The sequence below is a fragment of the Blastochloris viridis genome (assembly GCF_001402875.1).
Lineage (GTDB): Bacteria > Pseudomonadota > Alphaproteobacteria > Rhizobiales > Xanthobacteraceae > Blastochloris > Blastochloris viridis.
This window is the reverse complement of record NZ_CP012946.1, coordinates 279841-330000: the sequence shown is the minus strand read 5'-3', so window position 1 is coordinate 330000 and position 50160 is coordinate 279841. Positions and strand designations below refer to the sequence as shown.

Annotated in this window: 44 protein-coding genes and 1 tRNA gene (1 of these 45 only partly in view); 23 read left to right on the top strand and 22 right to left on the bottom strand. The window is 67.5% G+C overall.

The annotated features are described in order from the left end of the window. On the top strand, positions 1-878 hold the end of the coding sequence (locus BVIR_RS01520) for a M23 family metallopeptidase (protein WP_236823657.1). It extends 1039 nt beyond the left edge of the window; 878 of the gene's 1917 nt are visible here — the last part of the coding sequence; its start codon lies off the left edge, out of view; its stop codon occupies positions 876-878. A gap of 152 nt (positions 879-1030) precedes the next feature. Continuing rightward, entirely contained in the window at positions 1031-1528 is a 498-nt protein-coding gene (locus BVIR_RS17340; RefSeq protein ID WP_055036136.1) for a hypothetical protein, read from the top strand. A gap of 182 nt (positions 1529-1710) precedes the next feature. Here BVIR_RS17340 and clpB read toward each other — a convergent pair whose 3' ends face one another. Further along, complete coding sequence (gene clpB, locus BVIR_RS01510; protein ID WP_055036135.1) at positions 1711-4299, bottom strand: ATP-dependent chaperone ClpB; 2589 nt, start codon at positions 4297-4299, stop codon at positions 1711-1713. Between the two features lie 205 nt (positions 4300-4504). On the opposite strand from clpB, the gene BVIR_RS01505 reads away from it, so the two are divergent. Continuing rightward, a complete protein-coding gene (locus BVIR_RS01505) occupies positions 4505-5311 on the top strand; it encodes an MOSC domain-containing protein (RefSeq protein ID WP_055036134.1) in 807 nt (268 codons plus the stop codon). 151 nt (positions 5312-5462) lie between these two features. On the opposite strand, the gene BVIR_RS01500 is transcribed toward BVIR_RS01505, so the two are convergent. From BVIR_RS01500 to ptsP, 4 genes are all read right to left on the bottom strand, one after another. Continuing rightward, on the bottom strand, positions 5463-6248 hold the full coding sequence (locus BVIR_RS01500; protein ID WP_082416545.1) for a DUF4167 domain-containing protein: 786 nt from the start codon (positions 6246-6248) through the stop codon (positions 5463-5465). Between the two features lie 558 nt (positions 6249-6806). Next, entirely contained in the window at positions 6807-7712 is a 906-nt protein-coding gene (gene prmC, locus BVIR_RS01495) for a peptide chain release factor N(5)-glutamine methyltransferase (protein ID WP_236823656.1), read from the bottom strand. After that, positions 7709-8785 carry a peptide chain release factor 1 gene (gene prfA, locus BVIR_RS01490; protein ID WP_055036133.1) on the bottom strand — a complete coding sequence of 359 codons (1077 nt, stop codon included), beginning with the start codon at positions 8783-8785 and terminating at the stop codon, positions 7709-7711. The genes prmC and prfA overlap by 4 nt, the downstream gene beginning before the upstream one ends. Positions 8786-8963: 178 nt before the next feature. Further along, positions 8964-11231 carry a phosphoenolpyruvate--protein phosphotransferase gene (gene ptsP, locus BVIR_RS01485; RefSeq protein ID WP_055036132.1) on the bottom strand — a complete coding sequence of 756 codons (2268 nt, stop codon included), beginning with the start codon at positions 11229-11231 and terminating at the stop codon, positions 8964-8966. Positions 11232-11556: 325 nt separating this feature from the next. On the opposite strand from ptsP, the gene BVIR_RS01480 reads away from it, so the two are divergent. Then, positions 11557-12891 (top strand): IS1182 family transposase, encoded by a 1335-nt coding sequence (locus BVIR_RS01480; protein ID WP_055036131.1) that lies wholly within the window; start codon positions 11557-11559, stop codon positions 12889-12891. Between the two features lie 52 nt (positions 12892-12943). Here the strand turns inward: BVIR_RS01480 and BVIR_RS01475 are convergent, their stop codons facing one another. Both BVIR_RS01475 and BVIR_RS01470 read right to left on the bottom strand, forming a co-directional pair. Beyond that, positions 12944-14197: an aspartate kinase gene (locus BVIR_RS01475; RefSeq protein WP_055036130.1), complete on the bottom strand. Its 1254-nt coding sequence runs from the start codon at positions 14195-14197 to the stop codon at positions 12944-12946. A 211-nt stretch (positions 14198-14408) separates the two neighbouring features. Further along, on the bottom strand, positions 14409-14957 hold the full coding sequence (locus BVIR_RS01470; RefSeq protein ID WP_055036129.1) for a hypothetical protein: 549 nt from the start codon (positions 14955-14957) through the stop codon (positions 14409-14411). A gap of 381 nt (positions 14958-15338) precedes the next feature. Between BVIR_RS01470 and ubiG the strand changes: the two genes are divergently transcribed. Next, a complete protein-coding gene (gene ubiG, locus BVIR_RS01465) occupies positions 15339-16106 on the top strand; it encodes a bifunctional 2-polyprenyl-6-hydroxyphenol methylase/3-demethylubiquinol 3-O-methyltransferase UbiG (protein WP_055036128.1) in 768 nt (255 codons plus the stop codon). Positions 16107-16161: 55 nt separating this feature from the next. Here ubiG and BVIR_RS01460 read toward each other — a convergent pair whose 3' ends face one another. The 4 genes from BVIR_RS01460 to BVIR_RS01445 form a co-directional block, all read right to left on the bottom strand. After that, positions 16162-16611: a DUF1178 family protein gene (locus tag BVIR_RS01460; RefSeq protein ID WP_055036127.1), complete on the bottom strand. Its 450-nt coding sequence runs from the start codon at positions 16609-16611 to the stop codon at positions 16162-16164. Further along, positions 16608-17495, bottom strand: a complete 888-nt coding sequence (locus tag BVIR_RS01455; protein WP_055036126.1) for a carbon-nitrogen hydrolase family protein — start codon at positions 17493-17495, stop codon at positions 16608-16610. Before BVIR_RS01455 ends, BVIR_RS01460 begins: the two co-directional genes overlap by 4 nt. Before the next feature lie 245 nt (positions 17496-17740). Next, entirely contained in the window at positions 17741-17998 is a 258-nt protein-coding gene (gene grxC, locus BVIR_RS01450; protein ID WP_055036125.1) for a glutaredoxin 3, read from the bottom strand. 271 nt (positions 17999-18269) lie between these two features. Next, on the bottom strand, positions 18270-19061 hold the full coding sequence (locus BVIR_RS01445) for a ComF family protein (RefSeq protein ID WP_145911907.1): 792 nt from the start codon (positions 19059-19061) through the stop codon (positions 18270-18272). A gap of 102 nt (positions 19062-19163) precedes the next feature. Between BVIR_RS01445 and BVIR_RS01440 the strand changes: the two genes are divergently transcribed. After that, positions 19164-20033, top strand: a complete 870-nt coding sequence (locus BVIR_RS01440; protein ID WP_055036124.1) for a methyltransferase domain-containing protein — start codon at positions 19164-19166, stop codon at positions 20031-20033. Between the two features lie 47 nt (positions 20034-20080). On the opposite strand, the gene BVIR_RS01435 is transcribed toward BVIR_RS01440, so the two are convergent. The 5 genes from BVIR_RS01435 to BVIR_RS01415 all read right to left on the bottom strand — a co-directional run bounded on the left by BVIR_RS01435 (position 20081) and on the right by BVIR_RS01415 (position 24062). Further along, positions 20081-20524 (bottom strand): GNAT family N-acetyltransferase, encoded by a 444-nt coding sequence (locus BVIR_RS01435; protein ID WP_055036123.1) that lies wholly within the window; start codon positions 20522-20524, stop codon positions 20081-20083. Positions 20525-20611: 87 nt separating this feature from the next. Continuing rightward, positions 20612-20800: a Flp family type IVb pilin gene (locus BVIR_RS01430; protein WP_145911908.1), complete on the bottom strand. Its 189-nt coding sequence runs from the start codon at positions 20798-20800 to the stop codon at positions 20612-20614. 125 nt (positions 20801-20925) lie between these two features. Then, on the bottom strand, positions 20926-21342 hold the full coding sequence (gene mutT / locus BVIR_RS01425) for an 8-oxo-dGTP diphosphatase MutT (RefSeq protein ID WP_055038597.1): 417 nt from the start codon (positions 21340-21342) through the stop codon (positions 20926-20928). Positions 21343-21520: 178 nt separating this feature from the next. Next, positions 21521-22762 carry a bifunctional glutamate N-acetyltransferase/amino-acid acetyltransferase ArgJ gene (gene argJ, locus BVIR_RS01420; protein WP_055036121.1) on the bottom strand — a complete coding sequence of 414 codons (1242 nt, stop codon included), beginning with the start codon at positions 22760-22762 and terminating at the stop codon, positions 21521-21523. Positions 22763-23174: 412 nt separating this feature from the next. Further along, positions 23175-24062 (bottom strand): peptidylprolyl isomerase, encoded by an 888-nt coding sequence (locus tag BVIR_RS01415; RefSeq protein ID WP_055036120.1) that lies wholly within the window; start codon positions 24060-24062, stop codon positions 23175-23177. 284 nt (positions 24063-24346) lie between these two features. Between BVIR_RS01415 and secA the strand changes: the two genes are divergently transcribed. Both secA and BVIR_RS01405 read left to right on the top strand, forming a co-directional pair. After that, positions 24347-27166, top strand: coding sequence for a preprotein translocase subunit SecA (gene secA, locus BVIR_RS01410; protein WP_055036119.1), 2820 nt, complete (start codon positions 24347-24349; stop codon positions 27164-27166). A 453-nt stretch (positions 27167-27619) separates the two neighbouring features. Continuing rightward, positions 27620-28555: an IS110 family RNA-guided transposase gene (locus tag BVIR_RS01405; protein WP_055036118.1), complete on the top strand. Its 936-nt coding sequence runs from the start codon at positions 27620-27622 to the stop codon at positions 28553-28555. Between the two features lie 517 nt (positions 28556-29072). Here the strand turns inward: BVIR_RS01405 and BVIR_RS01400 are convergent. The 4 genes from BVIR_RS01400 to BVIR_RS01385 all read right to left on the bottom strand — a co-directional run bounded on the left by BVIR_RS01400 (position 29073) and on the right by BVIR_RS01385 (position 33093). Further along, the gene (locus BVIR_RS01400) at positions 29073-30599 is read right to left on the bottom strand and encodes a L,D-transpeptidase family protein (protein ID WP_236823653.1); all 1527 of its coding nucleotides are present in this window, start codon (positions 30597-30599) and stop codon (positions 29073-29075) included. A gap of 284 nt (positions 30600-30883) precedes the next feature. Beyond that, positions 30884-31837 (bottom strand): acetyl-CoA carboxylase carboxyltransferase subunit alpha, encoded by a 954-nt coding sequence (locus tag BVIR_RS01395; RefSeq protein WP_145911909.1) that lies wholly within the window; start codon positions 31835-31837, stop codon positions 30884-30886. 138 nt (positions 31838-31975) lie between these two features. Continuing rightward, the gene (locus tag BVIR_RS01390; RefSeq protein WP_082417282.1) at positions 31976-32923 is read right to left on the bottom strand and encodes a tyrosine recombinase; all 948 of its coding nucleotides are present in this window, start codon (positions 32921-32923) and stop codon (positions 31976-31978) included. Between the two features lie 20 nt (positions 32924-32943). Then, complete coding sequence (locus BVIR_RS01385) at positions 32944-33093, bottom strand: hypothetical protein (RefSeq protein WP_055036116.1); 150 nt, start codon at positions 33091-33093, stop codon at positions 32944-32946. A 147-nt stretch (positions 33094-33240) separates the two neighbouring features. Here BVIR_RS01385 and BVIR_RS01380 point away from each other — a divergent pair, with 147 nt between their 5' ends. The 4 genes from BVIR_RS01380 (at position 33241) to BVIR_RS01365 (ending at position 36950) form a co-directional block, all read left to right on the top strand. Next, complete coding sequence (locus BVIR_RS01380) at positions 33241-33855, top strand: shikimate kinase (RefSeq protein WP_055036115.1); 615 nt, start codon at positions 33241-33243, stop codon at positions 33853-33855. A 14-nt stretch (positions 33856-33869) separates the two neighbouring features. Next, positions 33870-34988, top strand: a complete 1119-nt coding sequence (gene aroB / locus BVIR_RS01375) for a 3-dehydroquinate synthase (RefSeq protein WP_236823651.1) — start codon at positions 33870-33872, stop codon at positions 34986-34988. After that, positions 34985-36280, top strand: coding sequence for an HlyC/CorC family transporter (locus BVIR_RS01370; protein WP_055036114.1), 1296 nt, complete (start codon positions 34985-34987; stop codon positions 36278-36280). The genes aroB and BVIR_RS01370 overlap by 4 nt, the downstream gene beginning before the upstream one ends. A gap of 88 nt (positions 36281-36368) precedes the next feature. Further along, the gene (locus BVIR_RS01365; RefSeq protein ID WP_055036113.1) at positions 36369-36950 is read left to right on the top strand and encodes a YqaA family protein; all 582 of its coding nucleotides are present in this window, start codon (positions 36369-36371) and stop codon (positions 36948-36950) included. A gap of 106 nt (positions 36951-37056) precedes the next feature. Here BVIR_RS01365 and BVIR_RS01360 read toward each other — a convergent pair whose 3' ends face one another. Then, positions 37057-38154: a tetratricopeptide repeat-containing glycosyltransferase family 2 protein gene (locus tag BVIR_RS01360; RefSeq protein WP_055036112.1), complete on the bottom strand. Its 1098-nt coding sequence runs from the start codon at positions 38152-38154 to the stop codon at positions 37057-37059. A 633-nt stretch (positions 38155-38787) separates the two neighbouring features. Here BVIR_RS01360 and BVIR_RS01355 point away from each other — a divergent pair. The 11 genes from BVIR_RS01355 to BVIR_RS01305 all read left to right on the top strand — a co-directional run bounded on the left by BVIR_RS01355 (position 38788) and on the right by BVIR_RS01305 (position 50016). Beyond that, entirely contained in the window at positions 38788-39471 is a 684-nt protein-coding gene (locus BVIR_RS01355; RefSeq protein ID WP_055036111.1) for an RNA polymerase sigma factor, read from the top strand. Between the two features lie 136 nt (positions 39472-39607). After that, positions 39608-40423, top strand: a complete 816-nt coding sequence (locus tag BVIR_RS01350) for a flagellin (RefSeq protein ID WP_055036110.1) — start codon at positions 39608-39610, stop codon at positions 40421-40423. Between the two features lie 326 nt (positions 40424-40749). Then, a complete protein-coding gene (gene fliD, locus BVIR_RS01345; RefSeq protein WP_197604385.1) occupies positions 40750-42414 on the top strand; it encodes a flagellar filament capping protein FliD in 1665 nt (554 codons plus the stop codon). Further along, positions 42395-42847, top strand: coding sequence for a flagellar export chaperone FliS (locus tag BVIR_RS01340; RefSeq protein WP_082416544.1), 453 nt, complete (start codon positions 42395-42397; stop codon positions 42845-42847). The genes fliD and BVIR_RS01340 overlap by 20 nt, the downstream gene beginning before the upstream one ends. 320 nt (positions 42848-43167) lie before the next feature. Then, positions 43168-44118 (top strand): flagellar hook assembly protein FlgD, encoded by a 951-nt coding sequence (locus tag BVIR_RS01335; RefSeq protein ID WP_335338137.1) that lies wholly within the window; start codon positions 43168-43170, stop codon positions 44116-44118. A 10-nt stretch (positions 44119-44128) separates the two neighbouring features. After that, positions 44129-45334 carry a flagellar hook protein FlgE gene (gene flgE / locus BVIR_RS01330; protein ID WP_055036108.1) on the top strand — a complete coding sequence of 402 codons (1206 nt, stop codon included), beginning with the start codon at positions 44129-44131 and terminating at the stop codon, positions 45332-45334. A 4-nt stretch (positions 45335-45338) separates the two neighbouring features. After that, complete coding sequence (locus BVIR_RS01325; protein WP_055036107.1) at positions 45339-45626, top strand: hypothetical protein; 288 nt, start codon at positions 45339-45341, stop codon at positions 45624-45626. Between the two features lie 49 nt (positions 45627-45675). Further along, entirely contained in the window at positions 45676-46116 is a 441-nt protein-coding gene (locus BVIR_RS01320) for a flagellar protein FlgN (RefSeq protein WP_055036106.1), read from the top strand. A gap of 23 nt (positions 46117-46139) precedes the next feature. Beyond that, a complete protein-coding gene (flgK, locus tag BVIR_RS01315; RefSeq protein WP_055036105.1) occupies positions 46140-47885 on the top strand; it encodes a flagellar hook-associated protein FlgK in 1746 nt (581 codons plus the stop codon). A gap of 13 nt (positions 47886-47898) precedes the next feature. Next, complete coding sequence (locus tag BVIR_RS01310; protein WP_055036104.1) at positions 47899-48813, top strand: flagellin; 915 nt, start codon at positions 47899-47901, stop codon at positions 48811-48813. A gap of 138 nt (positions 48814-48951) precedes the next feature. Beyond that, positions 48952-50016, top strand: a complete 1065-nt coding sequence (locus tag BVIR_RS01305) for a hypothetical protein (RefSeq protein ID WP_145911910.1) — start codon at positions 48952-48954, stop codon at positions 50014-50016. 6 nt (positions 50017-50022) lie between these two features. Here BVIR_RS01305 and BVIR_RS01300 read toward each other — a convergent pair. Then, positions 50023-50107 (bottom strand) — tRNA-Leu (locus BVIR_RS01300). Between the last annotated feature and the right edge of the window lie 53 nt (positions 50108-50160).

Here is a 50160-nt window from a genome sequence, read left to right as displayed (position 1 = left end):
AGAGCCGGCGTTTGGGGGCCAGGGCGGCCGCGCGCGACGACGATGACGATGACGACGACGATCGTGGCGTGCCGCTCTACCAGTCGATCTACGAGACCGCCTTGCGCAACAAGGTGCCGAAGCCGGTGATCGAGGACCTGATCCGGATTTACGCCTACGACGTCGATTTCCAGAAACGGGTTCGCGCCGGCGACGCGTTCGACGTGCTCTACGCCGAGGATGCCGCAACGGAAGGCCGCAGCGAGGTGCTGTTTGCCTCGCTCACCGTGGCCGGCGAGACGCGGCGCTACTATCGCTTTCTCACCGCCGACGACCAGGTGGTCGACTATTATGACGAGGGTGCCAAGAGCGCGAAGAAGTTCCTGATGCGCAAGCCGATGGAAGGCGGCATTTTGCGATCGGGCTTCGGGCCGCGCCGCCACCCCATCCTCGGCTACACCAAGATGCACACCGGCGTCGATTGGGCGGCGCCGCACGGCACGCCGATCTACGCCTCCGGCAACGGCGTGGTCGAGAAGGCCGGATGGGAGTCCGGCTACGGCAAGTACGTGCGGCTGCGGCACAATAACGGCTATGAGAGCGCCTACGGTCACATGTCGGGCTTTGCCCGCGGCATGACCGAAGGAGCGCGGGTGCGCCAGGGCCAATTGATCGGCTTCGTCGGCTCGACCGGCCTGTCGACCGGGCCGCACCTGCACTACGAGGTCATCGTCAACAACCGCACCGTCGACCCGCTGCGCGTCAGGCTGCCCCGCGGCCGCTCGCTGGAGGGCAAATTCCTCGCCGAGTTCGAGCGCGAGCGCGAGCGGATCAACCAGATGCTCAACATGGTGGGCAACCCCGCCCGCGTCGCCGAGACCCCGGGCCGGCGCAGTTGACCGCCCAGACTGCCTTTCGCCCTGACATTGCCGAATAATTCGGCGCCGCAGTCATGGCGAAGTTCACAAATCCTGCTTAGCATGCGCGCGGGTCGTCGCCCTTAGCCCGACCGAAACGAGACACCCGCGGCGGCCACGACGAGGATTCCGCAATGAAGAGATGGCTTTCCGTCCTGCCGATTTTGGTCGCCGCCGGCGGCCCGGCCTACGCCGACATTCAGATTCAAGACGCACGCATCGCCGCCGGCGACGTCGTGATCCAGGGGCGCACGTCGGCCCCCAAACAGGCCGTCGTGGCTGACGACAACGACAGCACCGCCGTCACCAGCGGGGCCGACCGCAAGTTCACGTTGAAGCTGAATTACTTTCCCACCAACTGCACCGTCACGCTGAAGGCCGGCGACGACACCCGCACCGTGGTGGTGTCGATGTGCGGCACCCGCGGCCCGGCCGGCGCTGCCGGCGAGGCTGGACCGGCGGGGCCGGCCGGCCCCGAGGGTCCGGCTGGCCCGCGCGGCGAGAAGGGCGATGCCGGTCCGGCCGGTGCGCCCGGCCCGGCCGGTGCTGCCGGTCCCGCCGGTCCGCGCGGCGAGAAGGGTGACAAGGGCGATAAGGGCGATCGCGGCCCGGCCGCCGGCACCAAGCAGTGACCTGACCGCGCCACGGGCGGCCTTGCCACGGGCGGCCTTGGGCCGGCCCGCCGGCGAAGGCCTCCGGTCATTGTAGCCTCGCCGTCTCGTCGATACGGATACCCGAACGACAAGGCCCGCCCCCACCGTGGGAGCGGGCCTTTCCTTCGGGGCCGGGCCGATCGATCAAGCCGGCGGCATCATCATCCGGCAGCGCGGCGCGTGGCGAAGGTGAGCCCGCCCTCGCCGACCGCCACCTCAACCCGGTCGCCGTCCTGGACCGTTCCGGCCAAGATCAGCTCGGCCAGCGGATCCTGCACGTATTTCTGGATCATCCGCTTCAGCGGCCGGGCGCCATAGGCCGGGTCCCAGCCCTTTTCGGCGAGCCAGGTCCGCGCGCCCTCGCCCAGCTCCAGCACGATCTTGCGCTCGTCGAGCAGCGTCTGCAGCCGGGCCATCTGGATGTCGACGATGCTCGCCATCTGCTCGCGCTTGAGCCGATGGAACAAGATCACCTCGTCGACCCGGTTGAGGAACTCCGGCCGGAAGTTGGCGCGCACCACCGCCATCACCTGCTCGCGCACGACGTCGACATCCTCGTTGTCGGCGAGCGAGACGAGATACTCGGCGCCGAGATTCGAGGTCATCACGATCAAGGTGTTGCGGAAGTCGACGGTGCGGCCCTGGCCGTCGGTCAGGCGGCCGTCGTCGAGCACCTGCAACAGCACATTGAACACGTCCGGGTGCGCCTTCTCGATCTCGTCGAACAGGATCACCTGATAGGGCCGCCGGCGCACCGCTTCGGTCAGCGCGCCGCCCTCCTCATAGCCGACATAGCCGGGCGGAGCGCCTATCAGGCGGGAGACGGCGTGCTTCTCCATGTATTCCGACATGTCGATGCGCTGCAGCGCGCTCTCGTCGTCGAACAGGAACGCCGCTAAGGCCTTGGTCAGCTCGGTCTTGCCGACGCCGGTGGGGCCGAGGAACATGAACGAGCCGATCGGCCGGTTGGGATCCTGCAGGCCGGCGCGGGCGCGGCGGATCGCGGTCGACACCGCCTTCACCGCCTCCTCCTGGCCGACCACGCGCTGGCCGATCACGCTCTCCATGCGCAGCAGCTTGTCCTTCTCGCCCTCCAGCATCCGGTCGACCGGCACGCCGGTCCAGCGCGACACCACCTGCGCCACGTGATTCGCAGTCACCGCCTCCTCGACCATGGCCTCGCCGCCGCCCTGTTCGGCGGTCTTCAGCCGCCGCTCCAGGTCGGGGATCACGCCATAGGCCAGCTCGCCGGCGCGCTGGAACTCGCCCTTGCGCTGGGCATTGGCGAACTCGTTGCGGGCGTGGTCGAGCTGCTCTTTCAACTTCTGCGCCGAGGCCAGCTTGTCCTTGTCGGCGCGCCAGCGGGCGGTGAGGTCGGCCGACTGCTGCTCGGCCTCGGCCAGTTCGCGCCGCAGCCGCGTCAGCCGGTCCTTGGAGGCGGCGTCGGTCTCCTTGGTCAGCGCCTGCTCTTCGATCTTGAGCTGAATGACGCGGCGGTCGATCTCGTCCAGCGCCTCGGGCTTGGAATCGACCTGCATGCGCAGTCGCGAGGCGGCCTCGTCGACCAGGTCGATCGCCTTGTCGGGCAGGAAGCGGTCGGCGATGTAGCGGTTCGACAGCGTCGCCGCGGCGACGATGGCGCCATCGGTGATTCGCACCCCGTGGTGCAGCTCGTACTTCTCCTTGAGGCCGCGCAGGATCGACACGGTGTCCTCGACCGTCGGCTCCGACACGAACACCGGCTGGAACCGCCGTGCCAGCGCGGCGTCCTTTTCGACGTGCTTTCGGAACTCATCGAGCGTGGTGGCGCCGATGCAGTGCAATTCGCCGCGCGCCAGCGCCGGTTTCAGCAGGTTGGAGGCATCCATCGCGCCGTCGGCCTTGCCGGCGCCGACCAAGGTGTGCATCTCGTCGATGAACAGGATGATGCCGCCTTCGGCCGCGGTCACCTCGTTCAGCACCGCCTTCAGGCGCTCCTCGAACTCGCCGCGATATTTGGCGCCGGCGATCAGCGCGCCCATGTCGAGGGCGAGCACGCGCTTGTCCTTCAGGCTCTCGGGCACATCGCCATTGACGATGCGGAGCGCCAGGCCCTCGACGATCGCGGTCTTGCCGACGCCGGGCTCGCCGATCAGCACCGGATTGTTCTTGGTGCGGCGCGACAGCACCTGGATGGCTCGACGGATCTCCTCGTCGCGACCGATCACCGGATCGAGCTTGCCGTCGCGGGCCGCCTGGGTGAGGTCGCGGGCGTATTTCTTCAGCGCGTCATAGGCGTTCTCGGCCGAGGCCGAATCGGCGGTACGGCCCTTGCGCAGCGCGTTGATCGCGGTGTTCAGCCCCTGCGGCGTGACGCCGCTGTGCTTGAGGATTTTGCCGGCGTCGGTGTCCTTGTCGAGGGCGAGCGCGAGCAGCAGCCGCTCGACCGTGACGAAGCTGTCGCCGGCCTTCTCCGCAATCTTCTCGGCCTCGCCGAACAGCCGCGCCGTGCCCGGCGCAAGGTAAAGCTGGCCGGCCCCGGCGCCCTCCACCTTCGGCAGCTTGGCGAGCGCGGCATCCGTCGCCAACAGCGCCGCCTTGGCGTCGCCGCCGGCCGCACCGATCAGCCCGGCCGCCAACCCTTCCGGATCGTCGAGCAGGACCTTGAGAATGTGCTCCGGCGTGAACTGCTGGTGCCCTTCGCGAACCGCCAGCGACTGGGCGGATTGGATGAAGCCCCGTGCCCGTTCGGTATATTTCTCGATATTCATCGCCGTATCTCCCTCGCCTGCTTCCCAGTCGCCCCGAAGGCTCGACGCCAGCCGCTGCGTTCATCGTGCCAGGGCCCGAAGCGCCCTGCTTGCCGGATATGGGCGTTGCCAATCCGCGGCAAAAGGGGGATGCAGCATATCGAACGCCGAACCTGCGATGGCGGGCCGAGGGCGGCACCCACGGCCCGCAGCCAAGGAGACGACGATGGTTCCGACCTGCCGCGTCGCCGCGATGTACCGCTATCCGGTGAAGGGGCTGTCGCCCCAGGCGACCCGCCACGCCGACCTTGCCTCCGGCGGTTTCTTTCCGGGCGACCGGCTCTACGCGGTCGAGAACGGATCGTCCGGCTTCGACGAGGCCGCGCCGGCTCACCTGCCCAAGGCGCAGTTCCTGTCGCTGATGCAGTGCCCGGCGCTGGCGCTGATCGCCAGCCGCTACAACGAGCCCGACCGCACCTTGACCCTGCGCCGCAACGGCGAGGCGGTGCACGGCGACCTCGCCACCCCGGCGGGGCGCGAACTGATTGCGGATTTTCTCGCCAGGCATCTGCCGGCGGGCGACCTGCGCGGCCCGCTGCGGCTGCTGGCGGCGCCCGATGGCTTCCGCTTCACCGACTCGCGGCGCGGCTTCGTCTCGGTCGTCAACCTCGCCTCCGTTGCCGCGCTGGAGGACTGGGTCAGCGGCCCGGTCGACCCGCTCCGGCTCCGCGCCAACCTCTATGTCGAGGGCTGGCCGGCGTTCGCCGAACTCGACCTGGTCGGGCGAACGCTGGCGTTCGCCTCCGGAGCGCGGCTGAAGGTGATCAAGCGCATCCAACGCTGCACCGGGGCCGACGTCGACCCCCGCACCGGCCGCCGCGACCTCCACATTCCCCGCACGCTGATGGTGCAGCTCGATCACGCCGACTGCGGCATCTATTGCGAGGTGCTGACCTCCGGCCGCATCGACGAGGGCGAGCGTTTCATGGTCGAGCCGGCGGAGAGCCCCGACCCGGCCGCCGAGCCGCGCTGAGGCTCGGGCTCGCTCCTCCCGCGCGGCAAACGGACCACCCCGCGATAGGCCGTAACGAAAAAGCCCCGGTCCGCAGGCGCGAACCGAGGCTATTTCTATTTCGTGTCGTCGGATTGCCGGCCGATCAAGCCGTGACGGGCCGAACGGCTCGTCAGGTCGAGGACGGCTCGCCCGCCGGGGCAGGCGCCGGATCGGCACCACCCTCGCCACCCTCGCCGCCCGGCTGCTCGCCGCGCGGGAAACGATGGCGGCGGCGGCGGCGGAAGGTGCGCGCCTCGCGCTCGGCATCGCTGCCGGCGGCGGCCGGCACCACCGGCTGTGCGCCGGTGATGAAGGCCGGCAGCCCGCCATAGGCCGGCGCCTCGTCGCTCGCCTCGCTGCCAATGGTCGGCTGGGGCTGGTCGGCAAAGCGCGGCTGATCGACGAACCGCGGCTGCTCCGGATAGCGCGGCTGGTCGGAGTAGCGCGGCTGATCGCGCAGCGCCGGCTGATCGCGCGGCGACGGCGGCTCGCGCGGCGGCTGCGGCTGGCTGGCGCTACGCTCCTGCTCGTGCAGGCGGGCGAGACCGGGATGGGTGAGCCCCGGCATCATCAGCGGCTCGTCGTCGTCGTCGTTGTCCTCGCGCGATTCGTCGGCGCGGTTGAAGCCCTGGGCCGGCTGGAACTGGGCCTGCGCGGCAGAGATGGTGCGGAAATAGTGCTCGGCGTGCTGAAGGTAATTTTCGGCAGCGACATGGTCGCCCGAGGTCAACGAATCGCGAGCCAGTTGAACGTATTTCTCGGCGATGTGGGCGGCGGTGCCGCGGATCTTCACGTCCGGTCCGTTTGACTCGAAGACCCGAGTCAGCGGGTTCTGGCCACGCCGACCGCTGTTACTGCTGTTGTTGTTATTGTTATTGTTGCGGCCGCGCATGCGCTTCTGCTGTCCATTTCTCATCGATTCTAACTCGTTTCGCCTCGGACGCGCGTGGCGCGCTTGTGGTCCGGCCGTTCCCGTGGCCAGACGGTTAGGAGCTGCGGCCATCGCAACAGACATCATCGCCGCGCGTTCGCAGCGGCGATCGTCAGTGCAAATGTCGTCGAACCGAAGCCCCTGTTCACGGATGCTGCCGCGAAGACCGTGTCTTCTGATCGCGGTACATCGATTTTCGCTACCGTTTGCTCGAGCCAGCGGTGCTATCATCCAGGGAGATCGCTTGGCTCGGTGAGCAAGAACCGCGATGGACCCTTCGTCCACCAGCCCGACCGGGCACCACCGTTCCGGGTCGCCTGCCTGCGCCCGTCTTACGGGTCGATTCCGCGTCGAACCCTAGTCGGTTTTGCCGCTCGATCCAAGAGCTTTTGCATTCCGCGACGTCGGGCCGGCTCCTGTAACGCCGCCACGACGCTCGGCCGCGCCACGCCGGCGCGAACCGAGAAACCCGACCGGAGCATACGAAACCCGGCCGGTCGGGCCACAGCCATGTCGTCCGCCCGCCGAAAAATCTCTGTTCGATCAACGGCTGTTCGGCGAGTTTGTTTCCAACATCGCGCCGAGATCGGCCTGGAGCGTTGCGACCAGCGCCCGCGGGTGGCCGGCCAAGTCCGCCGCCACCTCCCGCACCACCAACCCGGCGGCCACCGCCAGATTCGCCACGGCCGCGGCCTGGCCGATGCCAAGTTCCAACACCGCGAGGCCGCCGGGCGTCAGCAGCCGCGGCAAATCGGCCAGGATCGCCCGATAGGCGGCGAGCCCGTCCGCGCCGCCATCGAGCGCCGCTGCCGGGTCGAACACCCGCACCTCCGGATCGAGCCCGGCAATGTCGGCGGTGGCGATGTAAGGCGGGTTCGACACCACCACGTCGAAGCGGCCGCCGAGCGCCGTGCCCCAGTCGCACGCCACCACCGCCGCCCGCGCGGTGAAGCCATGGCGGGCCAGATTGGTCCGGGCGGTCGACAGCGCAAGGCGGCTGCGGTCGGTGGCCACGCCGCTGGCCCGCGGATATTCGGCCAGCAGCGCCGCCAGCAGCGCGCCCGAGCCGGTGCCGAGATCGATGATTCGGAGCGGCGCCGTCCGCTCGGGCCGGGCCCGCAGCACCGCCTCGACCAGCGTCTCGGTATCGGGCCGCGGCACCAGCGTCTCGGCCGACAGCTCGAACTCGAGGCCCCAGAACTCGCGCGTGCCCTTCAGCCGCGCCATCGGCTCGCGCCTCAGGCGGCGCGCCAGCAGGGCGGCGAGCGCGTCGGCCGCCTCGGTGCCGAGCGGGCGGTCGGCGGCGAGGATCAGCCCGCTCGCATCGCACTTCAGCGCCCAGGCCAGCAGGTGGCGGGCGTCGGCATCGGCCTCCGCGATGCCGGCGGCGTGCAGGGCCTGCCGCACCAGCCGGCGGGCGGTGCCGACCGACGTGTCCGGGGCGATCACGCCGGATCGTCCGCGGCCAGCAGCACCGCCTGGTGCTCGGCGACCAGGGCGTCGATCAGCTCGCTCAAGGCATCGCCGGCCAGTACCTGCGGCAGCTTGTAAAGGGTCAGGCTGATGCGGTGGTCGGTGACGCGACCTTGGGGAAAGTTGTAGGTGCGGATGCGCTCGGAGCGGTCGCCCGAGCCGACCTGCAGCCGGCGGTCGGCGGCGCGGGCGCTGGCGCGGGCCTGCTCCTCCTGGTCGTAGATCTTGGCGCGCAGATGCGCCATCGCCTTGGCCTTGTTGCGGTGCTGGGAGCGCTCCTCCTGCACCAGCACGACGATGCCGGTCGGTAGATGGGTGACGCGCACCGCGCTCTCGGTCTTGTTGACGTGCTGGCCGCCGGCGCCGCCGGAGCGCATGGTATCGATGCGCAGATCCTTGTCGTCGATGGCGACGTCGACCTCCTCGATCTCCGGCAGCACCGCCACCGTCGCCGCCGAGGTGTGGATGCGGCCGGAGGTCTCGGTCGCCGGCACGCGCTGGACGCGGTGGGTGCCCGATTCGAACTTGAGCTTGGCAAAGGCGCCCTCGCCTTTGATCTCGGCGACGATTTCCTTGAAGCCGCCGGCGGTGCCCTCGCTGACCGACACCACCTCGACGATCCAGCCCTGCAAGCCGGCGTAGCGCTGGTACATCCGGAACAGATCGCCCGCGAACAGCGCCGCCTCGTCGCCCCCGGTGCCGGCCCGGACTTCCAGGATGACGCTGCGGTCGTCCATGGCGTCCTTGGGCAGCAGCGCGAGGCGGACCTCGTGCTCCAGCCTGGCGAGACGGTCCTGCAACCCGGCGCGCTCGCTGCGTGCCATCGCCGCCATCTCGGCGTCGAGCGCCGGCTCAGCCAGCAGCCCGTCGAGGTCGGCGAGTTCCCGCACGGCGTCGCGATAGAGCTTGACGCGTTCGACGACGCGGTCGAGCTCCTTGAATTCGCGCGACAATCTGGCGAGCGCCTCGGCCCCGGGCGCTGCCGCCAGCTCGGCCTCCACCGCGGCGTGGCGGGCGAGAAGCGCATCGAGGCGCGCCGCAGGCAGCATGTGTAACCCTTTGAAAAACAGAAGAAACGCGAAAATCGGGGTCGCGTCGAAGGCCGCCGCTGCCGTCCGGGCGGCTTGCTAGAGCATCCGACCTGACTGCATCAGGTCGGATGCTCTAGGTCTTTGTGATCTCGCATTTTCTTTCGCACAACCGGATCCCACTTGTGCGGAAAATGCTCTAGACCGACAGCGACTCGGCCGCGGCGAACGCCAGCAGGCGCTGGCGCAACTGCATATCGCCGCCGCTGTTCTCAAGCCAGGGCAGGATGTGGCCGGCGGCGCGCCCTGCGTCGAGCTGGCGCAGGATGGCCTTGACCGGGCCGACCGCGGTGACCGACACCGACAGCGAGCGGAAGCCGAGCGCGATCAGCGCCACCGCGCCCAGCGGCTGCGACGCCAGCTCGCCGCACAGCGTCACCGTCTTGCCGTGTGCCTTGCCGGCGTCGACGATGCGCTTCAGCGCGCGAAGCACCGGCACGCTGAGCGGGTCGAAGCGGTCCGACACCCGGGTGTTGCCGCGGTCGACCGCGTACAGGAACTGGATCAGGTCGTTGGTGCCGACAGAGACGAAGTCGGTGTGTTCCAGAAGCTCGTCGAGCTCGAACAGAAGCGACGGAACCTCGACCATGACGCCGACCTGGAGCTGGTCGGGCAGCAGGTAGCCATGGCGGCGCAGGTGGGTCAGCTCGCGCTCGACGATGGAACGGGCGCGCACGAACTCGGCGACGTCCGCCACCATCGGGAACATCAGGCGGAGATCGCGCCCGGCCGCCGCCTTCAGCATGGCGCGGACCTGGCTGCGCAGCAGCCCCGGCCGGTCGAGCCCGAGGCGGATGGCGCGCCAGCCCAGCGCCGGGTTCTCCTCATCGAACGAGCGCATATAGGGCAGCACCTTGTCGCCGCCGATGTCGAGGGTGCGGAAGGTGACCGGGCGGTCGCCGGCGGCGTCGAGCACCGCGCGGTAGAGCTTCTCCTGCTCGCCGGCGCGCGGGAACGAGGCCGCCACCATGAACTGCAGCTCGGTGCGGAACAGGCCGATGCCGGCAGCGCCGGTCTCGGCGATGTGCGGCAGGTCGACCAGGAGGCCGGCATTGATGTTGAGCGCGACGTGCTCGCCGTCGCGGGTGATGCACGGCTTGTCGCGCAGCGCGGCGAACTGCTTTTGCTTGCGCGCCCTGAGCCGGGCCTTCTCGGCATAGGCGGCCTGTACGTCGGCCTGCGGCCGGACATGGACCTCGCCGGAGGCGCCGTCGACGATGATGGCGTCGCCGGGATCGACCAGGCCGGCGGCGTTGGGAATCTGGCCGACCGTCGGCACCCCGATCGCCCGCGCCACGATGGCGATGTGGCTCATCGGCCCGCCCTCTTCGAGCAGGAGGCCGCGAACCCGCGAGCGGTCGTAGTCGAGCAGCGCCGCCGGGCTCATGTTGCGGGCGACGATGACGGCGTCCTTGGGCAGCCCCTCGGGCTTGGGGGCGTGGGTGCGGCCCATCAGCTGCCGCATCAGGCGATGGGCAAGGTCGTCGAGGTCGTGCAGCCGCTCGCGCAGAAACGGGTCGCTCTGGCGCATCATGCGGGCGCGGGTATCGGACTGCACGCGCTCGACCGCGGCCTCGGCGGTGAGGCCGGTCAGCACCGCTTCGCGCAGCCGATGCAGCCAGCCGCGGTCGTGGGCGAACATGCGGTAGGTTTCGAGCACGTCGCGGTGCTCGCCGACCGAGCCGATATCGCCGCCGTCCAGCATCGAATCGATCGAGGCCCGCAGCGCGTCGACCGCGTCGTCGAGCCGCGCCACCTCCCGCACGATGTCCTCGGCGATGAAATTGGTCACCACCACCCGCGGCTCGTGCAGCACGACGTGGCCAAGCCCGATGCCGTCGCACAACCCGAGGCCGGAGAGGTGCAGCGACCGCCGTGCCGCCGGCTCGGCGCCCGGACGGGCCAGCGCCGACAATTCGCCCGAGGCGATCATCTCCGCCAGCACCATCGCGGTGGTCTGCAGAGCCTCGATTTCCTCTTCGGAATAGGTGCGGTGGGCCCGGTTCTGTACCACCAGCACGCCGAGGGTATTGCCGGCGCGCAGAACCGGCACACCGAGGAAGGAATGGTAGACCTCTTCCCCGGTCTCCGGCTTGAACGCGAAGGCGGGGTGGGCCTGGGCGTTGGACAGGCTGAGGGGCTTGGCGTCCTGGGCGACGAGGCCGACCAGGCCCTCGCCAGCGCGCATCACGGTCTGGTGGACGGCAGAGCGGTTCAGGCCCTCGGTGGCGTAAAGCTCGAGCGTGCCGTCGACGCGCAACACGTAGACGGAGCACACCTCCGCCACCATGTTGGCGGCGATCAGCACCACGATCTTGTCGAGGCGGTCCTGCGCGCTGACCGGCTCCGCCATCACCTCGCGGAGGCGCCGAAGCAGCACGCGCGGACCTCCGAGCGAGCCGCGCATCTTTCTCTCGCGATTGCCCGGCCATAGGCGGGGTCGAGATAGTGTCGGGGCGGATGAAGCATCCGGCGGCACCGTCGTCAACCGCGGCGCTCACCGGGGAGCCATCCGGGACGGCGGACGCAGTTAAGTTACGTTACGGCAGAGCAGCGGCCACTCCCGGCACCCGCCCCGGCGGACGCCGGCACGACCATTCAACAAACTATTGATATTGCGCACAAAACGTCAGCGCCCGGCGGCACCGGACGCCAGATGTCAGGTGTTCGGGCCTAGGAGCCTGTCCGAGAAGTCATGGCTTTTCGGCGACGGATCTGATTCAATCGCCTGCATGAGCAGGCATTTTCGGCCGTGGAAGATCGACCAGACGCAGCTTTTCCCGCCGGCGATCACGGACTATGTGCCGAAAGATCACCTCTCGCAGTTCGTGATCGCCTTGGTGCGCGATGGCCTTGATCTGGATGAGATCTTTGCCAGCTACAAAGGCGAGCTGGGTCAGCCGCCGTACGACCCTCGGATGATGGTCGCTCTGCTGCTCCACGCCTACTGCACCGGACTGTACTCGTCACGGCGAATTGCCAAAGCCTGCACCGAGCGGGTCGACTTCATGATGATCGTCGCGCACGATGCGCCCGATTTCCGCACCATCGCCGACTTCCGCAAACGCCATCTGGCGGCGCTCGCCAACCTGTTTGTCCAGGTGCTGAAGCTGGCCGAGGCGGCTGGGCTGGTGAAGCTCGGGCACGTCGCGCTCGACGGCACCAAGATCAAGGCCAACGCCTCCAAGCACAAGGCGATGAGCTACGGGCGCATGCAGGAGCGTGAGGCGGAGTTGCAGGCGGAGGTCGACCGCTGGCTGACGAGCGCGGAGGCCGCCGACGCGCAGGACGACGCGCAGCACGGCACGAGACGCCGCGGCGAGGAGATGCCCGACTGGGTGGCCGACAAGACCAAGCGCCTGGCCAAGATCCGGGAAGCCAAGGCCGCGCTCGAGCAGGAAGCCGCCGCGGCTGCGGCCGCCAAAGCCGAAGCCGAACGCCAAGCGGAGGAGGCGCGCCGCGCCGAGGGACGCAAGCGGCCGGGGCCGCCTCTGAAACCCCGCTCGGACGCGCCGGCCCCCAAGACGCAGCGCAACTTCACCGATCCCGACAGCCAGGTGCTGCTGACCAAGGACGGCTACGTCCAGGGCTACAATGCTCAGGCGGCGGTCGACGGCGCGGCGCAGATCATCGTGGCCCACGGGCTGACCAAGAGCATGAGCGACTGCCCGCAGTTGGTGCCGCTGGTCGAGGGCATCGAGGCTCATCTCGGCCGCAGGCCGAAGGAGGTCTCGGCGGACGCGGGCTACTGCAGTGAGGCAAACCTCGCCGCGCTCGCCGCCCGCGACATTCGTGCCTATGTCGCCATCGGTCGGGCCAAGCGGCCGGCCGAGGCTTCGCGGAAGCTGGGCGGGCCGCTCACCCAGCGCATGCGCCTGACGCTGAAGCGGGCCGGCCACCGCAGCCGATATCGCCTGCGCAAGCAGATCGTCGAGCCGGTGTTCGGCCAGATCAAGCAGGCGCGCGGGTTCCGACAGTTCCTGCTGCGCGGTCTGGCAGCGGTTCAGGCGGAATGGGCGTTGATCTGCCTCGCCCACAACATCACCAAGCTCGCGAGAGCCGGGTGAGCGAGACACGCCACGCTCGGACACCGTGCCAACGGATTATCTGGACAGGCTCCTAGTGCGCCAAGCCGTAGGCGTCGTGCAGCGCCCGCACCGCCTCATCGACCCGGCCGGCGTCGATCAGCACCGAGATCTTGATCTCCGAGGTGGTGATCGCCCGGATGTTGATGCCGTGCTCGGCCAGCGAGCGGAAGCATTGCGCCGCAACCCCGGCGTGGCTGCGCATGCCGATGCCGATCACCGACACCTTGGCAACATCGATCTCGCCCTCGACGCGGGCATAGCCGATCTTCTCCTTGACCTTGGCCAGGACGTCGATGGCGCGCTCGTAATCGGCCGACGGCACGGTGAAGGTGATGTCGGTATGGCGGCCGTCCTCGGAGATGTTCTGGACGATCATGTCGACATTGATGCTGGCATCCGTCAGCGGCCCGAACACCGAGGCGGCGACGCCCGGCTTGTCGGCGACGCGGCGGATGGTGATCTGGGTCTCGTCGCGGGAGAAGGCGATGCCGGTGACGGTCTGCTGCTCCACGATCTCGTCCTCGTCGCAAATAAGGGTGCCAGGCGGGTTGCCGTTGGCGTCGGTCTGGGGGGCGTCGGGGGCCTCGAACGAGGAGCGCACGAAGGTGCGCACCTGATGCACCATCGCCAGCTCCACCGAGCGCACCTGCAGCACCTTGGCCCCCAGCGAGGCCATCTCCAGCATTTCCTCGAACGCCACCTTGGGCAGGCGTCGCGCCTCCGGCACCACGCGCGGATCGGTGGTGTAGACGCCGTCGACGTCGGTATAGATGTCGCAGCGCTCCGCGCCGATGGCGGCGGCCACCGCCACCGCCGAGGTGTCCGAGCCGCCGCGACCGAGCGTGGTGATTCGCCCGCTATCCTGATGGATGCCCTGGAAGCCGGAGATCACCGCCACCTCGCCCTTGGCGAAGCCGTCGGCGAGGTTGGTGCCGTCGATGTCCTTGATGCGGGCGGCGCCGTGGGCGCCGTCGGTCCGGATCGGGATCTGCCAGCCCTGCCAGGAGCGCGCCGGCACCCCCATGTTGGTGAGCATCAGAGCGAGGAGCCCGGAGGTGACCTGTTCGCCGGAGGCCACCACGGTGTCGTACTCGCGGGTGTCGTAGAGCGGGGCGGCGTCCTTGCACCAGCCGACCAGCTCGTTGGTCTTGCCGGACATCGCCGAGACCACCACCGCAACGTTGTAGCCGGCATCGACCTCGCGTTTGACGTGGCGGGCGACGTTGCGGATGCGTTCGATATTGGCGACGGACGTGCCGCCGAATTTCATCACCAGTCGGGACATTGGCACGGATGGGCTGGGCGCGGACGGGCCTGGCACGGCTTTCAGGGAAGCGAACTTGGCATTCGCCCACGACCGCGCCGAGCGGTCGCTTGCGGAAAGCCGGGCGGACGTCCGGACAAGGACACGCCTACTTAGCCGCGCCCCGCGGCGGGATCAATCGTCGCGGGGCGTTTGGCGCACTGGACCAAAGACGACGTCCGGGCGGAGCGCCTCAGCAGCGGACCAGGCCGACCTGCGGCACGTCGTAGAGCTTGCCGGAGCGGTTGCCGAGATGGACGCGCGCCGGGGTGTCGGCGAGGTCGGCGGCAAAGTGGGCTTCCTGCGAGCGGTTGAACACCACCACGACGTCGTTGCCCTCGTCGTCGAGCACCGGCAGCAGCAGGCGCTCCCAAAGGTGGGAGTCGTCTTGGTCGAGCGAGCAGTGCAGGGTGTGGAGCGGCCGGCCGCTGTCCACCGCACGGCGGTAGCAGCCCAGGAAGAACGCGGCGACCTCGCCCTCCAGTTCGCTGGTGCGCTGGCCTTTGCGGTCGGTGCCGGCGATCTTGGCGACGTTGGCGCCGTAGTGGCTATAGATGAAGTCGTCGCCGACCGGACGCAGGATGGCCAAGTCGTCCGAATAGGCCAGCAGCTGTTCCGGGCCGAGCGCCGTCAGCGACGGCCGCGCACCGTTGGCAGCGGCGTTGAACAGCGCAACGAGTTCGCCGATTTCCTTTGCTCCGGCGCGCGCGGAAATTTCGGTGTCGTGAGCTTCACAGTACATGGGAATCCCCTTGTTCTTCGTTCTTCTGGGCCTAAGCTCCTCTGCTTTCAAGAGGGTTTACCCGGTTCTGATTTTGCACCGCACACGTAGCGTTGCTTAGGCGGGACAAGCCGCAGCGGCCCTTTATCATCGGAATGTCTTCGACGAAAGACGATCCGGTGCAGCGCGTACTGGCTTTTTCGCAGATGCGGCATCCCGTTCGCAGTTGCGGGACAGTCGGTGCGCCGGCCGGCGGCGGCAGAGGTTTCCTGCGGGTAGCGCCGCGGGATGGTCGACGGCATCCGGCGAGGCGGGCTATAGGTGCGTTATCGTTGAAACGAGCGGGCTGGCGCTGATCCGTAGCCGGAATCGTCACCGCGCGAGGCAGATGAGGAAAGGCCCATGTCGGAAGCGAGGACGCCCGGAACGAGGTCGTTCGCCACGACCGTCGACGACGCCGAAGTGGCGCGGTTTTCGGCGCTGGCGGAGGAGTGGTGGAACCCGCACGGCAAGATGCGCCCGCTGCACAAGTTCAACCCGGTCCGCATCGGCTACGTCCGCGACAAGGTGTGCGAGCATTTCGGCCGCGACGCCAAAGCCGCCTCGCCGCTCGCCGATTTGCGCTTCCTCGACATCGGGTGCGGCGGCGGCCTGCTGTCGGAGCCGCTGGCCAAGCTTGGTGCCGACATGCTCAGCGCCGATGCCTCGCCGGTGAACATCAAGGTCGCGAGTCTCCACGCCGAGAAGAGCGGGGTGACGATCGATTACCGCCACACCACCGCCGAGGCGCTGGCCGACGCCGGCGAACGGTTCGACGTGGTGCTGGCGATGGAGGTGGTCGAGCACGTCGCCGACATACCGCTGTTCCTTCGCCGCTGTGCCGAAATGGTGAAGCCGGGCGGCATGATGGTCGCCGCCACCCTCAACCGCACCCTCAAGAGCTTCGCCATGGCGATTGTCGGCGCCGAATACGTGCTGGGCTGGCTGCCGCGCGGCACCCACCAGTGGCACAAATTCGTCACCCCCGGCGAACTCGCGGTGGCGCTGTCCTCGGGCGGGCTCAAGCTGGTGGAGGAGATCGGCGTGGTCTACAACCCGCTCGCCGATTCTTGGCGGCTGTCGCCGGACACCAGCGTCAACTACATGATGATCGGCACGCGGCCGGCGTGAGCGCGCCGGCGCCAAGCTGACGGCAAGATCACGCTGTGATCTTGCCGAAACAGTGTCAGTTGCGGTCCTCCAGGATCGGCGGCAGCGCCATCACCTCGATGCCCTCCTCGATCAGAGCGCGGGCATCGGCCGCGGTCGCCTCGCCCCAAATCGAGCGGTGCCCGATCTCGCCGGCATGCATGCGGCGCGCCTCATCGGGAAAGCTCGGCCCGACATAGTCGGAATTCTCGACCAACTGCGTCCTCAACGCGCGCAGCTTGGTGCGCAATTCGACATCGTCCGGCGAGATCAGCGCGGTTGGCGCCACCGGCTCGGCCGACATCGGCTCGGCCTCACGGCCGCCGCGCGCCACCGAGGGCGCCATCAACTGTTTGGTGATCTCGGTCGCGCCGCACAGCGGGCACGTCACCAGGCGGCGCTGCTGCTGGGCTTCGAAGGCCTCGAACGACGGGAACCAGCTTTCGAATTCGTGGCCTTTCCCGCAACGCAAAGCGTAGCGGATCACGGCGCCGCTCCGATCACGTGCAGGCGCGGCTCGGCGGAGGGCTCGACCACCGAGAAGCGGCGGCCGTGCTGTAGCGAAGGCACGCGGCCGCGCGCCGACACCACCTCGGCCGGGTCGATATCGGCGATGATGATGCCCGGCGCGGTGCCGCCTTCGCCGAGAATGCGCCCCCACGGGTCGACGATCAGCGAATGGCCGAACGTCTCGCGGCCGTTGTCATGGCGGCCGCCCTGGGCGGCGGCGAACACGAAGCAACCGTTTTCGATCGCCCGCGCCCGAAGCAGCACGTGCCAGTGCGCCTCGCCGGTCCGGTGGGTGAACGCCGCCGGCACGGCGAGAAAGGACGCCCCTGCCTCGGCCAGCGCGCGGTAGAGCGCCGGAAAGCGCACATCGTAGCAGATCGACAGGCCGATCCGGCCCCACGGCAGGTCGGCCAACACCGCGGTCTCGCCCGGCTGGAACGATTCGGATTCGCGGTAGCTCTCGCCACCGGCGAGATCGACGTCGAACAAATGGATTTTGTCGTAGCGCGCGGCGATTGCGCCGCTCGGCGCCAGCACGAACGAACGGTTCACCGCCCGATCGGGCGAGGCCTTGATCGGCAGCGACCCGACATGGAGCCAAAGGCCAAGCGAACGCGCCAGTTCCTGGAGGTGGGCCAGCGCGGTGTCTTCGGCCTCCGGGGCCAGGACCTCGAACAGCTTCTCCCGGTCGGCCTCGAACAGCGAGGTCATTTCAGGCGTCATCACATAGTCGGCGCCGGCTGCCTTGGCCTCGCGCACCAACGCCACGGTCGAGTCGATATTGGCGGCCACCGACCGTCCCGACCGCATTTGCGCAAGCGCGACGCGGAAGGTGGCGGGTGAGCCGGAATTGATCGTCATTGGCCAATCTCGCTGGCTGGAGGCACGGGTGACGGCGGCATCCTAGCCGACAATCGGGCGGAGGCGACGGGCCGGCGTGCATTTTCGGCTCTCGTCCGCCCCACGCCGGCTCCGGCAATGTGGCCGGGCAGCCCGCGCGGGCGCGAAAACAGCTGCGCTCCCTCGGACATCGGGCGGGAGACGGCCGCCTCCCGCGCCCGCCTGCCGAACAGCGCCACGCACTGTCATTGGCCCGACGCGGGCGATCAGGCCACCAGCAGCGGATCGAGCTGGCCCTTTTCCTCCAGCGCGTAGAGGTCGTCGCAGCCGCCGACGTGGGTGGTGCCGATGAAGATCTGCGGCACGGTCGAGACGCCGCCCGAGCGCGCCAGCATCTCGGCGCGCGCGGAGGCATCGCCGGAAATGTCGATCTCGGTGAAGGTAGCGCCCTTGCGTCGCAGCAGCTCCTTGGCGGCGTGGCAATAGGGGCAGGACGATTTCGAATAGAGCACGATCGGGGGCATGACGTCTCCACGACACGACAATGGTGTGGCGGATCGATGACTTAGAGCAATTTCGGCAAAAAGTGGAACCGGTTTTGCGCGAGCCGGGCCCGGTCGGGCGGCGCGAGCAGAGCCGCGGACGACCACGGTGTTTGCGGGCACGGCGCCAAGGGCGGAGGTTTCGGCCCATCCCCTCGGGGCCGCGCAACCAATCCAGCCGGCACGCCATTGATTGAAATGGTTTTTCAGCACAACCAACGAGCGTCGCGCCGCGCCGCGCCGGATTTCGGCGTTAACCGTCCGCCAAATCCACCACCCTTGCGAACACCAGCGCATCGACCCGGGCCGCCCCGGCCCGCGACAACACCCGCGCGCAGGCTTCCAGCGTCGCCCCGGTGGTCAGAACGTCGTCGATCAGCACCAGCCGGCGGCCGCGCACCTCGCCGACGCCCTCCGGCGGCACGGCGAACGCGCCCTGGACATTGCGCGCCCGCTCCGCCCGGCTCAGTCCGACCTGGTGGCCGGTGCGTCGGCGGCGCACCAGCAGGCCGGGCCGAGCCGCAATCCCGGCGGAGCGCCCGATTTCGTCCGCCAGCGCCGCAGACTGATTGAACCGCCGTCGCCACAGCCGCATCCAGTGCAGCGGCACCGGCACCACGGCGTCGGCATCGGTGAGAAGCTCGGCGCCGGCCTGGGCCATCATCCGGCCAAGCGGCCGGGCCAACTCGATGCGATCGCCGAACTTGAGGGCGTGCACCAGCCGGCGGGCGACCTCATCGTAGCGCGCCACCGCCCGCGCCCGCTGAAACGCCGGCGGGTCGGCGAGCGCCGCCGGCGATATCATGCCAGCGCCGAGGTCGACCGCGAACGGCGTGCCCAGCCGCTCGCAATATGGCCGGCTGACGAAGTTCAGCTTCGCCCAGCACGCCGGGCACAGGCCGCCGTCGTCGGCGACCGGAACACGGCAGGCGATGCAGGTCGGCGGCAGCGCGACGTCGCGGATCAACGCGGCAGCCGCCCGCAGTGTCGCGATACCGCGCCGGCCCAACGCCCCGCCTCCGCCTGCTGCAACCGGGTCCATCATGGCGTAGCCTAAGGTTGCAAATTTCGCTCCGCAAGCGCGGCGATCGACCCAGGCCATTGCCAGACGGGCGCCGATGTCCACATCCAGGGGCGGAGGGCAACGATGACACCTCATGTGTTCGACCGCGCCGTGATCCGCCGCCGCCGAGTCCGCGCCCTGGCGCTGGGGCCGGCCGATTTCTTGGTCGACCTCGCCGCAGGCGAACTGTCCGAGCGGCTGGCAGCGGTGACCCGGCGGTTCGCCGTCGCCGCCGATATCGGCACCCCGACCGAGGCGGTGACGAGCGCGCTGCGGGCCAGCGGCCAGATCGATGCCATCACCCGGCTCGACCTTCTGGCCGGCGGTGACGACGGCACCGACGGCGCCGCGCTGCCGTTTGCACCCGCCTCGCTCGATCTTGCGGTGTCGGCGCTGGCGCTGCAGTTCGTCAACGACCTGCCCGGCCTGCTGGTGCAGATCCGTCGCGCCCTGAAACCGGACGGGCTGTTCCTCGCCGCGCTGATCGGCGGCGACAGCCTGACCGAGCTGCGCCAAGCCTTCACCGCCGCCGAGGCCGAAACCACCGGCGGCGTGTCGCCCCGGGTCGCGCCGTTCGCCGAGGTGCGTGAGCTGGGCGCCCTGCTGCAGCGGGCCGGCTTTGCGTTGCCGGTGGCCGACGTCGACCGCCTGACGGTACGCTATGCGACGCCACTGGCGCTGATGGCCGAGCTTCGCCGGATGGGAGCCGCCAACCCGCTGGTCGAGCGCCGCCGCGCCCCGCTGCGGCGGGCGAGCCTGATCCGGGCCGCCGAACTCTACGCGGCGCGGTTCGCCGACCCGGACGGCCGCATCCGTGCCACCTTCGACATTGTCTGGCTGTCAGGCTGGGCACCGCACGAGAGCCAGCAGCAGCCGCTGAAGCCGGGCACGGCGCAGATGCGGCTCGCCGACGCGCTCGGCGCGGTCGAGCACGGCCCGGCGCCAAAGCGCTGAGCACGGCTCGGCCCCTACGTTGCCCGGCGGTCCGGCCGGGTCCCGTATCACAGCAGCTTGCGCATCGCCGGCGCGTGATGGAGGCCGAAGCCGAGCGACTTGTAGAACGGCACTGCCTCCGAGCGCGCGTCCAGGAACACCGCCTGCATGCAGCGAACCACAGCCTCGCGCTCGACATGGTCCATCAGCGCCTTGCCGATGTCGGCTCGCCGCGCCTCGTCGGCGACGACGAGGTCGTCGACCTGCAGGTGGGCCCCGCGCGCCAGGGTATGCACCGGCCGCACCCCGAGCACACCGACCAGCCGGCCGTCGACGAAGGCGCCGACCAGCGCGTAGCCCGCAAAGCTCTGCCGGTCGACGCGCTCGACGAATTCGTCAAGGGTCAGGTGGGTGCGCAGCACCGCAATCACCGGAAACGCCAGCCGCCATTCTGCCGGCTCCAGTTTCCGGATGGTGATCTTGCCGCTCGCTGCGCTGCCCGTCCTGGTCATGGTTCCGCCCCCGGCCCGACCGCGCGGACCGACATGCGCGATCGCCTCACCCGCCCCCGGCGATCGCGTCCGAGCCGGACCCGCCGCTCAGGGCCTGAACACGTCTGCCACCCTGCCGAGGATGTCGGGCAGGATGTCCCGGCCGATCGTCGCGAGCGGCGCCACGATCATGAGGCTGACGACCGCAAGCACGATGGCGTATTCGACCGCGGTCACCCCCCGGTCGTCCACCGAAATTCGCCGGATGGCCGCAACTGCTTTGTGAAACCGCTGCATCGGCATCTCCTTCCGGGCGGCCTTCGTCTCGACCCCTTCGGCGGCGGCGGCCGGGGGCTCGTTCGCGCCTGGGGTTTGCGCTACCCGCGGCCACCGGTCCTGCGAAAGAAAACCCTGAACAAAACTCAGAGCAGGTCGATCAGCATCGGGATCAGCGGCACGTCGGCCGGCGGCATCGGATACTCGCGCAGCCGCGCCGGGCGCACCCAGGCCAACGTCTGGCCCTCGCGTGCGGTCGGCTGGCCGCTCCAGCGCCGGCACACATAGAGCGGCATCAGGAGGTGGAAGTCGCCATAGTCGTGGCTGGCGAAGGTCAGCGGCGCCAGGCACGGCTCTTGAATCGCAATGCCGAGTTCCTCGTCCATCTCGCGAATGAGCGTGGTCTCCGGACGCTCGCCGGCCTCGACCTTGCCGCCGGGAAACTCCCACAGTCCCGCCATCGCCTTCCCCGCCGGCCGCTGGGCGATCAGCACCCGCCCGTCGGCATCGACCAGCGCCACCGCTGCCACGAGCAGGAGCGGTCCGCTTGAATTTGCGGACATCATTCTAGGTCCTTTCGGATTAAGGCGAGGTTGCTCGCCGTCGATACACGGTGCTGAAACGTTTTCCGGTCGATCCGGCCGAGATCCCGGCAACAGCCTCCGCGAAAATTCCCCGATCGGAAAGGAATTCCTCGGTGGCCGGACACCAAAACGCCGGCATCGCGGCCGGCGTCCTGGGTTACGATCGGTAATCGCCGTTGATGGCGACGTATTCCTTGGTAAGATCGCAGGTCCACACCGTGTCGGAGGCAACGCCCAGCGCAAGGTCGACCTTGATCTCGATCTCGCTGCCTTTCATGTAGGCGGAGGTCGCCGCCTCGTCGTAGTCGGGGTCGCGCGCGCCCTTGCGGGCGACGCGGATATCGCCGAACCAGATCGTCAGCTTGTCGCGTTCGGCCGGCTCGCCGGCCTTGCCCACCGCCATCACCACCCGGCCCCAATTGGCGTCCTCGCCGGCGACCGCGGTCTTGACCAGCGGCGAATTGGCGATCGACATCGCGATCTTCCGCGCCGAGCGCTTGGAGGTGGCACCGCTCACCGTGATGGTGATGAATTTGCGTGCGCCCTCGCCGTCGCGGGCGACCTGGCGGGCGAGGTCGCCGAGCAGGTCGAACAGCGCGGCGCGGAACCCGGTCAGCCGCTTGTCGCGCGTCTCCGCGATCACCGGTGCGCCACGCTCGGCGGCAGCGCCGGTGGCGAACATCAGCAGGGTGTCGGAGGTCGAGGTGTCGCCGTCGATGGTGAGGGCGTTGAAGGTATCGACCACGCCGCGATCGAGCAGGTTCTGCAGCACCGGCGCGGCGATCGGCGCGTCGGTCACCACGAACGACAGCATGGTTGCCATGTCGGGCGCGATCATGCCGGCGCCCTTGGCGATGCCGACCAGCGTCACCGGCACGCCGTCGAGGTCGACGGAGCGCGTGGCCACCTTGGGGAAGGTGTCGGTGGTCATGATCGCTTTCGCCGCCTCGAGCCAGGGGCCATCGGCGGCGCGGGCGGCGCAGTCGGCCAGAACGCCCTCGAACTTGGTGGCGTCGAGCGGCTCGCCGATCACCCCGGTCGAGGCCAAGAACACCTCGCGCGGCCGGCACCCGGCGGCGGCCGCGGCGATCTCGGCGGTCAGCTTGACCGCGTCGCGCCCGGCCCGGCCGGTGAAGGCGTTGGCATTGCCGGAATTGACCACCAGCGCCCGCGCCTTGCCGGCCGCCAGCTTGGCCTCGCACCACTCGACCGGTGCCGACGGGCACTTCGAGCGCGTGAACACCCCAGCCACCGTGGTGCCGCGGTCGAACGCCATCAGCAGCACGTCGGTTCGGTTATTGTAGCGGATGCCGGCCTCGGCGGTGGCGAATTTCACGCCGGCAACCGGCGGCAACTCCGGAAAGACGTGAGGGGCGAGGGGAGAAACGGACTGGGACATGGTGGCCTCTTGGAGAGGCCGACGTTTGCCCGAGCCACCGGGCGGACGCAAGGCCGCGCACGACAATGCCGCTCACCGCCGCGTGATGTGCGGCCTCGGCGCACCGAGCCGCAGCAGACCTTACGCCAGCCGCGCCGCGGGCGGTTGAAGCTGGGCGACGACCCGGGCTGCCAAGCCAACCGCGGGGCCGGCGGCGACCTTTCGAGGACTTCGGGCATCAGCCGGCGCTGATCGATCCCGTTCCGATCAAGGATTTTTCGGCGAAGTTGGACCCGGGATTACGACGTGATCATCCGGAAACCGAATGAACCATCCTATTTCCGCAACCCCGGTTCCGGCTTTTGCAGACATGCTCCAGATAATCCCGAACGGCCGCCTCACCGGTTTTCCAGCGAGGCGGCCGGACTTCGGATTACTTCTTCTGGTCGGGCGCCTTCTGCTCCGGCGCCTTCGGGTCGGGAGTCTTCTCCGGCGCCTGGACCCGCTCGATCTTGGCGCTCTCGCGCAGCTTCAGCACCAGCTCGGTCTGGGCCTTGTGCTGAACGTACTGCTCGATCTGCTCGCGCACCTCCTCGAGCTTCGGCGCCTGACGCTGACGAATGTCTTCGACCTTGATGACGTGCCAGCCGAACTGGGTCTTGACCGGGTCGGCGATCTGGCCCTTCGCGGTCTTGAACGCAACTTCGGCGAATTCGGGCACCATCTGGCTCTTGGTGAAGTAGCCAAGGTCGCCATCCTCTGACGAGCCGGTGTCCTTGGTGTTCTTCTTGACCAGTTCGACGAAATCGGTGCCGGTGCGGGCCTGCTTGACCAGTTCCTTGGCCAGGTCCTCGCTCTCGACCAGAATGTGACGGGCGCGAACCTCCTGCTCCTGCGACAGAGTCTTGGAGGTTTCCTCATAGATCTTTTGCAGGTCAGCGGTCTTCACCGCCTCGCGGCCGGCCTGCTCCATCATTTCCTCCATCAGGAGGCGCTGACGTAGATGGGCCAGCTTCTTCTTGAACTCCGGCGAGTCCTGCAGATTCTTGGCCTCGGCCGCCTTGGCGAGCATGACGATGTCAGTGGCGTAGTTGATCAGCGCCTCGCGCCGCTGTTCGGGCGTCGCCGACGGCAGGTTCCCGCCCACACCCTCTTCGATCAACGCTAGGTCGCTCTCGAAAATCTCGACGCCGTTGACCTTGGCAACGAGGGCGTCGGCAAAAGCCGTACCCGGCGCGCCGAACGCGACGGCGATCACGGCGGCAGCCAGAGCCAAGCGAACCGGTGACAAACCGGTGCCACGGGCGGAAGTATTGATCATTGCATCATCCTTTGAGGAAAGCGCGGCGGATGCATGCCCCCTTCCGCGGCGATTGACAAGGCGGAAGGGCGTCCATATCTCCGAGCCACCCGTGGTGCGCGCGACGTCTCGCGCGAACGTGACGCGGGCATCGGGACATGGGCGTCGGATGTTCCGGAACCGCCCGGATTTCGCCCCTTTTGTCGATCGATCAATGCCAAGGCTCGATCGGTTTCGCCCCTCACGTCGCGGTTCCGCCTGCGACGGCCCGGCGACGGCGGGCAGCTAGCTAAAGGTGATCTTCCATGTTCGGCGCCCTTGCATCCAAGCTGTTCGGCTCGTCAAACGACCGAAAGGTCAAAATTTTCCGTCCGCGGGTCGCCACCATCAACGACCTTGAGCCAGCGTTCGCCGCGCTCACCGACGACGAACTGCGCGCCAAGACCGCCGAGTTCCGCCAGCGCATCGCCGACGGCGCATCGCTCGACGACCTGCTGCCCGAGGCCTTCGCCGCGGTACGCGAGGGCGCCAAGCGCACGCTCGGCCAGCGCCACTTCGACGTCCAGCTGATCGGCGGCATGGTGCTGCACGAAGGCAAGATCGCCGAGATGAAGACCGGCGAAGGCAAGACCCTGGTCGCCACCTTGCCGGTCTACCTCAACGCCCTCGCCGGCAAGGGCGTCCACGTCGTCACCGTCAACGACTACCTCGCCAAGCGCGACGCTGAGTGGATGGGCCAGATCTACCGATTCCTCGGCCTCACCGTCGGCACCATCGTTCACGGCATGGACGACGACGAGCGCCACGCCGCCTATGCCTGTGACGTAACCTATGCCACCAATAACGAACTCGGATTCGACTATCTGCGCGACAACATGAAGTACGACCTGGGCCAGCTTTCCCAGCGTGGTCATGCCTATGCCATTGTCGACGAAGTCGATTCGATCCTGATCGACGAGGCCAGGACACCGCTTATCATCTCCGGCCCGCTCGATGACCGGTCTGACTTCTATAACACCGTCGACAAGTTCGTTCCAAACCTTGAGAAGTCAGACTACGATCTGGACGAAAAACAGCGCATCGTAGTGATGACCGAGGCCGGCACCGAAAAGATGGAGCGCATGCTGCGCGAGGCCGGCCTGCTCAAGACCGAGGACCTGTACGACGTCGAGAACGTCTCGGTGGTCCATCACGTCAACCAGGCGCTGCGCGCCCACAAGCTGTTCACCCGCGACAAGGACTACATCGTCCGCAACGGCGAGGTGGTGATCATCGACGAATTCACCGGCCGCATGATGCCGGGCCGCCGCTACTCGGAAGGCCTGCATCAGGCGTTGGAGGCCAAGGAACAGGTCGCCATCCAGCCGGAAAACCAGACGCTCGCCACCATCACCTTCCAGAACTACTTCCGCATGTACGCGAAGCTGGCCGGCATGACCGGTACTGCCCTTACGGAAGCAGACGAGTTCATGGATATCTACGGCCTCGAGGTGGTCGAGGTGCCGACCAACGTGAAGGTCGCGCGCAACGACGAGGACGACGAGGTCTACCGCACCGCGGCGGAGAAGTACGCAGCCATCATCGAGCTCCTCAAGGAGTGCAAGGCCAAGGGCCAGCCGGTGCTGGTCGGCACCACCTCGATCGAGAAGTCCGAGACCCTGGCCGAGCTTCTGAAGAAGGAAGGCTTCATCCAGAAGGACTTCTCCGACCCGACCGCGTTCGCCGGGCTGTTCGATGACGACGCCAGCGCCACCGACAGGGTGTTCGCGGTGCTCAACGCCCGCTACCACGAGCAGGAAGCCCAGATCGTCTCCCAGGCCGGTGCAGCCGGCGCCATCACCATCGCCACCAACATGGCTGGCCGCGGCACCGACATCCAGCTCGGCGGCAACCCGGAGATGCGCATCAAGGCCGAGCTCGCCGACCTTGAACCGGGCGAGGAATACGACCGCCGCGCCGCCGAGATCCGCGCCCAGTGCGCGCGCATGAAGGAGCGGGCGCTGAAGGCCGGCGGCCTGTTCGTGCTCGGCACCGAGCGTCACGAATCGCGGCGCATCGACAATCAGCTGCGCGGCCGCTCCGGCCGCCAGGGCGACCCCGGCCGCTCGCGCTTCTTCCTGTCGCTCGACGACGATCTGATGCGCATCTTCGGGTCGGACCGGCTCGACGGCATGCTGCAGAAGCTCGGCCTGAAAGAGGGCGAGGCCATCGTCCACCCCTGGATCAACAAGGCCTTGGAGAAGGCGCAGGGCAAGGTCGAGGCGCGCAACTTCGACGCCCGCAAGAACATCCTGAAATACGACGACGTCATGAACGACCAGCGGCGCGTCATCTTCAGCCAGCGCATCGAGCTGATGAAGGACGAGAACGTCGCTGAAACGGTGAAGGCGATGCGCCATGCCGTGATCGACGAACTCGTCGCCAAGCACATTCCCGCCAACGCCTATCCGGAACAGTGGGATGCCAAGGGCCTACACGAGGCTGTGACCCAGGTGATGGCGCTCGACCTGCCGATCGAGGACTGGGCCAAGGAAGAGGGCATCGCCGACGAGGAGGTGCGCGAGCGCCTGTTCAAGGCCACCGACGCGGTGATGGATGGCAAGCTCGAGGCCTACGGCCCCGAGATCATGACCTACGTCGAGAAGAGCATCCTGCTGCAGGCGCTCGATCATTTCTGGCGCGAGCACCTCGTCACGCTGGAGCACCTCCGCCACGTCATCGGCCTGCGCGGGTATGGCCAGCGCGACCCGCTCAACGAGTACAAATCGGAGGCCTTCACCCTCTTCCAGGCCCTGCTCGACCGGCTGCGTGAAGCCGTCACCGCCCAACTGATGCGGGTCGAGATCGTGTCGCAGCCGACGCAGCCCGAGCTGCCGGAAATGCACGGACACCACATCGACCCCACCACCGGGCTCGACGAGGTCGCCGTCGATCCGGTGGCGCGGGCCGGGCGCGCGCTTGGCATCTCGGCCGAGGACATCGCCGCGCTCGACGCCGCCGGCATCGCCGAGGCGGTCGACCGCGACCCCGCCAACCCGGCGACCTGGGGCAAGGTCGGGCGCAACGAGCCCTGCCCGTGCGGCTCCGGCAAGAAGTACAAGCACTGCCACGGCCGGCTGTCCTGAGCGGCAGCCGACCGGAGGCTGCTGAGCGGCCGATACGACATACCGACGGCGGCAGCCGACCGCGGGAACGATACTCCCAGCCGTCGCGCACATTCGCGTCCCGGCCCAAGAACTCCCGCCGATCTGCTCAAACGCGGCTGCCGCGCTGAGCCTTTGATACGGTTTCCGGTTGATTGGCTCGGCTCTTTCTTCCCTCTCCCCTTGCGGGAGAGGGTGCCGAGCGATCGCAAAGATCGCGAGGCGGGTGAGGGGTGCCTGCGCCGAGTAGGCTGAAATACCCCTTGTAACTTGAATGCGCCGCGATCGGGTAAGCTACCGGGTGCGGTGACGGGTGGGAGCCCGCAAACCCCTGGGTCGTCCGAGACCGTGGGTGAGATCGGCGCCCCACCCGTCGTTCCTTCGAACCCGGACAGTCGCCAGGGCCGCACGAGCTCGCTTCGGCAAGGTCGGGTCATGTCGGAACAGATCACCGTCGGTATCGATGTCTCCAAGGATCGCCTCGATGTCCATGTCCGCCCCCTGGGCGAGGCGTTTGCCGTCCCGCGCGACGGCGAAGGCCTCGCCAATCTCTGCCACCGCCTGACGGCGCTCGCCCCCGCCCTCGTCGCCCTGGAGGCGACCGGCGGCTTTGAGGCGGTCGTCACCGCAGCGCTGGTTGCGGCCGGCCTGCCGGTGGTGGTGGTCAACCCCGCCCAGGTGCGTGCGTTTGCCCGCGCCCTCGGCAAGCGCGCCAAGACCGATCCGATCGACGCCGCGGTGATCGCCCACTTCGCCGCGGCCACCGCGCCGGAGGTGCGGCCGATGCCCGACGAGGCGACGCGCCGTCTCGCCGCGCTGATGGCCCGCCGCCGGCAGATCGTCGAGATGATGGGCGCAGAGCGCCAGCGCCTGCGCCATACCGCCGTCGCGCGCGTGCGCCAATCGATCGAGCGCCTCATCCAGGCCCTCGAAAAGGAACTCGCCGAGATCGACCGCGACATCGACACCGCCGTCCGCAGCTCGCCCGCCTGGCGCGAGGCCGAGGACCTTTTGTCCTCCGTTCCCGGCGTCGGGCCAATCGTGGCGCGCTCGCTCCTCGCCGAGCTGCCCGAGCTGGGAACGCTCGACCGCAAGAAGATCGCCGCCCTCGCCGGGCTCGCCCCCTTCACCCGCCAGTCCGGGTCCTGGAAGGGGCGCAGCTTCATCGGCGGCGGTCGCTCGACCGTCAGAACAGTGCTGTTCATGGCCGCGCTGGTCGCCAGCCGGTACAACCCCGTCCTGAAAACCTTCTACCGCCGCCTCCTCGACGCCGGAAAGCCCAAGATGCTCGCTCTCGTCGCCGTCGCCAGGCGCCTCCTCGTCATCCTCAACGCCATCCTCAGAGACAAACAGCCATGGCGAACCGCTTGACCAGAAAGACAGTCGCTCACCCGCCTCGCGATCTTTGCGATCGCTCGGCACCCTCTCCCGCAAGGGGAGAGGGAAAAGACGCGCCCCTCGGCCACCGGCCAGTCCGAGCGGATCAACCGGAAACCGTATGAGACCAAAACACCGGCCGATCAGGCCGGTGTTTTGCATTCACGTCGCCGGAAACCCCGTTCGACCAAGGGGGTTCAGCGGGGCGGGGTCACGCCTGATCGTCCGGATTTCGAATGCGCGATCGCACTCTCATTCGCAAAACTGGGATCCACCTTGCGGAGAGTGCGCTGGCCGGCCAAGTCGGCGTCCACGTTCGCGCAAAATACCGCTGACTGTTGGCCGAACAGAACGCGCCCGAATCCGGTTGCCTTGCCCGACGCGCGCTTTCACCCCCGGCGGGTACGAAGGCCGATGGACCTCAAGACAAGGCCTCGGCCACCGACATCCGGCCGCATTCCTCGGCAGCGTCGGCTCCGACGTCCCGCGCAGCAACCGGCCCGGCCAGGCCTCAGCGGGCGAAGCTGCTGGTGCCCAGCACCGGCGCGGCACCGACGATCACGCCGATTGCTGGCGCAGTGGCGGCGGTGTCAGCGACGGCGCCCGGCCGGGCCTGCGTCGTCGGCTGGGCGGTGTGCGAACCCGGCTGGGTGACCGGAACCGCGCCCGGCCGCGCCGGCGGCGGCGCCGAGGTCAGCGCGTAGCCGCTGCTCGGACTGTGCGATGCCGGCTTCTCGGTCGGACGGATCGGCGGCTGCGGTGCTGCCGCCCGTGGCGGGCTGGCAAGCGCCTGGGTGGATTCGGTATGATTCGCCTGCACCGACGCGGTCGTCGATGCCGTCGTATCCTCACCGCTGCCGAACAAGCGGTTGAACCACGACCCGGAGCCGGTGGCCGACGCCGCGGCGACCTCGTTCGGCTTACTCTCCAGCTGAGATTTCTCGGGTTTCAGCGTGTCGGGCTGCACCGCCTTTGCCACGCTCGGCTCGCGCGGCGGCACGACATGGGCCGGAATGGTTCCGGGCAGACGATAGGGTTCGGTGCGGATGACGTCGCCGGACGCCGGGTCGCCGATGCCCTTCACCGCTGCCAGGAACACCGGGTGCATGCCGCCGTCGGCACCGGTCTTGACCGGAGCCGGGGTCACGCCATCGTGGAGCAGAGCCGCGACCTTGGCATCGTCAGCGGCGCGCTTCTGCGCGGTGGCGGCGGCGATGTCCTGCGGCACCTCGTAGGACGGGCACAATCCGACCGGATCGAACTTCGCCCCGCCCACCGGAGTGGCGTTGAACACGTACTTCTTCTCGCAAACGTCGACCTTGAGGGCCTTGCGCGACACCAGGAACTGGTCGTTGCCCTCCTTCAGCATCCGCCAGAACGCCATGTTGGGGTTGCTGCGGTGCTTGGCGAGGTTCTCCGGTGTCATCCGGAACGGATAGGCCTGGACCTGGAACGAGCGCTGTCCGCCTTCGAAGCTCTCGCGGCCCAGCGTGTAGATCTCGGCAATCTGCTCGTCGGTCATCGCATAGCAGCCGCGCGAGGAGCAATCACCGTGCACCATCAGGTCGCCACCGGAACGGCCGTGGGCGCGGTCAAACGCATTCGGGAATCCGGTATTGAAGGCAAGATAGTAGCTCGAGCGCGGGTTCATCAGGCCGGGCACGATGGTATAGAACCCCTCGGGTGCCTGGCGATCGCCTTCTTTGACCTTGGGTCCAAGCTCGCCCGACCAACGGCAGATCGGGTAGCTCTTGAACAGCTCGTAGCGGCCTTCGCGGGTCGGCTTCCACACCTCGAGTTCACTCTCCTGCTTGAACAGGCGAATGACCATCGGGCTCGATTTCGACATGCCCTTTTCTTCAAGCAGGGCAAGCGTCGCCGGCTTGAGCGGTTGCTGGGCGCGCGAGGGCAGGCGCGAGGACACCTCGTCGCTGACGCATCCGGCAACGGAAGCGGCGATAGCGGTGGCGAACGCAGCGGCGAGGAATCGAGAGGAGAGCGGACGGTTCAACGCGAGACCCTTCATTGAAAGCGTCATCGTCATGGCGCCGGCATAATGAACCGCGATTATGAATCGTTAGCGTTACGGTTCAGTTAGCGCAAGAGCCCGGCTCGACTCAAAGCCAAGCGACCCGCCGGCTGTACCGTCGACGACGAATAGGGCGATCGCATGGCTGTGGAAAGAACAGCCTTACCGAAGCGTTAATGGCGCCGGGCGTCTAGAGCATTATCCGACCTGCCTGCATCAGGTCAGATGCTCTAGGTCTTTGTTATTTCGCATTTTCTTTCGCACAACCGGATCCCACTTGTGCGGAAAATGCTCTAGAGCGTTCGCCCGATCGCCAGGAACTTGGCGTAGCGCTGCTCCCGCACTTCGGTGGCGGAGAGCCCCTTCAACTCAGCGAACGCTTGCTCCACCGCATCGCCAACGGTGGTGAACATCGCCTCGGCGTTGCGGTGGGCTCCCCCCGGCGGCTCCGGCACGATCTTGTCGATCACCCCGAACTTGATGAGATCCTGGGCGGTGATCTTCATGTTGGTCGCGGCGTCCTGGGCCCGCGAGGAATCGTGCCACAGAATCGAGGCCGCGCCTTCCGGCGAGATCACCGAATAGATGGCGTGCTCCAGCATCAGCACGCGGTTGGCGGTGGCGATGGCGATCGCCCCGCCCGAGCCACCCTCGCCGATCACCACCGCGACGTTGGGCACACCGAGGCCGAGACAGGTGTCGGTCGAGCGGGCGATGGCTTCCGCCTGGCCGCGTTCCTCGGCGCCGATGCCGGGATAAGCGCCGGCGGTATCGACCAATGTCAGCACCGGCAAGCCGAAGCGGTCGGCCATTTCCATCAGCCGCACCGCCTTGCGGTAGCCCTCCGGGCGGGCCATGCCGAAATTGTGGCGCAGCCGCTCCTCGGTGGTGGAGCCCTTCTCCTGGCCGATCACACACACCGGCTCGCCGCGGAAGCGGCCGAACCCGCCGAGGATCGCCTCGTCCTCGCCGAACTTGCGGTCGCCGGCGAGCGGGACGAACTCGGTGATCAGGCTGCGGACGTAGTCGGAAACGTGCGGACGCTGCGGGTGCCGCGCCACCAGCGCCTTCTGCCACGGCGTCAGGCTGGCATAGAGGTCCTTCAAGGCCTGATTGGCCTTGGCCTCCAGCTTGGCGATCTCGTCGCCGATGGCGACGCCTTCCCCGTTGGCGGCGAGGGCGCGAAGCTCCTCGACCTTGGCTTCGAACTCGGCAACGGGCTTTTCAAAATCGAGATAGCTGCGCATCGAACGACACGGGTTGGCCAATGAATGGGGGGGGGCGAGCATCGCCCGGGCCGTCCCCGGGGCGGCGGACATCACTCCGCCACGCAGCGGAAGTCAAGATCTGCCCGGCCTTGGCGCTCGCGACAGGCGTGGCATGGGTCAATCTTCGGCCAGAGGATGCAAATCGCGCACCATTGCCGCCAGCCGCTCATCCAGCACGTGGGTATAGATCTGGGTGGTCGAGATATCGGCGTGGCCGAGCAGGGTCTGCACCGTGCGAAGGTCCGCGCCATTCTGCAGCAGGTGGCTGGCGAAGGCGTGGCGCAACACGTGCGGCGACACCAAGCGGTGGTCGAGCCCGGCGGCAGCGGCCAGCGCCTTCAACTCGCGGGCCACGTGCTGGCGGGTGAGGTGCCCGCTGTCGCCGAACGAGGGAAACAGCCATCTGCCCTCGCCCGCAGCGATGCCGGCCTGCCTGTGCAGCATCCGGTAGTGAGCCATCGCCCGTTTGGCCGCCTCCGTCAGCGGCACCAACCGCTCCTTGCCGCCCTTGCCGCGCACCACCAGCGCCTCGGCCGCGCGCGCCGCCGAGGCGGGCAGCGCCACCAGCTCGGAGATGCGAAGCCCGGTGGCGTAGAGCGTTTCGATCAGCGCGGCGAGCCGCGCCGCCCTGAGTTGGGACGCCCCCCCCACGCCGACACCGGCCGCGGCGGCATGGGCGGTCTCAAGCAGGGTGTCGACCTGGGCGACGGAGAGCACCTTCGGCAGGCCGCGGCCGCGCCGCGGCCCTTCCAGCACCGCCGCCGGGTCACCGCCGGCGAGGCCCTCGGCGTAAAGAAAGCGGTGGAGCTGGCGAATCGCCGACAATCGGCGCGCCACCGTCGAGGGCTTCAGGCCGCGGTCCGACAGTTCGGCGAGAAAGGCGCGGATATCGTCCGTGTCGGCGAGGGCAGCGACGCGCCCACGCCCGGCCAGGAAGCCGACATAGTCGTCGAGGTCGCGCCGATAGGCCTCGACGGTGTTGCCGGCTGCGCCGCGCTCGGCGACCTGCATGTCGAGAAACAGCGCCACCGCCCCCCGGTCGCCGCGGCGGGAGGCGGGCGCCATGACGCGCCGGCCCGCCACCGTCAGTTGGCCCGGTGGAAACGGTCGGGCGAGATGGTGACGGTCATCTCGCGCTGGGTCGGCTCGACCATGGTCGCCAGCGCGAATAAGCTGCCATAGCCCGCCGCGCCGAGCAGGAGGATGGTCATCAGGAACCGGATCAGAAAGGGCATGGCCGCGATTCCAGCTTGGTTGCGTTTGCGGCAGGGCACCACGTCCGTCTGCCGCTGGCAAGGCTGGTCGCGCGCGCCTCTATTCTTTGGGCCAATTCCTGCCATTCGCGCGCGGCATGCTATAGAGCCGGCCGGGGGAGAGACGCCATGACCGCGCTGGCCAGGACCGAGACCGACGACCGTCCGTTCAAGCTGCGCGCCGGGTTGGGCTCACGCTCGGTGGTGCTGATCGGCATGATGGGCGCTGGAAAATCGACCGTAGGCAAGCGCCTGGCCACCCGGCTCGGCCTGCCATTCGCCGACGCCGACACCGAAATCGAGGCCGCCGCCGGCATGACCGTCGCCGAGATCTTCAAGAACCACGGCGAGCCCGCCTTCCGCGACGGCGAGGCTCGGGTGATCCGCCGGCTGGTCGAGGGCACTTCGCAGGTGATCGCCACCGGCGGCGGCGCCTATATGCGGCCGGAGACTCGCGCGATCATCCGCGAACGGGCGATCTCGGTCTGGCTCAAGGCCGATTTCGACGTGCTGATGCGCCGTGTCCGCCGCCGGGCCGACCGCCCGCTGCTCAAGGCGCCCGACCCGGAAGGGGTGATGCGGCGCCTGATCGAAGAACGCTACCCTGTCTATGCCGAAGCCGACATCACCGTGCTGTCGCGCGACGTCTCCCAGGACGTCATCGTCGAGGAGATCCTCGCCGCGCTGACCGACCATGTGACCTCTTCCGTGTCCCTCGATAGCGCCAACGCCGATCCATGCTGATGAGCCAGTCCGCAATGCCCGTCCCGACCCGCAAGGTGCAGGTGGACCTCGCCAACCGCAGCTACGACATCCTGATCGGCCCCGGCCTGATCGAGGCCGCCGGGGGCGAGATTGCCGCCCGCCGCCCCGGCGCGCGCTGCGCCATCGTCGCCGACGAGACCGTGGCCGGGCTCCATCTGAAAAGGCTCGAAGCCTCGCTCGCCGCCGCCGGCCTCGCCGCAACGCGGTTCCTGGTGGCACCCGGCGAGGCCTCCAAGAGCTTTGCGGTGTTCGAACGGGTGGTCGAGGCGCTGATCAATGCCAGGATCGAGCGCGGCGACCTGGTGGTGGCGCTGGGCGGCGGCGTGGTCGGCGACCTCACCGGCTTTGCCGCCGCCGTGGTCCGGCGCGGCGTCGACTTCGTCCAAGTGCCGACCACCCTGCTGGCGCAGGTCGATTCCTCGGTCGGCGGCAAGACCGGGATCAACTCCGCGCACGGCAAGAACCTGATTGGCGCCTTCCATCAGCCGGTGCTGGTGCTGGCCGATTCCGCCGCGCTCGACACCCTGCCGGCCCGCGAGTTCCGCGCCGGCTACGCCGAGGTCGCCAAATACGGCCTGATCGACGATGCCGCGTTCTTCTCCGAGCTGGAGAGCAACTGGCGCGAGGTGTTCGCCGGCGGCCCGGCGCGGCTTAACGCCATCGAGACCAGCTGCCGCGCCAAGGCGGCCATCGTCGGCCGTGACGAGCGCGAGAGCGGCGAGCGCGCGTTGCTCAATCTCGGCCACACCTTCGGCCACGCCCTGGAAAAGGCGACCGGCTTCTCCCAGCGCCTGCTGCACGGCGAGGCGGTGGCAATCGGCATGGCCCAGGCCTTCCGCTTCTCGGCGCGGCTCGGCCTGTGCGCCCCTTCCGTCGCCGCCCGCGTCGAGGATCACCTCGCCGAGGTTGGCCTGCCGACCCGCATCCAGCACATCCAGGGCGGCGTCAGCCCGGTCGAGGGGTTGATGGCCGCGATCGCCCAGGACAAGAAGGTGTCTCGCGGCGCGTTGACCTTCATTCTGGCGCGCGGCGTTGGCGGTGCCTTCGTCGCCAAGGACGTCGACCCGGCCGCGGTCGAGGCCTTCCTTAAAACCGAGGCCGCGCCGGCATGACCAACGGCGACAGCCTCGCGATCGCGGCGATCGCGCTCTGCTTCCTGGTCTCGGTGGCGCTGCTCGCGATGGAAAGCGCGCTGATGCGCGCCTCGCGCGCCCGTCTTTACGCCCAGGGCGAGGATGGCGACCGCAAAGCCGCCGCCGCGGCCGCCCTGCTGGAGCGGCGCGATGTCGTGGTGTCGGCACTACGGCTTGCCAATCTCGGCGCCACCATCTTTGCCACCGCCAGCGCCACCACCGTTCTGGACGACCGCTGGGGCAAGCCCGGCGTATTGGCCGCGGTGGCGATCGGCCTCGTGGTGTTCGGGCTGGCGCGCGGGCTGTCGCGGGCGATCCCGGCGCGCGATCCCAACCGGATCGCCAAGATCATCGCCGGCCCGATGGCAAAAGTGGCCGCGTTGATCGTGCCGATCGCCGCGATCCCCGACGCGGCGGGCCGCTTCGCGCTGTTTCCCTTTCATGACCGGACACCGGTGTCGACCAATGACGACACCGGCACCGAGGAACTTCGTGCCGCCGTCGATCTTCTCCACCGCGAGGGCTCGGTGGTGAAGGAGGACCGCGACATGCTCGGCGGCCTGTTGGCCCTCAAGGTTCTCGAAGTGTCCGACGTGATGATCCACCGCACCAAGATGATCGCGGTCGACATTGCGACGCCGCCGGCCGACATCGTCCATCAGGTGCTGGTCTCGCCGCACACCCGGTTGCCAGTCTTCCGTGAGCGGCCGGAAAACATCGTCGGCGTGCTTCACACCAAGACCCTGCTGCGGGCGCTGGCCCAGGCCGGCAACGACATCGACCGGATCGACGTCGCCAGCCTGCTGATGCCGCCGTGGTACGTACCCGACACCACCACGCTCGAAGAGCAGTTGCGCGCCTTCCGCAAGCGGCGGATGCACCTTGCCTTCGCCGTCGACGAATACGGCGAGGTGATGGGCATCGTCACGCTGGAGGATATTCTAGAGGAGATCGTCGGCGACATTTCCGACGAGCACGACCTGCCGGTCGCCGGCATCCGCCCGCGCTCGGATGGCTCGGTGACAGTGGAGGGCGCGGTGCCGGTGCGCGACCTCAACCGCCGCATGGCTTGGCGGCTGCCCGAGAGCGCCGCCACCACCATTGCCGGCCTCGTCATCCACGAAGCCGGCATCATTCCCGAGCCAGGGCAGACCTTCACCTTCCATGGCTTCCGCTTCCGCATCCTGCGCAAGAGCCGCAACCGCATCACCCTGTTGCGGGTGGCACCGCTGCCAGCGGTGGCTGGCGCAACTGGAAACCGGGCTGCCTGACCGCACCCGGCAAAACCCTGACCCAGGCGGTAGCATCCGACGCCCTGGCGGTGTATCGCCATGCTCAGGCTCATCCCACAGGTTCGCCATGCTCCGCCGCCTCTACGACGCCGTCATTACCTTGTCCGAGAAGAAGTCCGCGCCCTGGTACATGGGGGCGGTGTCGTTCGCCGAGAGTTCGTTCTTCCCGATCCCGCCGGACGCGATGCTGGTGCCGATGGCGCTGGCGCGGCCCGACCGCGCCTATTTTTTCGCCCTGGTGTGCACCTTGGCGTCGGTGGCGGGCGGCCTTGCCGGCTACGCCATCGGCGCGTTGCTGTATGACTCGGTCGGGCTGTGGATCGTCTCGCTCTACGGCTACCACACCAAGCTCGAAGCCTTCCGCGCCGCCTATACCGAATGGGGCGCCTGGATCATCCTGATCAAGGGCCTGACGCCGATCCCCTATAAGCTGGTGACCATCGCCTCCGGCTTCTCCGGGTTCAATCTGTTCTGGTTCGTGGTGCTGTCGACGATCACCCGCGGCATCCGGTTCTTCCTGCTGGCGTTCCTGCTCAACCGTTGGGGAGACGCCGCGCGCGAGTTCATCGAGCGCCGGCTCGGGCTGGTGACGGCGGCGTTGGCGGTGATCGTGGTGGCCGGCTTCGTGATCGCCGTGAAAGTGATCTGAGGTCGAGCCCGGCGACCTCGGGCCGTGCGTCCTCCCGTCACCGCAAATCCCCTCGCGACGACCGGCGGGGCACGCTGGGGTCACAACGTGATGCTGCCGAGCCACCTCATCCCGGCACCCCTGCCAGGACCTGCATCGCCAGCTGGACCTCGGCGTCGTCCGGCGCGACCTGGAACGCCGCACCGGCGTGACGCTTGGCGCCTGTCAGATCCCCGGCAGCCAGCGCCAGCCGGGTCAGGCCGGTCAGGGCGCGCGTCTCGATAAAGGTCTGCGCCGGATCGCCCGGCGCCAGTTCGAGCGCCCTGGCGAAGTGCCCGGCGGCGGCCGAGCTGCCGCGGTCCTCCAGCAGCGAGGCGACCGCGAGGTGATAATGGCCGGTGTGGCCGGCAACCGGCGCCATCGCCGTCAGGAAGGCCAGCCCCGCCGCAGCCTCGCCGGGATACAGCGCCGCCCGCATCATCTCGACCAGGTCGCCCGCGATATGGGCCGGCGCGAGAGGCACGCCGCGCTCGATCAATGCACGGCACTCGGCGGCGACCGGCGCCATGCTCGCGGCGTTCCCCCAGAACCGATAGAGTTCGAGCAGCTTGTAGCGGCTGTAGAGGTCGCTGGGATCGTCCGCCACCGCCAGCCGCAGCAGCCGCTCGTCGCGCGCCGCCTTGTCCTTGGCATCCATCCGCTCGGCCCGATAGCCGACGTGGCGCACCGGCGTCGACAGCCGCCCGATCGCCTCCCCGCGCCGCGCCAGCATCGCCTTGATGCTGTCGGAGGCATCCTCGTGGATGCGGCAGCGGTAACGGATGTCCGGCGAAGACCGGAACAGCCGGAGCGTCCAGGGGGTGCGCACGATGCCGTTCTTCTGCTCGTCATGGCGCAGGATGACGCCGGCGCCGAGCCCTGGGCGTTCGACGAAGGCGCGCAGCTCATGGCGGAAGCCGGCGGTTGGAAACTCGTCCGCGTCCAGCACCAGCACCCACTCGCCGGTGGCATGGCGCAAGCTCTCATTGCGGGCCGCGGCGAAATCGTCCGGCCACACCATGTCATGCACCTCGGCGCCGGCGCCGCGGAGAATTGCAACGGTGCCATCGCGCGAGCCGGTGTCGACCGCGACGAATTGGTCGAAGCAGCCGGCCACGCTGCCGAGGAAGTCCGGCAGCATGGCCTCCTCGTCGCGCACGATCATGCAAAGGCTGATGGTCGGCATCGGTCCCAATCCTGGTGTCCTGTGTCTTCGAACGGTCGGCGGCCGGAAAACCGCCGCGACCGCAGCCCGCACCTTTTGCCGGGCAGCGCTTCAGCGCAACCATGTCGATGCGAGCCGGCGCGACGCGGCCGATGTGCCCGTGCGGCGACCTTGACCAGCGCCGAGTGCGCCCGCCACCGCCGCGGCCCATGCTTTGCTCGCCTGTTTAACGATTTTTTAGCCATGAAATGACGGACTGTGGCCATGGTCCGTCGCATTCGCGGCAACGGGTCTGTCGCGGCGCGTTGCGTTGTCGGCTTGCCTGCAGCCCCTCCCCAGACGCGATTCGTAACGTCGAGCTGGGCAGCTTCCCGAGAACAGTCCGCTTGGGGTACCGTGTAGCGCAGCAAACTGTCATAACTACGTAATATTCGTCACAGAAAAATCGAGAGGTTCTCCGGCTCAATGATTTTTTACTTGATTAAAACAGGTGGGCAAAAATTTCCCGGTGCAACTGGGAAGATTTTTCCTAGAGATATTTCAAAAAAGCTTCGATCGGCAACGTTTTTGTTCGCCCGAATTCGCTAGCTTGCCCGTTCAACTGTCAGACGCCCGAATTGGGTGGCCACGACGTCGTAGGTTTGGAGATCTGGTATGGCGTACGCATCGGTTTTGACGACGCCTTCCTCTTCGGAGACGGACCTGGAGCCGCAGCCGAGTGGAAATGTCACGGCGCAGGCTGCGGTTACGCGGGCCACGCCCCCGGCGTCCGACCTCGACAGCGACGACGAGTTGCTGCGCCGCATTGGTGAAAACGACGAATCTGCGTTCGCCCTGCTCGTTCGCCGCCATATCGACCGCGCCTACGCGCTGGCGCTGCGCATCCTCGACAACCCGGCCGATGCCGACGACGTCGTGCAGGACGTGCTGCTGAAGGTGTGGACCCACCGCGGCCGCTGGGAAGGCGGCCGCGCCAAATTCTCGACCTGGCTCTACCGGGTGGTGACCAACCGCTGCATCGACCTGCGCCGCCAGCCGCGCAACGACGACCTCGAAGCGGCACCGGAGGTGCCGGACGGCACACCGGGCGCCGAATCCCAACTGCACCGCAACGAGGTTCTGAACGCGCTCGAGAGCGCGATGGGCCAGCTGCCCGACCACCAGCGCGTCGTGCTGATCCTGTCCTACCACGAGAACCTCAGCAACGCCGAGATCGCCGAGGTGATGCAGACCACGGTGTCGGCGGTGGAGTCGCTGCTCAAGCGCGGACGCCAGCAGCTGCGCAAGCTGCTGCGCCGCCAGGAGCACTCGATCCGGCAGTCATTAACCGAGGACTAACCAAAGCGACGCGGTCCGACCGACGGGTTCGCCAGTTTCGGTGTCCGGCTTTCGTTGAACCTACAGACGCAAGCGCGTCAACACAGCCGGCCGGCAGCAAATCGGCACCGGCTGTTCAACAGAAAGGCTGACTCCGATGCCCGTTATCACCACCAACACCGCCGCCAACTCCGCCGTCCGTTACCTCAACATCAACTCCTCCGACCAGTCGAGCTCGCTGTCGAAGATCGCCTCCGGCTCGCGCATCACCAAGGCGTCGGACGACGCCGCCGGCCTCGCCATTTCGACCCGCATCTCCTCGGACGTCGTTGCTCTCGAGCAGGCTGCCACCAACGCCTCGCACGCCACTGCGATGCTGCAGACCGCTGACGGCGCTGCCTCCAACATCTCCGACATCCTGATGCGTATGAAGGCGCTGGCCACTCAGGCGAGCTCCGCGACGGTGACCGACACCGAGCGCTCGTACATCAACGCGGAATTCACCAACCTCGCCGAAGAAATCACCTCGGTCGCGACCGGCGCCCGCTACAACAACGTCTCGCTGCTCGACGGCACCGGCTCGTTCGGCGCGGTGATGGTCGGCTCGAACTCGTCCGACACCATTTCGCTGTCGTTCACCGACCTCGACGCTACCGCTCTCTCGTTGAACGCAACCACCATTTCGGACCAGACGACCGCGACCGCCGCGCTGACCGCGATCACCAGCGCGATCGGCTCGGTTTCGGCCGCCCGCGCCTCGCTCGGCGCCCAGCAGTCGCGCTTCGAGTTCCAGGCTGACACGATCGCGACCTCGATCGAGAACCTGAGCGCCGCCAACTCGGCGATCGAAGACGTCGACGTGGCGTCCGAGCAGGCCAAGCTGTCGTCGGCGGAAGTGAAGGTGCAGGCGGCCGTCGCGGCGCTGGCCTCGGCGAACCAGATGCCGCAGGCGCTGCTCAAGCTGCTGCAGTGACGTGACACATGGCCGGGTGAGCGCGGACCTTCGCCTCACCCGGCCCGCGTCGGCGGCGCGCGGTCCTCATCACCGGGGTGTTCCCGGCGAAAGATCGCGCGCGGTCGGCGGGGCTCGAAGCCGGGTGCACCGGACGTCAGTCCGGGACGACACAACGTGTTTCGCGCCGGCGACGGGGCGTCTCCGGCAGTTCCGTGCCGGAAGCAAACCAACGCGATACCGGCCAGTGGTGTGGCGCTGCCGGCTGACTGAGCAATTGGCTCCCCGCCTGTCGGGGGCGACCGGCCCGCGATCCGTGGCGCGTCCGCTGATGAAGGAGAGCTTCGATGAGCACCATCTCGAGCACAAGTTCCTCGACCTCCAGCACCTACTCGAGTTCGGCGCTGAACTCGGACTGGAGCGCGCTGATCGAAGAGGTGGTGGCCGCCAAGCTGGTCCCAGCCGATACGCTCGAGACCAAGATCACCAAGAACGACACCAAGATCTCCGCCTATGAGGAGTTGCAGTCGCTGCTGTCGGACATTTCCGACGCCGCTTATGTGATGAGCGCGCCGTCGGGCTACCTGGCGAAGAGCGACGACATCTTCAACAGCCGCACTTCCTATCTGAGCACGACCGGTAGCTACGACGCCGGCGACGTGCTCGGCGTCGCCGTCGACAGCAGCACCGATCTCGGCACCTACGACATCCAGATCCAGCAGGTCGCCACGGCGCACAAGGTTTCGAGCAAAACCGTCACCTCGAAGGACGACGACCTCGGCTACACCGGCACCTTCACCCTTGGCGTCGAAGGCGGAACCGCGGTGACGATCGACGTCTCCAGCACCACCAGCCTGTCCGAGCTCGCCACCGCCATCAACGCGTCCACCAGCACCAGCGGCGTCAAGGCCACCGTGCTGAAGGTTTCGGATTCCTCCTACCAGCTGGTGCTGACGGCGAGCGATACCGGCAAGGCGATCACCGCGAGCACGGCATCCGGCGACGACGTGCTCGGTGGCCTTGAGATTCTTGACAGCTCCGGCGACTTCAAGACCGTGCTGCAAGAGGCGAAGGATGCCATCATCTCCATTGACGGCGTCACGATCACCCGCGACTCCAACACCATCTCCGACGCTCTCAGCGGCGTGACCTTGTACCTCTACGGCACGACCACCACGGGAACGTCCATCGCTGTCGAAGTCGGCACCGATCTCACCAGCATCGCCGATACCATCCAGTCGCTGGTTGACGCCTACAATGCCTATCGCGAATTCGTGATTACCCAGCAGGCAACCGCGGCGGGTGGCGGCGCCGCCGAGAGCGCGGTCCTGTTCGGCGACAGCACGCTGCGGCAAGTCAACTCCGACATCATGGACGCGCTCAACACCATGATCGACGACAATACCATGGCGCTGCTTGGATTGAGCTTCGATTCCTCGAACAATCTCGTCCTCGACACCACGACGCTGCAGGATGCACTGCTTGAGAACCTCGACGAGGTCAAGGCGCTCCTGACATTCAGCTTCGAATCATCGTCGAGCGAGCTGGGCATCCTTGCGCGCGGCTCGTCCGCACCGTCCTCGTTCACCCTCGACATCACCGTCGACGGCAGCGGCAATGTCACCTCGGCATCAGTCGGCGGCGACAGCTCGCTGTTCACCATCAGCGGCACCAGCATCAAGGGTGCCACCGGCACCGCGTACGAGGGCTTCACATTCCTGTTTCTTGGCGATGCATCGGAATCGATCAACGTCACGCTCGGCTATGGCCTCGCCGACAAGCTCAATAATGCGGTAACCACCGCGAGCGAAGATTCCATCCAGACCGTGATCGATAACCTGACGGAAAAGAATTCCGATTACGAAGACGATATCTCGACGATCGAAGACCGGGCCGAGGCGTTGCGCGAGCGTTTGACCGCCCGTTACGCCAAATACCAGGCGGCGATCGCCCAGGCCGAGTCGACCCTCGCTTACCTCAAGGCCATGCTCGATGCTTCAAGCTCCGATTGATGCCAAGCCTGAGTTACCGACGACTGCCGCGGTGATGGTGTCGGCAGCCTATCGCAACGCATCCACCACGGTGGCGCCGCAGACCGCGATCGTGATGGCGTTCGACAGGGTGTTGCTGAATCTCAAGCGGATCATTGCCGCGACCGAAGCCAGGAAATTCGACGAGGCGTTCAACAACATTTCGCACTCCGCCCAGATCCTGCGCGGGCTGGCGCAGCACCTCGACGCGGAGCGCGGTGGCGCGATGGTCGAGCGCCTGCGGTCGCTTTACCACCGCCACATCATGGCGATGTATCTGGCGATGGGAAAACCCGACGCCATTCGCCGTTACACCAAGCTTGCCGAGGGCCTTGCCGAGTTGCGCGACGCCTGGGCCGTGGTGGCGAAGGTGCCGACGCGATTCTCGCCCTCGACGCCGCAGCAGCCACAGTAACCGACATATTCGCTGGCCGGATCTGACGTTCCGCGCCAGCGTTGTCATCACGCAATCTCAAGCATCACCCGATGCCGCGTGCGGCGGGCGATGCTTCTGGTCTCGGCGCTGTTGCGGTGTCTCTGCAACACCCAACCCCCAATCGCGGAAGCGAGGCGTATGCGCCTGGCACCTCGCGCTGCGCTCGCGTTTTGATGCCGCGATGAGTCGGGGCGGCGGCACGCGAGCATTCTTGCGCAAACGTGCATACCGGGTTTGCGAGAGGGAACGCGATAACTCAACGGCTCAGATCGACCGCCTGCCGCAATCAGATCGGCGGGATGGTCCGACGCCGCGCGTCACGGGTCGCCTGCACGAAAACCCCTTTCACGCTTGTCGTTCGCCGCTTCGCCTCGCCGACATTGGCGATCGGCGCGATGCGGTCGCTTGGCCGCGGCGCGCGGTGGATCGTGACCCGCGCGCCACCGGGGTCGGCCCCAAGTGATTTCGCGATCACTGCAGAAAACCTGCCCGGAAAATCGGGCAGCGCCGTTCAAATTGCAGATCGCCATTCACGACGAAGACAACAACGCTCCCGCCGCCGGGACCGTCCGAGATATTGGTCGAGTATTGCCATGACAACCGTCTCATCGGCCACATCGACAACCTACTCCTCGAGCACGAGCTCGAGCTCGAGCAGCCTCGATCTGGACACATCGGACTTCCTCACGCTGATGTGCGTGCAGCTCCAGAACCAGAACCCGCTCGATCCCAGCGACCCCACCGAATACATGAGCCAGCTGGTGTCCTACGCCAGCCTCAGCGAGCAGTCGGAGGTCAACGACCAGCTCGGCAACATCACCACCGCGCTTGCCAGCCTGCTTGCGGCGAATGCCGTCGGCTATGTCGGCCACACGGTGGAAGCGGCGGGCTCGACCAACGCACTCGCCGATGGCTCGGCGAGCTGGAACTACACGCTCGCGTCCGACGCCAGCAAGGTCACGATCAAGATCACCGACGAAAGCGGCAAGACGGTCTACACCACCACCGGCGAGACCGCTGCCGGCGAACATTCGTTCGTCTGGGACGGCACGACCTCCTCCGGCACCAAGCTGACCGAGGGCACCTACACCATGTCCATCACCGCCACCGACGCCGATGGCAACGCCGTCACGACGTCATCCACCGTTGTCGGAGTCGTCACTGGCGTCGACAGCTCGAGCGGAACCGTGATGCTGCAAATCGGCGATGCGGAAGTCGCATTCGCGAACGTCATCGCCATCAAGTCTTGAGGAGTACCCAATGAGTCTGTCCGGCGCCCTCAACTCGTCGGTTTCCGCGCTCAAGGCCCAGAGCACGGCGATCGCGACCGTCTCCGATAACCTCGCCAACTCCAGCACCTACGGCTACAAGACCACCGTCGCCAGCTTCGAGAGCCTCGTGACCGGCAGCTCGTCGTCGTCCTATTCGTCGGGCGGCGTGCTCTCGAACACGCGCTCCAACATCAGCGCGCAAGGCCAGCTTGCCAGCACCTCGAGCGATACCGACCTTGCGATCCAGGGCAACGGCTTCTTCGTGGTGTCGCCGGAGAACAGCACCAACCGTTACTACACCCGCAACGGCGAGTTCTCGACCGACGAGGACGGCTACCTCGTCAACAATGGCTACCAGCTGCTCGGCTGGCCGACCGACACCAGCGGCAATGTGATCGGCAGCGCGACCTCCGGTACCCTCCAGGCGATCTATACCAACATCAAGCCGAGCTGCGCCCAGGCAACCACCACCGCCACCATCAGCGCCAACCTTCCGTCCAATGCCGCCGCCGGCGTGGTCGGCTCGATGGACGTCGAAGTCTACGACTCGCAGGGCAATGCCCACAACGTCACCCTGTCCTGGACCAAGGACGCAGCGGACAACACCTGGACCGCGACCCCGACCGCGACCGGTGCGACCATCTCGCCGGCAACGTTCACGATCGAATTCGACGCCAACGGCGCGATCGTGTCGACCGACGCCACCCAGTCCCTGAACATCGATTGGGGCAACGGCACCAGCACTTCGGACATCGCGTTCAATCTCAGCGGCCTGTCGCAGCAGTCGGTCGAAGGCGCAACGATCGACCTGAAGACCATCAACCAGAACGGCCTGTCCTACGGCTCGCTGACCGGCATCACCGTCGAGGACGGCATGGTCAACGCCTCCTACAGCAACGGCGCGAGCATTCCGATCTATCAGATAGCGGTTGCGACCTTCACCAACGCGAACGGCCTTACGGCCGAAAGCGGCGGCCTTTACCGGGAATCCAGTTCCTCGGGCACCAGCACCCTGCATGTGTCCGGCGAGGGCGGCGCCGGAACGGTCTACGGCTCGACGCTCGAGTCCAGCAAGACCGACACGTCCGAGGAATTCAGCGTGATGATCACCGCCCAGCAGGCCTACTCGTCCTCGGCGCAGGTGATCAGCACCGTGAGCAGCATGTACGACACCCTGATTTCGGCGCTGAGGTAATCTCATGGCCCGCCGCCGCCAAGCGCCCGATCTGCTCGATGAGGAGCCGCTGCTGCGCGAGGCAAAGCGGCTGATGCTCGAAGCCGACCGCATCGCCCAGGCGCCCGATGGGCCCGCCCATCGGGTTCGGCTGCTGGCGCTGATCTCGGACGTCGAGGAAGTTCGCCGCGCCATGGCCGAGCGGCGTGACGCGCTCGGACTGAAAACCGACACCGTGGTTCGCCAGATGACCGCAGTGTCTGCCTACAACCGCATCGCCCAGACGCTGGTCAACGGCCGCAAGCGCCCCTGACCCGAACCGCGAGAGTGCTATGACCGTTTCAACGCAAATGATGCCCAGGATGACCGCCTCGGACGTCGATGCGGCCGTCACCGACGCGATCACCCTGATCGACCAGTTGGTCGAAGTCCTGGTGTCCGAGAACAAGACGCTGAGCCGGGGCTTTCCCGCATCGCTGATCGACACCACCGCCCGCAAGAACGAGCTGGGCGAGGCGTTCGAGCAGTGGGTCGCGGCGGTGCGCAATCAACGCATCGACCTCACCGCGGCCAATGACGAGCTGCGCGATGAAATGATCTCCCGTTCGCACACGCTCCATGCCGCAGTGGACGAGAACATCAACCGGCTGCGCGGGGCAATCGACGCCAGCCGCCGGCGCCTCGATGCGGTGCTGCGGGCGGTGCGCGATGAGCGGGCGGGCAATTCCCCCTACGGCGCGGACGGCCGGCCGCAGTGCGGCGCCACGGCGATCCCTTCCCTGCGACCGCCGTTGAGCATCTGAGCATCTGATCGGAGTAGATTGTCATGTCCTTCGCGGCGATTCGAAGCATCGCGACCAGCTCGCTGATGGCAACGTCGGTCCAGACGGCGCTGGCATCTTCGAACATCGCCAATGCCGACGTCGACGGCTACACCCGAAAGCTGGCAACCCAGGTTTCGACGGTCACCGGCGGGGCGGGCTCGGGCACGGCGATCACCGGCATCACCAGCAAGATCAACAAGTTTCTGGTCCAGGCGGTGGTGGAATCGCTGTCCGACGCGAGCGCCGCGGAGGTCACCGCAACCTATTCCGACCGCCTGCAGAGCATGTTCGGCCAGACCATCGGCGGCGACGACAGCGACAACGGCACCTCGCTCGCCAACACGCTCGCCTCGCTGGAGACCGCGCTCAACAATCTGACTGCGACGCCGGAAGGCGAAAGCCTGCAATCTGCGGCGGTCGACACCTTCAACTGGGTCGCGACGCAACTGCGTGAAGTCTCCCGCGGCATCCAGGATCTGCGGGCGGAGGCCGACGGGCAGATCAGCAGCGCCATCACCGAGGTCAACGCCTCGCTCAAAGAGATCAACGATCTCAACACCGAGATCTGCGCTGCGGCAGCGCGCGGAGATTCCACCGCCGACCTTGAGGACAAGCGCTACACCGCGCTGCAGTCCGTCGCCGAGAAGATGAACGTGACCTACTTCATCAACTCGTCCGGGGCGATGAACATCTATTCCTCGACCGGCCAGGCGCTTCTCACCAGCACGGTGCACGAGATCTCCTACGTGGCGGCCGGCAGCGTCACCGCATCGACGACCTTCAACCCCATCACTGTCGACGGCGTCGACATTACCGCATCGTTCCGCAGCGGCGAGATCAGCGCGCTGATCGAGCAGCGCGACACCGCGCTGCCGGCGGTGCAGGACGAGCTCGACGTCTTCGCCAGCACCTTCATCGACGCGATCAACGCGGTCCACAACACCGGAACCTCGCTGCCGGCGCCAGACACGCTCACCGGTACGGAGACAGTTGACGCGACCGACTCGTTTTCGGCGACCGGCATCGTCCGCTTTGCCGTCGTCAATGACGACGGTACGCTGGTCGATTATTCCGACATCGACCTCAGCAGCTTTACAACGGTCGGCGACGCCGTCGCCGCCATTGATGCCATCAACGGCCTGTCGGCGAGCATCGACGCCGACGGCCACGTGGTCGTGACCGCCGACGCCACCGGAACCGGCGTCGCCGTCAACGAGATGACCAGCAGCGTCGGCGCCGATGGCCAGGGGCTGTCGGACTATTTCGGCCTCAACGACCTGCTGGTCGGCACCAGCGCAATCACCATCGGCGTCCGCAGCGACCTGAAGGCAACGCCCGGCCTGCTGTCGAGCTCGACGCTGTCGTCCGCGACGTCGCTGACCACGGGAGCGACGGTGCTCACCAGCGGCGACGCCACCGTCGCCAATGCGCTCTACGCGACGCTGACGACGTCACAGGACTTCGCCGCAGCGGGACGGATGGGCGCTTCCTCCACCTCGTTCGCGAGCTACGCCGCGGACGTGATCGCCGACGTTGCCGCGGTCGCCGCCAACGCGGAAACCGCCTACTCTGCGGCAGAAAATGTTCAAACCAACCTCGCCGACTCGCTGGCCTCGCAGTCCGGCGTCAACATCGACGAGGAAACGGCGCGGCTGAGCGAACTCGAGGATCTCTACGCCGCCGCTTCCCAGATACTGTCGACCCTCAGCGCGATGTTCGACGCGCTGCTGGAGGCGGCGCGGTCGTAAGAAAGGGCGGTCCATGGCGATCCGGGTGGCAACATTCCACACCTCATCCCGCATCCTGACCGAGACCCTGCGCACGCAGGCTCGGCTCAGCGAGTTGCAGTTGCAGGAGGCGACCGGCAAGGTCTCCACCGATTACGGTGGACTTGGTACCTCGGCCAGCCGCCTGCTCAATCTGGAAGTCTCCAAGTCTCGGGCGCAGTCCTACGCCACCGCCGCCTCGCTCAGCCTCGGCCGGGTGGAGGAGATGTACGACGTCTGCGGCTCGATCGTGACCGTGTTGACCGAGTTGCGCTCGAAGATCTCGCAGGCGACCGGCACGCTGGACTCGACCTCCGCCGCGGCCATTCAGGACGTTGCGCGGAACCTGCTGGGCGAGACCATCTTGGCGATGAACCGCCAATACGAAGGGCGCTACCTGTTCGCCGGCGATGCGGTCAATTCGCTGCCGGTCGATGAGGCCAGCCTGCCGGCCACCGAGTCGGTGCCGATCAGCACCGACACCGCCTACTACCAGGGCGGCAGCCAGAAAGCCTCCGTGAGGCTGTCCAACGACGAGGTGCTTACCTACGGCTACCTCGCCAGCGACACCGCGTTCAGCAAAGCCCTGCACGTGCTCAATCTGGTCGCGACGGTCGACATTTCCAGCGACGATGCGGCCGCCGCCGAGGCCAACACCGCGGTTCTTGAAGCCATCGACGCGATGACCACCGTGCAGACCATGCTGTCACTCCACGCCCAGACACTGGAGCGCGTCCAGCAGGACCAGCTCGACTACATCGACTATGCCGACTCGGCGGCAAGCAGCATCGGCGAAGTGGACATCGCGGCGGTACAGGTCAGCATCTCGACCTATACCGCACAGTTGCAAGCGTCCTACTCGGCGATCGCCAAGGTCGCCGCGCTCCGGTTGTCCGACTATCTGAGCTGATGGACGACCGGCGCTCACAGCACCATTCTATTGCGCGGCCATCTCGGCGGTTTCGCCGGACGGCCCCGTCGGCCCGGAGCCAGACCCGCCCCGGCGGCCGCGTTCGCGCCGGAACGAGCACACACCGGAGCGGATGACGTGCGGATTCTACTCATTCGCATGATGGGCCTTGGCGACGTGGCGGCGATCCTGGTGCCGGCCGTCCGCCTGATCCGCCGGCGCCACCCCGAGGCGCGCATCGATGTCATGACGTTCGCGGCCGGCTCCGAGTTGATGGCCCTGATGCCGGAGGTGGCGGACATCCTCCACGTCGCCCCGGAGCAATGGCCGGACCCGATTGAGCCGGCGCTGCATAGCGCCTCGGCGCTGGCCTGCACCATCATCGCCCGCAGCTACGACCGGGTGATCAATTTCGACACTTGGTTCTTTCCCTGCCTGATCGCCCAGTTCGCCCGCGAGTGCGGTGTTGCGATCGAGGGCAACCACCTGAACTTGGCGATCCCGGCACTGGTGGACGGCCTCGCCACCGGCCGGCTGCCGGCTGCCTATTTCAGGCACAGCGATCTGTTCATCGCCAGCACGTTCCCCAACATCAGTGACTGGAAGCTGCCGTGGTGGGACCGCTTCCCGGACTGGCCGCGCTACCCCGACTTCTACCTCAGCCACTGCTGCGGGCTGGCCGGACCGCTCGACATGAGCTTGGCGGTCGCGGCCGATCCGGATCTGATCGCCGCCGCAGCGGGGCGGCCGGTCGTCTCGATCTCGGCTTCGGGCCGTCGGCTGCACTATCGCGGCCAGGCCGCCTTGACGGCGGCACTGACGCAGGCCGGATTCCATGTCTGGAGCCAGTTCGACGGCAGCGCGCCGATCGCCGCCACCCTGGCCCGGCTCAGAGCCACCGACCTGCTGATCACCGTGCCGACCTCCACGCAGTGGCTGGCGCGCACGGTCGGCTGCCCGACGCTGCTGGTACCGGGCTCCCAGCCACCGCCCCACCTCGGCGCCGACGTCGTCGCCGACCCGGTGATCGAATGCCAGTACTGCGGCTCGATGACCTGTCCGAAGGCGCTCGACTATCCCTGTCTTGCAGTGCCGGCGGCAGCGCTGATCGCCAAGGCCGAAGCCTTCCTGGCGGAGCGCCCGAGACGCGCCGATGCCGTCGCGGCCGAACATTCAGCCGCGGACGAGGTGCGCCCGAAATAAATGGAGTGGTGCCCCTGGCCGGGATCGAACCAGCACTCCTTGCGGAACGCGATTTTGAGTCGCGCGCGTCTACCAGTTCCGCCACAGGGGCCCGGCGCGGACTATAATCAGCCGCAGCGTCCGGTCAACGCACCGTGACGAAGA

Coding starts and splice junctions, on each gene's coding strand:
- BVIR_RS17340 (WP_055036136.1), top strand. CDS start 1,031: ATGAAGAGATGGCTTTCCGTCCTGCCGATTTTGGTCGCCGCCGGCGGC.
- clpB (WP_055036135.1), bottom strand. CDS start 4,299: ATGAATATCGAGAAATATACCGAACGGGCACGGGGCTTCATCCAATCC.
- BVIR_RS01505 (WP_055036134.1), top strand. CDS start 4,505: ATGGTTCCGACCTGCCGCGTCGCCGCGATGTACCGCTATCCGGTGAAG.
- BVIR_RS01500 (WP_082416545.1), bottom strand. CDS start 6,248: ATGAGAAATGGACAGCAGAAGCGCATGCGCGGCCGCAACAATAACAAT.
- prfA (WP_055036133.1), bottom strand. CDS start 8,785: ATGCTGCCTGCGGCGCGCCTCGATGCGCTTCTCGCCCGCCACGCCGCG.
- ptsP (WP_055036132.1), bottom strand. CDS start 11,231: ATGCGCGGCTCGCTCGGAGGTCCGCGCGTGCTGCTTCGGCGCCTCCGC.
- BVIR_RS01480 (WP_055036131.1), top strand. CDS start 11,557: ATGAGCAGGCATTTTCGGCCGTGGAAGATCGACCAGACGCAGCTTTTC.
- BVIR_RS01475 (WP_055036130.1), bottom strand. CDS start 14,197: ATGTCCCGACTGGTGATGAAATTCGGCGGCACGTCCGTCGCCAATATC.
- BVIR_RS01470 (WP_055036129.1), bottom strand. CDS start 14,957: ATGTACTGTGAAGCTCACGACACCGAAATTTCCGCGCGCGCCGGAGCA.
- ubiG (WP_055036128.1), top strand. CDS start 15,339: ATGTCGGAAGCGAGGACGCCCGGAACGAGGTCGTTCGCCACGACCGTC.
- BVIR_RS01455 (WP_055036126.1), bottom strand. CDS start 17,495: ATGACGATCAATTCCGGCTCACCCGCCACCTTCCGCGTCGCGCTTGCG.
- grxC (WP_055036125.1), bottom strand. CDS start 17,998: ATGCCCCCGATCGTGCTCTATTCGAAATCGTCCTGCCCCTATTGCCAC.
- BVIR_RS01445 (WP_145911907.1), bottom strand. CDS start 19,061: ATGATGGACCCGGTTGCAGCAGGCGGAGGCGGGGCGTTGGGCCGGCGC.
- BVIR_RS01440 (WP_055036124.1), top strand. CDS start 19,164: ATGACACCTCATGTGTTCGACCGCGCCGTGATCCGCCGCCGCCGAGTC.
- BVIR_RS01435 (WP_055036123.1), bottom strand. CDS start 20,524: ATGACCAGGACGGGCAGCGCAGCGAGCGGCAAGATCACCATCCGGAAA.
- BVIR_RS01430 (WP_145911908.1), bottom strand. CDS start 20,800: ATGCAGCGGTTTCACAAAGCAGTTGCGGCCATCCGGCGAATTTCGGTG.
- mutT (WP_055038597.1), bottom strand. CDS start 21,342: ATGTCCGCAAATTCAAGCGGACCGCTCCTGCTCGTGGCAGCGGTGGCG.
- argJ (WP_055036121.1), bottom strand. CDS start 22,762: ATGTCCCAGTCCGTTTCTCCCCTCGCCCCTCACGTCTTTCCGGAGTTG.
- BVIR_RS01415 (WP_055036120.1), bottom strand. CDS start 24,062: ATGATCAATACTTCCGCCCGTGGCACCGGTTTGTCACCGGTTCGCTTG.
- secA (WP_055036119.1), top strand. CDS start 24,347: ATGTTCGGCGCCCTTGCATCCAAGCTGTTCGGCTCGTCAAACGACCGA.
- BVIR_RS01405 (WP_055036118.1), top strand. CDS start 27,620: ATGTCGGAACAGATCACCGTCGGTATCGATGTCTCCAAGGATCGCCTC.
- BVIR_RS01400 (WP_236823653.1), bottom strand. CDS start 30,599: ATGACGCTTTCAATGAAGGGTCTCGCGTTGAACCGTCCGCTCTCCTCT.
- BVIR_RS01395 (WP_145911909.1), bottom strand. CDS start 31,837: ATGCGCAGCTATCTCGATTTTGAAAAGCCCGTTGCCGAGTTCGAAGCC.
- BVIR_RS01390 (WP_082417282.1), bottom strand. CDS start 32,923: ATGGCGCCCGCCTCCCGCCGCGGCGACCGGGGGGCGGTGGCGCTGTTT.
- BVIR_RS01385 (WP_055036116.1), bottom strand. CDS start 33,093: ATGCCCTTTCTGATCCGGTTCCTGATGACCATCCTCCTGCTCGGCGCG.
- BVIR_RS01380 (WP_055036115.1), top strand. CDS start 33,241: ATGACCGCGCTGGCCAGGACCGAGACCGACGACCGTCCGTTCAAGCTG.
- aroB (WP_236823651.1), top strand. CDS start 33,870: ATGCCCGTCCCGACCCGCAAGGTGCAGGTGGACCTCGCCAACCGCAGC.
- BVIR_RS01370 (WP_055036114.1), top strand. CDS start 34,985: ATGACCAACGGCGACAGCCTCGCGATCGCGGCGATCGCGCTCTGCTTC.
- BVIR_RS01365 (WP_055036113.1), top strand. CDS start 36,369: ATGCTCCGCCGCCTCTACGACGCCGTCATTACCTTGTCCGAGAAGAAG.
- BVIR_RS01360 (WP_055036112.1), bottom strand. CDS start 38,154: ATGCCGACCATCAGCCTTTGCATGATCGTGCGCGACGAGGAGGCCATG.
- BVIR_RS01355 (WP_055036111.1), top strand. CDS start 38,788: ATGGCGTACGCATCGGTTTTGACGACGCCTTCCTCTTCGGAGACGGAC.
- BVIR_RS01350 (WP_055036110.1), top strand. CDS start 39,608: ATGCCCGTTATCACCACCAACACCGCCGCCAACTCCGCCGTCCGTTAC.
- fliD (WP_197604385.1), top strand. CDS start 40,750: ATGAGCACCATCTCGAGCACAAGTTCCTCGACCTCCAGCACCTACTCG.
- BVIR_RS01340 (WP_082416544.1), top strand. CDS start 42,395: ATGCTTCAAGCTCCGATTGATGCCAAGCCTGAGTTACCGACGACTGCC.
- BVIR_RS01335 (WP_335338137.1), top strand. CDS start 43,168: ATGGTCCGACGCCGCGCGTCACGGGTCGCCTGCACGAAAACCCCTTTC.
- flgE (WP_055036108.1), top strand. CDS start 44,129: ATGAGTCTGTCCGGCGCCCTCAACTCGTCGGTTTCCGCGCTCAAGGCC.
- BVIR_RS01325 (WP_055036107.1), top strand. CDS start 45,339: ATGGCCCGCCGCCGCCAAGCGCCCGATCTGCTCGATGAGGAGCCGCTG.
- BVIR_RS01320 (WP_055036106.1), top strand. CDS start 45,676: ATGACCGCCTCGGACGTCGATGCGGCCGTCACCGACGCGATCACCCTG.
- flgK (WP_055036105.1), top strand. CDS start 46,140: ATGTCCTTCGCGGCGATTCGAAGCATCGCGACCAGCTCGCTGATGGCA.
- BVIR_RS01310 (WP_055036104.1), top strand. CDS start 47,899: ATGGCGATCCGGGTGGCAACATTCCACACCTCATCCCGCATCCTGACC.